Genomic DNA, 57,671 nt, shown 5'->3' with positions numbered 1-57,671 from the left:
GTCCTTTTGCCATATTAAGTGCTTCAATTTCATCAGCAATAGATACTCCACCTACTGAATTTCTTATATTTCTTCCACACATTACTATAAAATCTAGCACAGCTTTTTCATAGGGATTTTCAATATCTTGGCATAGATTATTCCATATTCTCTGATAAAATGCTGGATAAGGCATACCACTAGCATATCCATTTAACTGATCACTTTCTTCAAAAGAATATACCATAGCATAAGCCCCTATGTTTTTTTCATTAATATTATGTAAGTCAATCTCTATATTTTCATCTGAAAGTTGTATAAGTCCTGAAGTATGAAACCCACCTGTTACCACTAATATTTTATTATATTTCAAAGAAAATTCTTTTATTTTAGAAGCCATGTATTTTTCCCTAGCAATACACCCCTCTTCCTTAAGAATTTCCTCACTTTCAAAGCATCTTGAAAGATAACAAAAAGCTATCATATTTTTTATAAAGCTTCCTGTTTCTATTTTTAAACCATCTATTTCAAATAACATTTCCCAAAGTTCATTAAAACTTCTACAACCTTGCTTTTCACAAAGGGAATTTATAAATTTACTCTTTTCAAACAAATAATCATCATTATAAGAATTCTTATCTTCACTCTTTCTAAGCCCTTTCCCTGCTTCACTGTTTATCAATATTTCTGCATAAGGAAGGTCTATAAACTCGGCTAAAATATTTCTTTTTTTACTCTCCCTTATAGCTATAAGTTCTGGTGAATAATCTAAAAAAGGATAATAACACTTATATTTTTCTCCTTCTTCTGTAACCAATTTTTTTTCATCTGTGTAACTATAATAAATGCATACAGGTGCCTGGGTTTTATCATCTCCAATATAAGGTATTACAGAATTAGCATCAGAAGGGCCTTCTATCAAAATAATTTCTGGCTTATACGCGTCTATTACACTCTTTAAGTGAAAGGAGCAAGCTGGACTATGATGTCTTACTGGAAAGTACAAAATATTATTTGAAAGGTCATAGGCTTTTCTATATATTTCGTCTATTTTATCCATTTCCTAGCCTCGTAAAATTCCTTCCATAATCCACCTTCTTTTAAACTTTTAGATTTTATAATAATGTTAAAATAATTCTTTAGCTTATCTATATCATCTCTACTTTCCTTAACTACAGTTCCTAATATATTCTGAACCATAGAATCTACCCTCATTTCTGACTTTTCAAAATAATAAGAAGTCATAGCCGTTTGATAACAAACAGATACAGCTTCAGCGGTACTCATAACAGCTGCTGGTTTATCTATTCTGCTACCCTGGGCTGAAACTCCTTCTCTTAATTCATGGAAGGTAGTTGCTAGTATATTAACCACATCTCTATCTATCTTTACTTTAATTCCTGACTCTTTCACCAGCTTTTCTACTTCCTGCTCTATAATCTTAGCCTCTAAGGAAACATCACTTATAGGGAATATGGTTTCAAAGTTAAATCTTCTTTTAAGTGCACTACTCATTTCATTTACACCCTTGTCTCTTGTATTAGCTGTAGCAATAATATTAAATCCTGGCTCTGCAAATAAAAGCCCTTCGTCACCTAATTCTGGTATATTCAATACCTTATCGCTAACTATACTTATTAAACTGTCCTGTACCTCTGCAGGACACCTTGTTAGTTCTTCAAATCTAGTTATTATCCCCCTGTTCATCCCTACATAAAGAGGTGAAGGCACTAAAGCTTCTTTAGTAGGTCCCGTGCCTAAAAGCATAGCATAATTCCAGCTGTACTTAATCATATCTTCAGTAGTTCCTGCTGTTCCCTGTACAGTATTAGTGCTTGTACCACTTATAGCTGCACTTAAAAGTTCACTAAGCATAGTCTTTGCGGTTCCTGGCTCTCCTACAAGCATAAGACCTCTGTTTCCTGCTAAGGTTATTATGCATCTTTCAATAAGACTATCATCTCCATAAAACTTTTTATTTATCTTGATTTTTTTTCCATCATTATATTCAATGTTTCTACTGCTTCCTAATATAAAAGTTTTCACAGCCTTTGGAGACAACCTCCAATTTTTCGGTTTTAACTCTTTATCATTTTGCTCTAGTGCTTTTAATTCTTCTTCATAAAAAACTTCTACTGGCGGTTTTAATATATTTGATTTTTTCATTTTTTATTCCTCCATATACAATATCAGTTAATTTAATTCTAATCACATATTTACTATTTTCGACCATTTAAGTAACTTCTTAAGTATATTTATATTTTTTTCAATAATGAAAATATTCGCCTATTTCGTTACCAATGCTTAAAAGTTCACAGTTATCCTAGTGAAAGTGCCAACCCATTTAAAAGGAAGTTTTATTTAGTCTTGCAAGTGTTCTTGGATGTTGCATGCCTTATTTTCTTTGAAGATAAATAAAAATAAACTCCGCATATAAAAAATACAGAGTTTATTTTTATAGGTCCTTATATCCTTGGGCACGAATTCATCTTATCAAATACAACTATGTTCTAGTACTGCTTACTTTCAGTATTGTCTTAATGAGGGTTTATGGATAATATATAATTCCAATACAGTTTACTTCAGAATCTTCTTCATATTCCTTATAGTCAATATAAGCACCTCTAAGATCTGTAATATTTGCATGTATTTCAAATCCTTCTACACTTATTGTTTCTATTACATTCTTTTCATTAATGCATGTAGCCAGTGTATAATAGTACTCTTCTTCTGCGTTATATATAATTGCTGTATTTAGTATTTTAAAGGTTGCTTCTCTTCTAATAAGTCTATCCACATTAATAATTTCCGCAAATTCAATTTTTTCTACTCCACCACTGCTTTTTATGTCTTTAAATATAAAGCTCATCCCTATACCATCCCTTCACTATTAAAATAGTAATTATAACTAAAATATTTCATCTGACTTACTATCTATTTTTTTACTATATAATTTAGTATAGTATACAAATTTCAATAACATTCTTAACTATTGTTAAATCTAATTAAATTTGACAACCTTCTTAACTGAAGCTTAACTCCTCAAAGGCAATGCTTTCAACTTATTATTAGTTATTGTAGTTAAGTGTTAATTAAATTCTTATTAACTTTAACAAAATTCTAATTAATTTTAATAAGTGTAAAGCAGCTTATTTTCTTTCCTTAAATTGTTTCGTTTATAGTTGCAAATAGTATTAATTTTTTATGTATTTTAATAAGGCTACACTCCTTTTAATATAATTTAAAGGAATATAGCCTTATTATTGCTTTGCAATCTCTTAGTCCATTTTTTTAAAATAAATCTTCCCTGCTTATGAAATTCCATTAATAAAAAAATCTAATAAAAATATACTAGATGCAAATAACATCATAACGCCAATAACTAAATATAACTTACTTTCTGTTTTATTTTTATACTTATAAAGATTAGAAATTGCAATTTGAATAGAAAAAATGCCGAATAAATCACCATAGGGCATTTTATGAAACATTTTCCAAAGCATAACTAATGCTAATATTAAATTTCCTATTTGTGATGCATATTCTTTTGATTTTATTTTAACTTGTTTACTTCTTTCATCTTCCCATAAATTTTCCCGTTTGCTTTTTTCTAAAATTTCTTCTTTTTTCATGATTAACAATCTCCTTTTATATGGCTCATTATCCTACTCAAAGTAAAATAGATCTTCAAACTTTTTATCTAATGCAATGCAAAATATTAATGCTAACTTTGCAGTTGGATTAAATTGTCCTGTTTCTATTGAACTAATTGTTTGTCTAGAAACGCCAACCATTTCCGCTAAGTCTCCTTGGGATAAATTATTTTCTGCTCTAGCTACTTTAAGTTTGTTTTTTAATACTAATTCTTCCTTCATAAAATAACACTTCCTTAAATTGTTGTCCAAATATAGTTAAATATAACATATCATCACTTAGTTTTTATGTCAAGTTATATTGTCATATTTATAATATAACTTGTCACCATTATAACAATACTTATGATATTAAGAAAAAAAGGTTTACCAATAGGGTATAAGTAAAGCAACAAATACCTATTTCTTTTTCTCCAATCTATTTATAATTCTAGTTAAATTTGACAAAGTTACTAACTAAGGTTTAACTCCTCAAAGGCACTGGTTTCAACATATTATTAAATACCTCAGTTAAGTGTTAATTAAATTCTAATTAACTTAACAAGATTCTAATTAATTTTACACCGCTTAAACTAGCATTAATTAGTAACATAGTCCACTAGTTCTTACCCCTGCTATGTTTAGCATACCAATTATGGCATATTTCAAGCGAAATTTACTGGCTTTGTAAGATTTTTAAGTAAAAGTGTCACATTATGGTAGAATAAGGATATAGTAAAATGCAACATATTATGGTAATATATTACTAGAATATCAACTTGTAAATATTGTGGTAAATGTAATTTTTGGAGATAAATTTTTATTGGGAAATGGAGATATGTATTATGGTTAAGAGTAGAAGTAGACGAACTATGGTATTAGGATACTTTTCAATTGCTTGTTTATCATTAATTATAATATTATTTAGTATTTATAGTATGAATAAAGTAAGTAAAGAATGTGATTTTATTATAAAAAAAATACTCCCAGCAAAAACATTTTCAACAGAAATTTTAACAGCAGTAATTAATGAAGAAACAGGTATTAGGGCTTATATTATTTCAGAAGACAAAAAATTTTTAGAACCCTATTATTTAGGAAATAAACAATTATGGGGATATTATAATTCCCTTTATACTTTAAAGGATACGGCATTAGGCGTTAAAATTACTAATCAACTTAATGAACAGGTGAACTGTATTCAAATGTTTTTTAAAGAGCAAATAGCTTTAGTCGATAGTGGCAAATCAAATGAGGCAAAATTGAACCTAGAGCACGGTAAAAATTTAGTTGATAAGTTTAGGGATTGTGATAATGTATTAATAAATAAAATTGATTTAGAAGTAAATAGTTCACTTAACAAAGTTGCAAATGCTCAGAAATTTCAGAAATACCTGTTGTTTTTTTTAGGCAGTGTACTTACTTTGGTTAACCTTATGTTTATTAGATATATATGGAATTATACCTATGAAGAAGTTAAGAAAAAAAATGAAATGAACAATGAGCTACAAAAATTACTTGTTTCACAGGAAGAGTTTACTGCAAATATTTCACATGAACTTAAAACACCATTAAATGTAATTTCCTCGGCAGTACAGTTAGTTCAAATGTATTGCTATAATGGTTCACTAGACGATCGCCGGGAAACAATTAGTAAATACCTTGACTCAATGAAACTAAATTCCTATAGGTTATCCAAACTTATAAATAATATAGTTGATTCATCAAAAATCCAGGCAGGATTCTTTAAATTGAACTTATCAAATAACAATATAGTCCAAGTTGTAGAAGAAATAGTTCTGTCTACAAGTAATTTTACTGGCAGCAAAGGCTTACATATTATTTTTGATACAGATATAGAAGAAAAAATTATTGCATGTGACCCAGAGAAGATAGAGAGAATAGTATTAAATCTTATATCAAATGCGATAAAGTTTTCAGATAAAGGGGGTAAAATTTTTGTAGATGTTAAGGATAAGAATGAATTTGTTGAAATATCAGTCAAAGATAATGGTATTGGCATTGAAGAAGAGAACTTGGTTACGATATTTGATAGATTTAAACAGGTAGACAAATCACTATCAAGAAATGCTGAAGGTACAGGTATTGGCCTTAATTTAGTTAAGTCGATTGTAGAATTACATGGTGGTCGTGTATATGCTAAAAGTGAATTCGGGAAAGGAAGTAAGTTTACAGTTATACTTCCTTCTGGAAAGGTACTTCATGAAAATACCTTATATGGTAGCAAAATGAAAAATGGAGATGAAAGTATACAAGTTGAACTTTCAGATATTTATTTGTAATATTCCTATAGAACTAAACCACTAAAACCATTGCAGACACTATTACAAATGGGGGATTAAGAACATGAGGAACGTTTCTTATATAAAATTTAAAAGGTTAACTATTTTAATTATTATTTTATTTAGTATTAATATTGTTGGTTGTAATTCTTTTGGAAGTGCGTTTTTAAATAACGCCACCCGACAAAAATCTGTAAGTGAACAGATTACAGAAAGTACAATTATTACATTCCCAGATAAAAATTTAGAAAAGACAATAAGAGAGGAACTACAATGCCCTACTGGCGATATATTACTAGGGTATGTTAATAAAATAACAAGTTTGAAAAATACTAAAGACAAACATATTACTAATCTTTCAGGGCTAGAAAATTTTATTAATTTGTCTTCTTTAAGTTTAAGCAATAACCAAATCAGTAACATTAAACCTTTAGAAGGATTGACTAAATTAACGAATTTAGACTTATCTTTTAATAAAATTAGCAACATCGACTCTTTAGAAGGATTGACTAAATTGACTAGTTTGAATTTATATGCTAATAAAATCAAGGATTACTCTCCAGTCTACGCTTATTATAAAAATCTAAAAAGTACAGATATTGCCAGTGCGGTTATTACTCCTAAACAAGAAATAACAAATGTAATCGCTCAATCTACAATGAATACAGTTATTCCGCCTAAACAAGAAGCTGTAAATATTCAAGTTGCAGTGAATACAATTATTACGCATAAACATAATCCAACAAATATAAGTGGTCAGGTTGCAATGAGTACCGTTGCTACTCCTAAATATAAACCAATTAATGCACGTAATCAGATTGCAGTAAGTACCTTTGTTATTCCTAAGCATGAACTGACTAATGCACGTGACCAGGTTGCAGTGAGTGCATTTGTTACTCCTAAACATGAACCAACTAATGCAAGTTACCAAGTTCCAGTGAGTACAGTTGTTACTCCTAAAGATGAACCAAGCAATGCAAGTTACCAGGTTCCAGTAAGTACATTTGTTACTCCTAAACATGAACCAAGCAATGCAAGTTACCAGGCTGCAGTAAGTGCAGTTGTTACTCCTAAACATGAGCCAACTAATGCAATTTACCAGGCTACAGTGAGTACCGTTGTTACTCCTAAACATAAAACAAGGAATTCACGTGATCGGGTTGCAGTTGGTACAGTTGTTACTCCTAAACATGAACCAACTAATGCAATTTACCAGGCTACAGTAAGTGCCGTTGTTACTCCTAAACATGAACCAACTAATGTATGTGATCAGGTTCCAGTGAGTACATTTGTTACCCCTAAACATGAACCAATTAATGTATGTGATCAGGTTCCAGTGAGTACCGTTGTTACTCCTAAACATGAACCAATTAATGTATGTGATCAGGCTCCAGTGAGTACCGTTGTTACTCCTAAACATGAACCAACTAATGTATGTGATAAGGTCCCAGTGAGTGCAGTTGTTACTCCTAAACATGAACCAACTAATGTATATGATAAGGTTCCAGTGAGTGCAGTTGTTACTCCTAAACATGAACCAACTAATGTATGTGATAAGGCTCCAGTGGGTGCAGTTGTTACTCCTAAACATGAACCAATTAATGCACGTGATCAGGCTCCAGTGAGTACCGTTGTTACTCCTAAACATGAACCAACTAATGCACGTGATAAGATTGCAGAGAGTACAGTTGTTACACACCCTGATGAGAATTCAGAAAAATTAGTAAGAGACGCTATACAACATCATGACGAGACCCCATAAACAAAATGTAAGCTTCTGTATTATCCTTTTTAAGCTAGTACAAAAGCTTACATAAAATAAGTAATTTAAATTTTTACCATTGGTATCCGTTATCTCCGCCATTGTCACCGTTGCTACTATCGAACCAACAATCAAGCATTTCAAACCAATTTCCAATATCATTTATTTTAGGAGTTTGTCCATCTTTGCACCAATTTAATTTACCATATAAATAATCTGGTTGAAGTATGGCTGTATCTATAGAATTGTACCATCTTTGTCCCTTCCACTCTGAATAGCTTGTATTTGCAGTTACATCTCTGTACACTTTATTTCCATCTGGCAAGAAAATACTTAACCCCGTTTTTCCTTCTGTAAATCCTTTAAATTTTTTCCCACCATAAGAATAAACTACTACGTCATCCACATTTTGCATTACAGTTGTGGCTAATTTTTTAATAGGAGTACTAAAAGCACTGTCTGTACTTATTGTTCTACACAAGTCATATAAGTCGAAGTAAGGATAGGATAGCCACTCTCTTTTATCATTTTCATCAAAATAATGAAGAAGCGTTGTCTTTTTTTCAGTTCCCCTAAGTCTCTCTATATCTGCTTTTTTATTTTCTTCCCATAAACTTATAGCCATTTTATCAACAGAATTCTTTAAAACTTCTATTTTTGAAAGATCAAAACAGCTTAAAACTTGACTATTTTCTTTTGCAGACTCAGCAGCATCTCTTTGTTCTTCTACCATTAGAGCGCCCAATTGCAAATCTGTAACTGTAGAAGGATCAAAATTTTGTTCTTTTCCTTTTAACGTTAAATCTGTCTCTGAAGTTTTTCCACCATCAGCTTTTAGACGTTTAAATATATTATCATACTTAAATCCTTCGCCCCAAACTATTGGTGCAGACGCTACCATAACATTTGCTTGGAACCCACCATTGCCAGGTCTATATTGATATGCTATTTCACAAGCACCCATTAAACAAGCATCATATGCTAGTACATTCACTGATTCATCATTGGTCAGTACATCTGATATTTCTCCAGTATATAAACAGTCCTCATCATTTGTATCATCCCAACATACTGCTTTTGGATTTTTAGGCTCTTGTAATGACTTATCCTTTCTTACTCCACCACCATGATTAGACATAATAAGTGCATATTTATCTGCTGGATAATTTGCTTTGCAGGAATCTATAAATTTCTTAAGGGTTTGTGCATCCCCCATATTTGCTTCATACTCACTAGTTTTTGTTATCTCAGGAAAATTTTTTCCGCCTTCAATTCTTACCACTTTATTATTTTCAATTTTATACATCCTCGCATCCGAAAAATTTTCTCCAAGTACAGTTTCATCATCTGAATAATCTGGTGTTCTATCCACCAAAGCAATCACATTTAAGTCTGAATTATCTACATATCCAACCTTCATTTCCTCTATATCCTCAAGTAGGCCTTGCTCTAAATTATTATCTGCGTCGCTATAAACCATCACTGTCAGTTTCTTGTTTGGAGCCTTTGCCTCTGTTTTAGCTACCTGCACCCCTTGTATATTGCTTCCTTTTATGTTATTTTTCGATACCTTATCCAATGCCTTTACTGGAATATAGCCAAATAATGTGGTGGTTAAAAACGCACAAATTGTAATCGCTGTGATTTTTTTACTAATCATTAAATTAATCCCCCTTTTCCATTTACTGTTTGTGGAAATTTTAACATGATATATATTCATTGTCAAGAATGTTGTGAATTTTAAAACAATTTATATATAAACAATATTAACTACAAACACCTTCAAAAGGTACTCAATTAATGATCATCAAAATTCAGAAAAACAGCTTCAGAATGGAATGTCAACCTTAGAAAAAAGAAGACTGCTTTATACCATATAAAAATCTTACTTTTTCAACCTCTTACTAACATACATCCCTTCATCTGCCTCTCTTATTAATTCACCGGCTGATATTTTATTCTTGGAATTATATTCAGAAAAACCATAACTTAGACCCAACATATGATTACTCTTATCCTCTTGCTTCAATTCATCAATCTTCATACATATTCTTGAACAAATAGTCTTTGCAACCTCTAATGTTGTGTTTGGAAAAATAATTACAAATTCGTCACCACCTATTCTAAATACAGTGTCCGTTTTTCTAATATTCGCTCTGAGAATATTACTGGTTTCTGTTAGAATCTTATCCCCCTCACTATGACCAAAAGTATCATTTATTTTTTTAAAATTATCAATATCAAAAAAACATATTATAAAATTTTCTCCTTGTCTGGCTGCATCATAAATGGTTGCATCTAAAATTTCCAAACCTGCTCTTCTGTTTAATACTCCAGTAACAGAATCCATATATGCTTGATACTGCAATTCAGTTTTCAGGCTTTGCAATTCTTGTATAATCTTATCCTTTGCCTCTATTATTTCTATAAGCCTTTCTTTGCTTATATCTTTATATTCCATAGTCTTTCACCTCTATACTAGACAGTTAAAACTTCTATTAATAAAATCTCCCGGTATCACTATACTACAGTAGAATAAAACCCTTGCAAGCCAAGTATACTATGCCTTATTAAATCATAAATTTTGCTACAAGACTATTTAAATTATTAGCCATAGCACTAGTCTGTTCAGAACTTGAAGCTAGGTTTTCAATTACTGAAATTTGCTCCTGCGCCGATGCCGCAACTTCTTCACTACTTGTAGCTGTTATTTCAGTAATAGTTGCAACGGAATCTATGAGTTTTACTATTTGCTCAGAACTTGCAACTTCATCCTTTTTAATATCTGCTATTTTATTAATATCTTTTGATATTTGCTCAATTGCATTTATAATACTAACAAAAGTTTCATCTGTTTCCTTAGCTACAAAAGCTCCATGTTCTACTGCCTCTTTACCAAAATGCATTGAATCTACAGCTCTATCTATTTGAACCACCATTTCATTTATCAATGAAGATATTTCATTTGCTCTAGTATTTGTTTGTTCTGATAGTTTTCGAACTTCATCTGCTACTACTGTAAATCCTTTTCCATGCTCTCCAGCCCTTGCAGCTTCAATAGCCGCATTTAAAGCTAACAAATTAGTTTGAGAGGAAATATCATTAATTGTGTTTATAATTCCACTAACTTGTTTTGATAATTCATTTAACACCTTTAATATAACTTCTGTTTCCATTGATGTTTTATTAATATTTTCAATAGCTTCAACAGTTTCTTTAACTTTAGTTCTTCCTTGCTTTGCAGCACTCACAGTATCCTGAGAATTGTTTTTAGCAATAAGAGCTTTGTTCTCAGCTATTTGAACTAAGCTTGAAAGTTGAACTAAAACTTCTGATGTTTCTATTATTGAATTATTTTGATTCTCTGCATTAAAGGCAACGTTTTGTATATTCTCAGCAATTTGTTCAGTTGATGAAGTTATTTCTTCAGTCGATGCAGATATTTCCTCAGAAGCTGCTGCCAGTTCCTTCGCACCACTTCTAACGCTACTTATTATATCTGATTGATCTTTAATCATTAGATTGAAACATTCCCCTAAGGTTTGAATTTCATCCTTAGTAGTTATTTCAGCTCTAACTGTTAAATCACCCTCACCAGCTTTTACCATTAATTTTTGTAAAATCTTAATAGGCTCTATTATTTTTTTTGTTGTGAAAAAATATGATAAAAGCATTGCAATAAATAATGATATTAGCGCTATTGCTATTATATTTTTCTTTATAGCTACAACTGGCGCCATATAATCATCATAATTAGCTGTTACTACCACTACCCAATTTTCCACTGGAGTAAACCTTATAAATTTACGTTTTCCTTCATATTTATAATAACCCTCTCCAGCTTCACCAGCCTTCATTTTATTTACTAGCGCCTTTAACTCAGCATTATTTGTATCTACTAAATTTTCTTTAAGCACTTTTTCATTTTCAGGATGATATACAAATAATCCACTTTTATCAATCATATATGCATATCCACTTTGACCTATTTTTATCTCAGCAACATGCTTGTAAAATTTTTCAAATTTAATAGTTGCAACTATAGCTCCAACTACTTTATTATCAAGCATTAAAGGATAGGCAATTGCAATAATAGTTCCACCTGATTTTTTAGACTTAAAAACTCCACTTTGAGCTCTAGATCCTTTTAAAGCCTGCTTAACATAATCACGATCTGAAAAATCATAATCTTCATTATCATTGCTAATAACACCTTTAGCATTAATATCTGTAATAAATAAATTTTCTATTGTATCATTATTTTCCTTTTGAAGTTTAGCTAAATATTCCACGCCACTAGAATGAAGTTTATCGTCTCCAAGGGCTATATTAGCAAAGTCTTCATCTAAACTTAAAGCTCTAATATAATCATTTACTGATTCTACAGCCAAACTGATGCTTTCCACTGTTCTTTCAGCAATCTGCTTTAAGGATCCTTCTGTTAATTCTTGCATTGAATTTGAAGTCTTAATACAAGAAAAGACACCTGAAGCAATAAGGGGAATTGATATAAATATAAAAAACATTAAACCTAATTTAGTTTTTAAACTCTTTTTCATATGTATCCTCCAAAACTTTCTTTATTATTTACCAATATTTACATTAACTTTAATCTTTTTATCTCCTTTAACCCTTTCATTTAATTTCATCTCTCCTCGCATCAATTGATATTGATTATCATTCTTATTTATATTATAATATGTTTAGGTTATGTTTTTTTTAGAATTATTACTATATTTTTTAGAAATATTAAGTATATGGTATAATTATGGAGAGATGTATTAAGAAAAAAGAAATTTTAAGGATATTATAAATGAAAATCAATTGTTTGGTGATAATATTTTAAACTTTAGATACATACTAGTAGACATTAACAGATACTTTAATCCTCATATTTGATAAAAATATCTTCAGATTTCATAATATTTTCTTACGATTCTTATCCCTAAAAATTGATCAATCCTAAATGATTAAGCAAAAGTTTAGTTCCCATAATTATTAAAATGAGCCCACCTCCAAATTCTGCTTTTGATTTATATACTGCACCAAATACATTTCCTATCCTTACACCGATCATTGACAATGTAAAAGTAACAATTCCAATAAAGGAAACTGCTAAAGCAATATTTACTTTAAGAAAGGCAAAGGTTATACCTACCGCTAAAGCATCAATACTTGTTGCAATTGCTAAAACAGACATATTTTTAAAATCAAGGGAATCATCCCTATCCTCATCAGTCAAAGATTCAACTGCAATCTGACATTTACTTTTTCTCGAATCTACAATCATTTTTATACCGATAAATCCAAGCAGTATAAATGCTATCCAATGGTCAATAAATGTAATTTTATCTTGAAACTGTATTCCTAAATAATAGCCAATCAAGGGCATACCTGATTGAAATGTTCCAAAATATAAACTTACAATTCCTGCTTTCCTAATACTAATCCTCTTCATGGATAATCCTTTACAAATAGCTACTGAAAATGCATCCATTGATAAACCAATTGCAATAACAAACAATTCAAGTAAACTCATGATTTATTCCCCTTTATCTAAATTTTAGTTACAAAAAAAGACTTATCTGCAGTCTTTCTCTGCAGATAAGTCTCGTTATTTAAAATAAAGCCAGATAAATCTTATCAGTATGTTGACTTTATTGCACAATCTTTTTTGTGTTAACTACTCCCCTATCTTATTAATAAGTATATAATATAATACATATACTGTCAATATATATAATATTTGGTTTTCAAGATTCATTCTCCATATTGGTCATTTCAACAGTTACTTAGCATCTTTTACTAATTAGGCCATTATGCAACCTCTATTCCAAATATAACCTTAGTGCAAAACCCATTGTTAGGCTTTGATCTAATCGTAACCTTGCCTCCGTGTAATTCAACAATTTGTCGTACAATCAGGAGACCCATACCGTGTTTCTGAGTTAAAGGATTGTCCCCCATTATATAATGTTTTTTTGCTTGTATTTTTATCAGCTCCTGGGCAGATAAACCCACGCCATCATCAGCAATTTCAATGCTCAGCTGATTGTTAGATTGCAGAGATATTTTAACTGATATATTACACCCCTCTGGATTATGAGTAATGCTGTTTTGTATAAGGTTAGATGACCTAAATAAAATAGAAGTTGTATAAAAAAATGTGATTAAAATAAAGGATAGGAGCTAACCCCCTATCCTTAATACTTACCTATTAATTAGCAATTAGAAATAATTCTCACACCTTATAATTGATAATCATAATAAATTTACAAATAATATATTTTTCCACTGCATTTTACCTCTGAGTCTTCTTCATACTCTTCATAATCAACATATGCACCTTTAAGCTCTATAACATTTTCCTGTATATCAAATGCTTCTATACTTATAGTTTCTATTACATTATTTTCATTAACACAGGTAGCCAAGGATTCATAATAATCTTCTTCTGAATTATATATAATTACTGTATTTAATATTCTAAATCTTTTTTCCCTTCTAATCATTCTATCCTCACTTAAAATTTCTTCAAATCCAACTTTTTCTACTCCATCATTGTTTTTTTTGTCTTTAAATAAAAAACTCATTTCTATTACTCCCTTTCTAAAAAGTGCCACCCACGTGGCAAATGGCAAGTTCTTATTCTAAACCATATCTGCCTAACTTCAGAATTTTACACTTTACTTTAAATGTCGTTAAAACCATTTTATTGCCTCAAATGAATCTGGAATAGTGCTGATTACCCCCTAATCTATTGATGTAAGATCAAACCCTATAAATCTATTTAATCTTCCCTGTTTATATTTTAAAATCCCCTTATTCCCTTCAATGATTGTGGCATAGTATTTAGGAATAACAACAAAAATCATTTCAACCTCATTATCCGTTTCAAATATTAGATTATACTTATACCCAACAGATGAAAATCCCTTATAGCTTCCAGACATCTGCATAACTGATTCTTTTGACTTTAATCTAGCATTAACAGCAATAATAGGTTTAGTGAATAATACTATCTCTTCGTATATAAGTGTTACAATCATAAGAGTAAATACAACACCTAAAAAGGAAACTATAAAAAAGAACATTATATCGTCACGATTAATAGACTTTAAAGTTTCGTTCACAGATGCAATTTCAGGCATGTCCAGATTAGAAGTTAGAAGCTCCAACGGCTTATAAAAACACGTGAAATATACAATTATTGTTATACTGTATAAAATTAATATTATTATTCCTCGCTTTACCGTAAAAAAAACATTTTGACTTCTTGACACTTAAATCCTCTCCCATACTATTTGGTGCCACCCACGTGGCAAGTTCTTACTAAAATTATGGTTAAATATCATTTATAATAAACCTTCTTAAATATCTCCTTCCTCCTTATGAATCATAATAATTTATTTGTCTTTAAAATTGTATTGATTTCATACTACCACATTTGCATTGCTAAATTAGGTGAATAATGTCACATTGAAATTAAAATTGCTCTACCATACTTCAGGCAACAAAAAAATAATAGATAAGCACTAAACATTTTAGAATATTATTTGAATTGGTACAGTAATTTAATATAAGGTATCTTAAATCACCAGAGGGGGAGAAATTATGAGAACAACTCTAAAAAAAAGAAGTCCAATTACACTTTGGCATGTAACCTTTATTCTCGTAATAGCACTAATATATATGATTTTTACTGTTTTCTCGAATTTTCAAACTCCACTAAATAAGCCCCTATATATTGAAAATGGAAAGCAATACCCTGCATTAGCAACTGGAAATGATTTAGTGTCCTATTCAAATGCATTTTTAGGGATGCAGTATTTATGGGGAGGTACAACACCAGCAATATCTGACACTACTGGGAAGTATATAAGTGGAGGATTCGATTGTTCAGGGTTTGTTCAGTATATCTACAAAAACTTTGGGATAGATTTGCCTAGAACATCTATGGACCAGATAAACCAGGGTAAATCTGTTACTATAAATAATCTTGAAAAGGGCGATTTAGTTTTTTTTATGACAAACCCAGCTCTACCCCATGAAGTTTCTCATGTTGGAATATATATTGGGAGTAATAAATTCATACATTCTCCTAACGCCTGCGATGTTATAAAAATATCTGAATTAACTGGGTATTACAAAGATAAATTTGTAATCGGTAAAAGAATGATTAGATATACGTAATCATTGCCCTGTAGTTTCAAGATTATAAACCCTTTCCCTCAAGGAATTTTATGAACTTACTGTCCGATAATATTTCATTGGTTACAAATTCACCCTCATAAAAAAGACTATATGTTGTAAATGGTGAAGGTGCATTCTGTGCCTCATCTTTTGTTTGATACTTTAATAAAGCGAAGTTAATACCCTTTGCCTTAGCAATTTCAGCAATCAAAGGTGCGTATTTTTCAGTGTGTGGACATTGGTTTGAATAATATAAAACTATACCCTTCTTATCAGTTATCCCGTCTTTACAGCACTCCTTAAATTTTGGTTTTTCTGTGTTTTTTTCAAAAGGAAGATACAATAGTTCAAAGTATGGCTTCGCTGTGTCACATACTTCAAAACCTTTATATTTCAAGTATTTAGGATCCGATAAAAAGGGCATTTTCTTTTTTGCTGAAAGAACGGCTAGACCTTTTTTACCCTTGAGCTTTGCATCACTTATACATTCCTCTAGCAGCTTATTTGCATAACCTTGCCCTTTAAATTTCCCTGAAACCCAAAAACAGTTTATAAACATATATTCCTCAGCTATTATTGGGCACCATGCATTTTCAGCAGGTATATATTCAACAAATACCTTTCCCCGTACATCAAGCTTTTTAAACATAAGTCCATCATTGTAGCACCCTTTTAGCCAAGCTTTTTTAGATGAAATACAACATTCACCTTTTTTATCAGTGATTGCACAACAAATGTGCTCAGTATCAATATTTCTATTATCAACGTTTATAATATTCATTTTCATTTACCTCTCTCTCTAAAAGTATTACCATTTGGTGGTAAGTTCTTATTCTTAATTTTCATTAACTCCATTTTATCATATTAACTTTGCTAAATTAAGATAATATTGTCACACTAGAAATTAAAAATGATACCGCCCTACTGGCAAGTCTCAATAAAAAATGGATAAGCACTAAATGCCTATCCATTTTTTAAATGAAAAATTTCAATTTAAGTCCAAATATTTATTTTAATTTTTTTTAGAGTTCCGAGAGAATGATACTATTCTTACTGCTAGTACAAGAATTATACCAATAGCCAAGAATAAATAACTCATTGGTATTAAATAAAAGGGTTCTAAAAGAGTACCATCTGGAGCGACTTCAGATCCGATTATGTTATAGGCAACCATACAAGCAGCGGCTATAATAAATGGTATTAAAGTTAAATATTTTTTCTTCATTGCAAACTCCTTTCCCCTTTTCAGCTATAAAAATTATTTTCATACATTACGTTTTAATTAAGTATTAACCATATCATATCACATTATTTATTGTTTATCAATATATTTTTAATGTTTATTGGTATATATTTATTATTAATCAACATAAACCTTAATTGTAATCAAAAAAAACACATACAAAAATTATGCCAATAAAGATTAGTATAAATGCAATTAATAACAACAACTAAATATAGTTATAAATGATATTTACTTTTAATTTACGATATAGTGTATAATAGCAAAAGAGAAGCTATAGTGATATTTTTGGGCGAACAAATGATTTATATATAACTTATAAAGAAATTCTTAAAAACTCGTTTGAGGAGGTATCATGAATAAGATAGACATCAAGCCTGTGATAAATAAAAAAGCATATTTTCAAATAATTGAGACCTTTGTTAATTTAATCGTTACTAACCAAGTTGAATATGGAGAACGACTATATAATGAAGCAGAATTAATGGAAATCTTAAATGTTAGTCGACCAACGCTACGTGAAGCATTGCGTGTTATGGAGTTTTTAGGAATCATCACTGTCACACCAAGAAAAGGAATTATCATTAGTGATCCCAAAGACAATAATTATTATTTGCCACTTACCTATATTTTAGCTTTCGAAAAAACAAGTAATACAGATCTTTTTGAACTTAGGATGGCTATAGAACTAGAAATGATAAGCCTTGCAACTTCTAGGGGAACAGATGAAGACTTTGCTAAGTTAAAGCAAATTTTCGATGAAATGACTAATCTTTCTGATGGAGAAATAACAAACTTTACTAAATTGGATCAATTATTTCATATCCAAGTATTAAATTGTGCTAAAAATGAATTATGTTCTAAATTAATGAACACCCTTAATGCATTAATTTATAATCAATTAGAACAAATACATAAAGCTTTAACAAATGATGATAGGAAAAATACCATACAAAAACACTATCTTATATATCAATCATTAGTAGCTAGAAATGAGGAATCAGCAAGACAGGCAATGAAAGACCATCTAGAGCATGCCTATGGTGTTACTAAACAACTTCCAAGCGTCTTTTTAGATACTTTTAAAACAAAGTAATTTTTTCATTAAAAAGCCATATTTTCAATTAGATAAATGAAAATATGGCTTTTTATATATTAGTCTTAATGATTTATTTTTTATCTATAGACTTTGTAGCAATAATATCTACGCCAAGCCCCAACACATTGTGGATAAGCACTTGTTCAATTTTTATAGGTGCATCAATTTGTATGTTTTTAATCTCTTTCATAACATCAAATATCTTACCTTTAGGAACACCTATTGTAGTTCTTACACTAACAAGGGGCATTTCTCCATTATTTACTTTAACTAATGATGAAATAGTTCTTTTAGGATTTTGTATTTCTTGGGAGGCATATGCTATTCCTTTTTTACAACAAGCTCCAATAATTTTTTTGATAACTTTTCCTTCTAATTCTAAAGTTAATTCGCAGCCATTTGGACAAATTATACATGTCATTTCTCTATTCATTTTGCTACCACCACCCTAATATTTTCACTACTAATAATATCCTCTTTTTTTAATGTTAAGTGTATCATCTCTGCAGGATTTAATTTTTTAAAGTTTGTTAATTTGATTACTTTTTCACCCTGCTTAATTTCTATAGCTCCATCTCTTGAAGGTCTACTCACCCTTAAAGTTATTTCTACATCTTGCTTTCCACTTATCTTTTGTGGAACTACATTATTAACAGTTTCATCTGTTGTTATTAAAATATGGCTTTGATTTTGCTTTTCATTTCTTATATATAATGCTACTGACTCTGCAATATTTTCCCCTTCAGCAGATACAAAATCTACTAAATCATGAACATGAAGCACATTACCACCTGCATAAATTCCTTCTATGCTAGTTTGTAAATTTTCGTCCACAATGGGCCCTTTAGTTTTTGCATCAAGTTTTATTCCAGCTTTAAGCGATAACTCATTTTCAGGAATAAGTCCAACAGAGAGTATTAATGTATCACATTGATACTCTTTTTCTGCTCCTGTAATAGCTTGTCCATTGTTATCTAATTCACTTACAATTACTGATTTTAATCTTTCTTTTCCTTTAATATTTGTTACTGTATGATTTAAATATAAGGGAATATTATAATCATTTAAACATTGTTCTATATTTCTTGAAAGTCCACTAGGATAAGGTAGTTTCTCTATTACGGCCAATACTTTTGCCCCTTCTAGGGTGAGTCTCCTTGCCATTATAAGTCCTATATCTCCAGACCCTAATATAACAATTCTTTTTCCAACCATAATATTTTTTATGTTCATATAGCTTTGGACTACTCCAGCAGTAAATACCCCCGCTGGTCTTGTACCAGGTATACCTATCGCGCCTCTTGTTCTTTCTCTACAACCCATGGCCAGCACTACTACTTTAGCTTTATATTTTTTTAGCCCACCTCTTGTAACTGCTGTAACCTCCTTATTATTTGTAAGATTTATTACAGTTGCTCCTGTTTGCAATTCAATTTTTGCTTTTTTCACCTGCTTTATAAATCTATTAGCATATTCAGGACCACTAAGAGCCTGCTTAAATCTTGTTAAACCAAATCCATCATGAATACATTGTTTTAATATTCCACCAAGTTTTTCTTCCCTTTCTAATATTAAAACGTCTTCTATACCTTTTTCTTTTAATTTTAGAGCTACTGCAAGTCCAGCTGGCCCGCCACCAATTATAATTGCTTCCTTTTGAATTACTTGCATTGTCTTACCTCCCCTAAAAACATCTTTCCATATTTTCTTAAATAAGTTACTTCATCAACTTTTACATTTTTTTCTTTCATAATGATTTCTGCAATTCTAGTTTGGCAATATCCACCCTGACACCTTCCCATCATGGATCTTGTTCTATATTTAATACCTGTTAATGTATCTACCCCTAATGGATTATTTATTGCTTGCAAGATTTCTGCTTTTGTAATATTTTCACATCTGCAAATAATTTCTCCATAATCAGGATTTTCTTTTATCAATGTGTCCTGTTTTTCTTCAGATTGTTCTATAAGTTTTACTACTGCCTTTCTTATGGGATTAAAATTTATATTTTCCTTTAAGGTTTCCCTATTTTTAATTTTTTCGACTACATACTCTGCAATTGGAACAGCGCAAGTGAGTCCTGGAGATTCAATTCCAATTAAATTAATTACATTAGGTATCTCTTTTCTTTCTTCTATTACAAAATCTGCATATCCACCTTTTTCCTTACTTACAAGTTTTGGTCTTATGCCTGAGAAATTTCTGATGAAATGTTCCCTTTTGATTTGAGGCAATATCTTTGTACCCTCTTTTATAAGCATATTCATAATATCCTCAGTTGAAGAATAGTTATCATTTTCATCTATGTAATTAGCACTTGGCCCAATAAATATATTGCCATGAATTGAAGGTGTAAGATGTACACCAAGACCCCCTTCTTTCTTATTAGGAACTGGATAAACTGGAATTTCAAGAAATTTGCTTAGGCTTTGGTCAATAATAAAATATTCTCCTCTACATGGATATATTGTATAATCTGTAACACCAACCATTCTTGCTATTTTATCAGAATTTAGCCCTGCACTATTAATTACCCATCTACTAAAATAGGTTTCTTTATTTTTTGTAGTAATCTCATAGGCATTTTCTTTTCTTTTAATATTAGTTACTTCTCTATCAAAATAAAAATCAACACCATTTTGGCAAGCATTTTCTGCTAATGCAATCGTATATATAAATGGATCTAGTATTCCTGTCATAGGTGAATATAAAGCTGCTACTCCTTCTACATTAGGTGCTAATTCCTTGATTTTTTCATGGGATACAATTTCGAGACCTGGAACTCCATTTGCATCTCCTTGTGCTTTTAATGCTTTTAGTCCTTCCATATCTTCCTTACTAAAGCCTACTACTAGCTTTCCTGTTCTTTTAAAAGGTATATCTAACTCCTTTGCAACTTTGTCAAAGCCCCTACATCCCTTCACACAAAATTTGGCCATAAGTGTTCCAGGCTGACTATTAAATCCTGCATGAAGTACTCCACTGTTTCTGCCACTTGTCTCACACACTACATCTAGCTCTTTCTCTAACACACCTACATTCAAATTATATCTTGAAAGTTCCCTTGCAATTGCACTACCCACTACACCTGAGCCAATAACGACTACATCATATTGTTGTTTTTTCAATTACATCACCTCTTACTTTTTTTCAAAAACATTTATATCTAAGCTTATTTAGTATACTCATTAAACTTAATACAATATTAGCTACATATAAATATTTTGTCAAGGAACTCATTGAATATTTTTCCATTTAATTAAAAAAGAATGCAAAAATTAATTGATTTTTGCATTCTTTTTTTATGAAATTATTAAATTTACACATACATTATGTTTACAGTGGAAATAAACATTTTCTCTTACTTCTGATACTTTTCTAAACAAGACTTACATATGCAAGCTTTACCCCTTTTATCACTTGGAATCAAATCTAATATGTACTTTGGAAATTTAACTGTATCACACCAACATCCACCTTCACCGTGTTTACAATTATTATGTTGTCCACAAAGTGGACATATTTTCGCTACTTCACTTTTACTCATTATTGTTCCTCCTTCAGACATTTTAACTCCCTTTATTAATTATATATTTATTCCACATTTAATATCAATATAAAATATATTTGTTTTACTTGTATTAATATTATTTTACAGATACCCAAACATTATCTTTTATATAAAATCTCCATTTAAAGTCCTTTGCTTCTTCTGCATAATCAATTCCAATTCTTTTAGCTTCTATAATTTCAATTTTTTCTTTATCCATTGATTCTTCTATATAAAGGTTACCTGAACATAAATCTTGTTTATTATTTTCTTTATTTATATTCATCGCTATACACAATTTAGAGGGACCCGAAGACAAGTTTTTAAATTGAGCTTTTGTTAATTCATTATAAACTTTATTAAATCTTAACTTTGACATTTCGTCTATTCCGTCTATTGGCTCTATTGCTCTAATTAAAACTCCTTCTGGGGATCCTTCTTTTTCTGTTATTACATTGAAGCAATGATACATACCATAAATAAAATATACGTATGCGATTCCAGGTTTACCATATAAGGCTTCTAATCTAGGTGTTTTCTTTCCTCCGTAAGCATGAGAAGCCTTATCTATTGAACCAATGTATGCTTCTGTTTCAACTATCTTTCCTTTTAACTTTACTCCATTAACTTCGTGTACAACTACTTTACCTAAAAGTTCCTTCGCAACCTGCAACGTTTCTTTAGCATAAAATTCTCTAGTAAGTTTCATCACAAATCACCCCTCATAAATATGTTTTAGCATATTATAAATTTTAGTTTATATCAAATTTATATATAAGACAAATCTTATATCCCTTCAGTGGAGTAGTTTTGAGATTACTAAACAGTTTTATTTACCCATAGCAAGATGCATATACTAAGACAGATAGCTGTAATAGCAACAAAAGAAATAATCTTAAATGCCTTCTTATCCCTTCTTGTTCCTATTATCACAGATGCTAAAAATACTACCTCCATAACTGGTAAAATAAATATTAACATGTTTTCAAAGGTTATTTTAATTGACATTTCACACCTCCTTATATTTATCCTGCTATGAAACAAGAAAATTAAAGAACTAATGGAATGTCTGCCATTTCATTAGTTCTTTAAATCTACTTATATTGAGGTTCTTGTCCCTGAATATATTGTTGTCGTCCTTTTAAGATCTCTAGTGTACAATCAAGTTGTTCTGCTATTTGTTTAAAATCATTTTTTGCTTGCTTATCCTCTGTTTCTAGAGAAAAAGTCTTCATTGTAGCAGAAGCGCTTTGCAGTCCAGCAATTGCTTGTTGCATTTGAGTTCCTACAGTCATGGTTTCCACCTCCCTTAAATCATCTCCTGGGTCGCTAAATATATTTATCCTTTGGGTTTAAATATTATAGCAGCAATAAACCCAAAAGTTATTGCAGCAGAAATACCAGAACTTGCTGTTTTTAACATACCAGTAAATATGCCTATAAATCCTGTTTTTTCAGCATCAATTAAGGCACCTGTTACAAGAGTATTTCCAAAGCTACTTATAGGTATAAATGCACCTGCACCTGCTATTTTTATCAAAGGCTCATATAAACCTAGCCCTCCCAAAATTGCTCCAATTACAACTAATGTGCAGGTAGTATGTGCAGGAGTAATCTTTAATATATCCATTATAAGTTGCCCAATAACACAAATTAGACCACCTATTACAAATGCAAAAATAAACTTTTCCATAATTAAACTCACACCTCTTTTTTACATTTCTATAGAAACTGCATGAGCAATACAAGGTATGCTTTCCTTTTGTTGGTAAGATATTGGGGACATTAAAGCACCTGTTGCAACAATTAATATTCTCTTTAATTCCCCTCGACGCATACGGTTAAGAAAATGCCCATAAGTTACAGTAGCCGAACAGCCACATCCACTACCGCCACAAAAAACTGGTTGATCCTTTTTATATATTAAAAGTCCACAGTCTGTAAATATATTAGATGGCATTTCGGTGCCATGGGTTTTTAATAAACTAATAGCAAGCTCATGTCCTACCTTGCCTAAATCACCAGTAGCAATAAGATCATAATAGGAGGCATCAACATTTAAATCTCTAAAATGTGCTTCAATGGTATCTACAGCCGCTGGGGCCATAGCTGCTCCCATGTTAAATGGGTCCGAAATACCCATATCTATTACTCTGCCTATGGTAGCCGAAGTAATCTTAGGTCCAATTCCATCTTCGCCAAGGACCGCAGCTCCAGCTCCTGTTACTGTCCATTGAGCAGTAGGAGGTTTTTGTCCACCGTACTCTGTAGGATATCTAAATTGCTTTTCTGCAGCTGCATTATGGCTACTTGCAGATGCTATAACATATTTAGCCGCCTTACTTTCTATCAATTGAGCTGCTAGGGCTAAACTTTCCATGGAACTAGAACAAGCACCAAAGACCCCTAAAAAAGGTATCCCCAAAGTTCTTGCAGTAAAACTACTAGAAATAATCTGGTCCATTAAGTCTCCACTTATGAAAAAATTGATATCTTCTTTTTTTATACTTGATTTTTTTATCGCTCTTTCGCAAGCATGTTCCAGAAGAACCTTTTCTGCTTTTTCATAGCTATCCTGTCCAAGCCACAAATCTTCATGAAGTATATCAAAGTCATCAGCTAAAGCACCATCAGCTTCAAAAGGACCACCAACTGCGGCTGATGCTAATATTGTAGGTTTAGAATTGAAAATCCATGATTGATGTCCTTTAAGCATTTACATCCTCCCCAACCATATTATTGTGATTTTTATGGTAGCAACTACAAAGGCAGAAAATACGCCATAGACAATGATTGCTCCAGCAAGTCTGAACATATTTCCAGCCACTCCAAGTACATATCCTTCGCTTCTATGTTCAATTGCAGCAGAAGCTATAGAATTAGCAAACCCTGTAACCGGAACAGCCGATCCAGCTCCGGCCCATTGGCCGAGGTGATCATAAACTCCAAGTCCAGTAAGCAAAGCTGACACAAAGATTAAAACTATTGAAGTTGGACTAACTGCTGTTTTTTCATTAAAATTAAGGTAGGTTATAAAAAATAATTGTAAGCATTGACCAATGGTGCATATAGCTCCACCTACAAGGAATGCTTTAACACAATTTTTCAAAATAGGTCTTTTAGGTTCTATCTTTTTTACCAATTTATCATATCGTAGCTCCGTTGGCGTTAGTTTTTTCTTTTTCATATTGGACATTATTTCACCTTCTAACGTAATAAATAGGGTTCTAACTTTTCCAAGACCCTTTTTAAATTTTCAGTATTTTTTGAGTACATTGATTTTGCTGCTTCATTTTTTGTTTCTAAAGCAAATGACATAAGGTCTGCCTGACATTTTTGAATACTGGCATATAGCATTTCTTTAATCTGTGTTTTTGGGACTTGAATCAAATCATCAAAAAGATCCAAATACAAATCTCCTGAAGAATCTACTTGACCTATAAAAACATTTTCAAGTGCTACTCCTTTGTTTTTAAGCTCTGTTTTAAGCCACCCTTGATTTAATCCAATATTGGTAAGCCCTTCATTCAACATATTTCCATCTAAGATAACTGTCTGTGATTCAGTCTTCGATGCAATTTTTTTCCTAAATCATATGAGGTAACAGGTTTTTTATCAGCTTTTAAACTAATATTTATATCCCCTGTTGTTTCCATAATACCAAATTCAACATCTGCCAAATTAAATGCCTTTTGGCAACGTAATTCTTGTATAAACTCTTGCCCAGTCATTCTTTCTTTAGCTAAATTTTCTTCCATAACTTTACCATTTTTAATTAGAACTCTTTCCTTACCATTCAATATGTTATAAATCCAGTTGCTTTTCATGGAAGCATAATCTAAAATAATAGGCATTAGAGCCCAAACAGCTAACGCAGTTAATCCAAAATATATATTTGTAATTATGCCCAATGAGATTAAAGTAACTATAAGCGCAATGACTACATAAGAAATAAAGTCAAAGGGGGTACTTCTAGATAAATTTTTTTTCTTCATAAATCTTGTTAAAACTAATGTTAAAAAAAATATAATTATTGAGTTTAATAATATTATTAACCAAGTATTCATTATTTCACCTCACTTAGTCGCCTTTGTACTGGGGCTCTTGAAACTCTATAGAACCCACTCTTTTTTCTAAATCTATTTTAATTTTATTTATTTCTTGGAATGCCTCAGTGTAAATAGCCTTAGCTTCTTTATCTCGTTCCTGCAATGAATATAATCTTAAAGTAGCTTCTGACCCATTTAGAGTGGCTAATGTTTGTTTTACCTTAGAGCTAACAGTCACATTGAAACCTCCTTTTAAATTAAATTATTTTCTAACATAGTTTAACTAATATACCTAAATATAATTCATTTATATTAAAATAAAAAATTCTTGATAAACTATATACTACAATTTTAATTTCTGATTTTTTTATTTAAAAAAAGATGACTCTTGTTCAATGAACAGAAATCATCTTTTTAATTCAGATTAGAGTTTTCTAAAATTGTCCACAGAGGATGTGACGAGTCGCTTTTGTCCTAATAAATTATATGCCTTCTAATAATTGAATTAGGATACTTAGCTATATTGCTTTCCGTCATGTGTATTTAATAATTCTTGTAATTTCTTAGCTTGCATTGCAGATTGTTCTGCAAATTCCCTGAATGTATTACTTACTTCTTCTTCTGATACTTCTCTTGCAAATGATTGATAGTCTCTAGTATTTTCTTGTGCGTCTAATAATTTTTTCATAATAGTATCTCTAGTGTTCATTTCCATTTTAATCACTCCTTCGGCAGTATATTTCCACAAAAGTTATCTTTTTATGTATTTTAAGTTTTACTATCTGAAAAATCAATAACCCTTTACTTTAGAACTGTTACTAAATGAATAGGCATATAAAATGAATTTTTGGTCATTATAATATTTAAAGATTATTAAGATAAATACATGTTTGCGTAAATTTCAAATTAGTTTATATATCCTAAAAGTAAATAACATCATGAAAGGTGAGATAATATGAGTAATAAGTTAACTGTAACCAAAAATAAGATGGCTACATTGGGTATCAAGAAAAATGAACAAAACGATTACGAATATATTAATCCTGAAGATAAGACTAAATCTAAATATAAGTCAGTTAGAAAGGAACCAAAATAATGAGATAAAAAAATATATATAGTTGTTAAAAAAGATTCAACAACTATATATATTTTAAATTTTAAACTGGTTTATGCATTATAAATAAATGTGGTTGTTGTAGATGATCCTGAACAATTCTTAGTGCTTCACCGAATCTTTGATAATGAACAACTTCTCTTTCTCTTAAAAATTTTAAAGGCTCTATTACATCTGGATCATCAGCCATATTAATTAGATATTCGTAGGTAGCCCTCGCTTTCTGTTCTGCGGCTAAATTTTCAGTAAGGTCTACAATGGGATCCCCTTTTGATTGAAACCCTGCAGCTGTAAAAGGAACTCCTGATGCACTTACAGGGTATATTCCTCTACCATGATCAGCATAGTAGCCACTCATGCCGCCTTTTTGAATTTCCTCTAGCGTTGCGCATTTCATTAATTGACGAACCATGCTTCCAACCATTTCTAAATGAGCTAGTTCTTCAGTGCCTATATCATTACATGTTGCTATAGCTTCGGGAGTTATCATAGAAAATCTCTGACTTAAGTATCTTAATGATGCACCTAGCTCACCGTCTGGACCACCATATTGAGTAATAATAATTTTTGCCATTTCTGGATTAGGAGTTTTAATTTTTACTGGATATTCTAGGAATTTATCGTATGTCCACATAAATTACACTTCCTCCTTTTCAAACATAAAATTAGCTTCATTTTCCCAAGGCCAGGGTTCGCTTATCCATTGCCATGGGTATGGGCTTAAGGAGTTAAGTTGAGTTAACATGCCGTAATTCATCTCATAGTTTTCTTTTAGTCCTCTCCATTGCATAATGTAATTATTATACTCTACAACAGCTTCTCTATCCAATGGATGAGTATTAAGGAACAAAGCTAAGTCTATCATCATAAACCGTGTTGCACTAATCTGTTTTAACATTTCCATTTTATTCATTTCATTTCTCATTAGATTCGCTCCTTTTGAATTGTTTCCAATTTACATGGTCTACTTTTTTTGTCCTCACCTTTATAAGGACTGTAAAGTTCGGGGAAAGCAGTTCCTCTTCTAAGTGCTTCGACTGGCGTAAACACAGCACAAAGGAATTGGAATGGAACATATGCAGCAGCTAGCCTAACATTTTCAATTATAGTTTCTTGTGGTATACAATTGCTCATTTCTTCGACTTTAGACATCTTTTTTCCTGTATCAGTCTGCTTCAATTTAAACCTCCAGAAAGTATTTAGTACATAATATTATATGCAAACATTGAAAAAAGTGAGTATATTTTCCAATTAAAAATAACACAATTTCCATCTCCATGAAATTAAATCGTATAATCTAGCTCTTCACCATCAGGTAATAAAACAATCTAGATATTATCTAAAAAAAGGCCACCTAAGGTAGGTAGCCTTTTAATGTTTAAAATTATTTTTATAATCTGTTGCTTTTAAAATTGAACTTAATCCTACTAGACAATTCTGAAAATAGACACAGTTCCAATAGGTCCGGATAAACCTACTAATACTATACTAATAGGACCACTAGAATTATTAACAAATCTAAAAGTTTCTCCTGCTGTTGCAGCATAGATTCTATTAGAGCCGCTTATAATTGGATTTGTTGCTGTAATAGATATACCGGCAATAACACCACGAAGGGATGATACCAAATCAACCTGTATAGAAACGGTTCCAGGATTTGGAGTAACGGCTATCTTCCAGTCTATTACATAAACTCCTGTTGTATTAACTGTAAAAACACCTGTTGCTGGATTATAACTTAGATCTGGTCCTACAACATCTACAGCATTATAAATAATAGTGCCTCCAACTGGAATTGATAATTCATTTATTGTTATAACACCATTTGCAAAGGAATTGAAACTTGGTCCTGTTGGGCCTGTTGCTCCCGTTGGTCCTGTTGGGCCTGTTGCTCCCGTTGGTCCTGTTGGGCCTGTTGCTCCCGTTGGTCCTGTTGGGCCTGTTGGGCCTGTTGCTCCCGTTGCTCCCGTTGCTCCCGTTGGTCCTGTTGGGCCTGTTGCTCCCGTTGGTCCTGTTGGGCCTGTTGCTCCTGTTGGACCTGTTGCTCCTGTTGGACCTGTTGCTCCTGTTGCACCTGTTGGACCTGTTGCTCCTGTTGGACCTGTTGCACCTGTTGCTCCTGTTGCTCCTGTTGCTCCTGTTGGACCTGTTGGACCTGTTGGGCCTGTTGCTCCCGTTGGGCCTGTTGGGCCTGTTGCTCCTGTTGCTCCTGTTGGGCCAGTAGGACCATCTGCACCCGTATTACCAGTAGGACCTGTAGGACCTGTAGGTCCGGTTGGCCCAGTTCTTCCAGTTGGCCCTGTTGCTCCAGTAGCACCTGTAGGTCCGGTTGCCCCAGTTGGTCCAGTTGGTCCAGTTGGTCCAATTATACATGCTGGGAAGCAATGCTTGCAGCAACAATCATCTTTATCATGTTTGCAGCAGCAATCATCTCTGTCATGTTTGCAACAATCATCTCTGTCATGCTTACGACATTCATCTCTGTCATTTTTATAATCGTCATCTTTGTCATAACAATTTTGACTATTTATAATAAGATTTCCAGTAGTTCCATCTATCTCGGTACATTGATACTTCTTCGATGAACCATCATTGGATTTACCCATAATATACACCTTCCTTATATAATACTATCTTTATATAAAATGCTATTATTTTATTTGCATAATTTATAATACTGTCCTTACATAGTATGCAAGAACTTTAATTTACGTTAAACAGATTTAATAAAAACTTGCAGTTAAATTCAAAAAAAATATAGCACAAAAATTAATCAGCCAAGAATTTTGGCTGATTGATTTCTATATTATATAAAGTAAAATTTATATTTATAAACTATCTAAATAAAATTTATGATTATTTAATAACCTTTTATCATTAGGCGAAAGCTTAATAGCTTGCTCAGAAAATTCTATTGCTTCAACCATGAGATTTAAATTATAACAACCTAAAGCTGCTAAATCATAAGGAGTATAGTCCCAAGCATTTTCATCGTTTGCAAAGTTGAATGTTTTTTTATTGATTTTTAAGGCTTCCGTTGCATAATAATAAACACCAAGCCAATCCTTTTCCCTATAGGCTAATAAAGATAACTCTATATAGGGTTCTCTTAATGAAATAGATTCACTTATGGCTTTATGATACCATTTTTTAGCGTTTAATATTTCTCCCTTTTCACAATATGCTCTTGCAATAAACCTCATAGATGATGCTCTTTCTTCTTCATAATTTGATGTAGGCAGTGATAAATAATTCTTTAAGGTTAAAATGCAATCATCCCAGTTCCTCTCAAACATATACTCTCTACCAAGATAATATGTGTTTCTACTACTATTAGGATTTTCTTCAATAGCCAATTTCAATAATGGAAGATTTAAACTCCTATTTTTTGTCTTATCGGGATAATGATTAACTACCATACCCTTAATATAAACTTGTTTTTGCTCCCCCTCTCCCAAATATTCTAAAATCTCATGTGTTGGGTATATCCATCTATATCCATGTCTTGCATGAATTCTGTCCCAAGTATATTGTACCGCAGGCGAGCCGTCATCATTAACCTTCCAATTATATAGGTATAATCCTCTTGTGGTTTCTTTTGTCCATGCATTTTCTAAATGCTTTCTCCAACCACTCTCAATAACATCATCAAGATCTGCAGATACACAAATATCTATATCATCTGGAATGAATTTTAAGCATTCATTTCTTGAATAATCAAATCGAAATGGCCTGGCATCCATAGAATAAACAATGGCTCCTCTTTCTTTTAGTTTATTAATTGTATTATCGGTAGAGCCTGTATCTACAACTATAACAACATCAGCATCACTAAAATGATCCATAAAGCGGTCAACAAATTTTTCTTCATTTTTACAGATTGCATATACGCAAACTTTATATTTATTACTCATGTAAAAACCTCCAATAAAATGAATAATACACTTCATTCCATTCTATGCTTACACATAATTATAGGTGACACAGTAAATATGTAAAACTTTACCATTGTATATCCTTACTTTTTCAATTTGAACCCACTGAAAGCATTTATTACATATTATATTAAATCATCTTCTGAAATGTCGTTAGCGAAATGCTAGAGAAAATCTATGGAGGGCTTGTTTATTTTACCAATTCCCTAAAAAATATACATAAATACTATCACCCTTAAGGCCACATTAGAATATTATTATAGTGAAAGGGGGCTTTATACATGAATTCTAGAGAAAAATATCTTGGTAGCAAAGAAGAATTTTATTTTTTCTTAAAAGATGAAGTTATAAAATTATTCAAGGACAAACTAAAAATAGAAGGAACTCGTGTTGTAATACCAGATAATGAAGAATTAGATTATCAAATTAAATTTGATTCAGATGAAAATTATGGCGATTTTACAATTAAAGTTAAATGGGGCGAAAAACCTGAACAACTTGAAGACTTTGAAGAAAATACAAATGATAATGAGGATAATACCTTTGAGTTTTAACAAACTTTAAATTAACATTCCCTGAGGATGCACTATAAAAATATGGATTAATAGTTTTATCTATTAACTAATATAATCTTACAATGGCTTTCTTTTCCTCAATAAGGCTCCTCAGGGTTTCATATATAGTTCTAAATTTATGTTATTGCAAACTCAATTCTCTTAAATAGATTACCATTTTAAATATTTAATTATAAAATGGTATATATTACAAAGAGCAATTTTAAAATAAATAACTTTTTATATTTATAGTAAGATAACAATTAATATTGTTATCTGCTTAAGCGATTTACAAGGAGGCCATATCATGGGAGAAGAAAATATAAATTTAATATTAGCCCAATATGATATTACTGTAACTAATATAAGAAATGAATGTAATAAAGGTAAAAAGGCAGTGTGGTGGATAAAAACACCTCATGGTGATAAAATTTTAAAAAAACATTCCTGCTCTGCTAAAACCCTCCAATTCATACTTGCAGCTGTGGAACATTTATTGAATAACAAAGTTAAGCTTCCTAGAATTATTAAAACAAAACAAGGCGCTAAGTTTATAAAAGGGATTGATTGCTGCTATGTTTTAAGCGAGGCTATATCTGGTGTCACTCCAAATGAGGACAACCCTCAAGAATTAAGACTTGTTGTGGAGCAATTAGCTAATTTTCATTCTGCATCTAAAAATTTTGTACCGCCTAACGATTGTAAGGTAAGAATTCACTTAGGCCTTCAAGGCGAAGAATTTCAAAGTCAAATGACTAAATTAAAGGGTTTTTATGATATGGAACAGTCTAAATCTAACCATTCGGAATTTGGCGCAATTATCCTAAATGTATTTCCTTATTTTTATAAAAGGATGGAGCTAGCCATAAGTGAAAATAAAAATTCAGGTTATAGCAAATGGGTTGAAACTGATAAAAATTTAAATTCCCTCTGTCATCAAGATTTTACCGCTGGAAATCTCATTCTTACAAAATCCAAGGAAATATTTGTTTTAGATATAGATTCTATAGCTATTGACTTGCCTACACGGGATATCAGAAAATTTTTAAATAAAGTAATGAAAAGACATGGCAGCTGGAATTTATTGCAAACAAAACAAATCCTACATTGGTACAACACTGTAAATCCTCTTGAATTTTGGAAATGGCAAGTACTAAAGGAAGCTATAACATTCCCTCATCTCTTTGTAGGTATAATGAGTAAATATTATGAAGAGCGAGAAGCTACTTGGACTGAAGATAGATATGTTGAAAGACTAAAAGCCATGATAAAAGTAGAAAAATCTATAGATCCAATTTTACAAAACTTTGAAAAAATCATTCCTTCATAGGTTAATATAGGAGGCATTTATAATGGAAAACGACTTAACTAACTATTTAGAACTTGGTAGAAAAGTTCTTCTAGAGTATAATATATCACCACAAAATTTACAAACAATACAAAGTAAGGGACTTAAAACATTGTGGAAATTCACGTATAAAGGTACTACATTATGTCTTAAACGCTTGAAGCATTCATTTGAAGAAGCTCTTTTCTCTGTTAATGCCCAAATATATATATTGAATAATGGTGGTAATGTACCAAAAATCTATCCTAATTCTAAAGGAAATTCTATTACGCAGTACAATGGACAATTATTTGTATTATATAGTTGGATCCATGGAAGAGATATGAATTTAGAAAATCCTAAAGATTTAGCTTTAGCACTGCAGGCATTGTCAAAGTTTCATATTGACTCTATTGGATATGAACCACCAATTGATGCTAAAATATCATCTAAACTTGGAAACTGGCCAAATCAATATGAATCCATGAAGAATAGAATGTTGAAATTAAAAGAACTCTGTAGTCAAACTCCTAACAACCCATCTTATTTTGGTTATGTAAATCAAATAGATCCCATCATAGAAATTTGCAACGAAACTATTAATTTAATTAATAATTCTCCTTATAGATCTTTATGTAGTATTGATCAAAAGGAGTCCTGTTTATGTCATCAGGATTTTGGAACTGGCAATGTAATGCTTTCAAAAGAAGGCGCTACTGTTATTGATTTAGATGGCGTAACTTATGATTTGAAAGTTAAGGATTTAAGAAAGATCATTGGAAAGAGAATGATGAAATTTAATGATTATAGTATAAAAAATATTGAAGATATTTTAAAATACTATGAAACAAATACTACCCTAACACCTGAGCAAAAAAAAGTTTTAAAAATCGATTTAATGTTCCCTCACTGGTTTTTTGGCTTAGTAAAGACATTGCATAAGAATCCTAAACCAATAGGTAGTGACAAAATCTCTGCAACTTCAAAATTTGAACAAAATAAATTTTCAATTTTGCGAAGATGGCTTTAAAAGGAGTGTTCTTATGAAAATAGCATTTATTTGCACTGAAAAACTTACCTTTCCTCCTATTAATGGAGGTGCAGTTCAAGTATATCTTGAAGGTGCTTTGCCTATAATATCAAAGTTTCATGAAATAACTGTATTTTGTATACAAGATCCTAAACTACCTAACAGAGATTCTAAAAGTGGCGTAAAATATATACGATTGCCCGCAAGCACTATGGAAGAGTATGTTCGTGGTGTAAAAAACTATCTTACAAATGACTTTGATTTAGTTCATGTTTTTAACAGGCCTCGTTGGGTTAACTTTTTAAGTAAAAATTTAACTTGCGCATTTAGTTTAAGTTTGCATAATGAAATGTTCTTACAAAAAAAAATCAATTCAAACTTAGCCAATGCCTGCATTGATAGAGTAAGTTTTATTACAACGGTAAGCCATTTTATTGCCAGTGGTGTAAAAGATTTATATCCCTCTGCTGCTAGTAAACTTCACCCTGTGTATTCTGCAGTAGATTGTAATATATATAACCCAATTTGGAATAATGACAAGGATTCTTATAGAAATAAATTGCGTGCAAAATATGGCCTTCAAAATCATAAAACAATATTATATGTAGGTAGATTAACTCCAAAAAAAGGCACCCATATCGTGATAGATGCCATGAATTCTGTTATGGAATCCCACCCCAATACTGCACTTATGGTTATAGGGAGTAAGTGGTATGGTGGAAATGAATCTAATGATTATATAGAATTATTAAAGAGAGCATCTAAAGAACTAAAGGGACCAGTTATTTTTACAGGTTACTTAAGTCCTACTGAAATTCCAAAATATTATAGCATAGGAGATATTTTTGTAAACATGTCTCAATGGAAAGAACCTTTAGCAAGAGTTCACTATGAAGCTATGGCTGCTGGATTACCTATTATAACCACTAATCGAGGGGGTAATGCCGAAGTAATGATTGAAGGAGTAAATGGCTTTGTAATGAATGATTATACCAATCCAAGGGTGCTAGAACGTAATATTGTTAATCTATTAGATAATAGTGATTTAGCACTTAGACTAGGGGTGAATGGCAGAAAACTAGCACAGGAAAAGTATAATTTTAATAGATTAGCTAAGGATTTGTTAAAACTTTTTGATAGTGTTAAATAATTTTTTAGAGATTAGGGGGTGCCACGTTGAGTTATACACTTTTAGTAACTGGAGGAGCAGGCTTTATTGGTTCAAACCTCTGTGATTATTTACTAAAAAACAATCATAAAATAATCATTATTGATAACTTTAATGATTTTTATAATCCTGAAATAAAAAGATTTAACATTACGGAAATTAAAAACACCATGAAATTAAATAATATTACTGATGATAATTTAATACTACAAGAAGGTGATATAAGAGATACTAATTTTTTAAAAGGAGTATTTACTTTATACAAAATAGATGTGGTAGTTCATCTTGCTGCTATGGCTGGTGTGCGCCCCTCAATTATAAACCCACTTTTATATAACGAAGTAAATATTCGCGGAACTCTAAATTTATTGGATTTATGTAATGAATTTGGTATAAATAAATTTATATTTGCTTCCTCTTCTTCTGTATATGGAAACAATAAAAAACTTCCCTTTACCGAAACTGACCCAGTAGATTTTCCAATATCACCTTATGCCGCTACTAAAAAGTCCGGTGAACTTCTGTGTCATGTTTATAGTCATCTATATGGAATTAATATAGCTTGTTTAAGATTTTTCACTGTATATGGAAAAAGACAAAGGCCTGATTTAGCTATTTATAAATTTACAAATCTCATGTTAAAAGAAAATGAAATTACTATTTTCGGAGATGGTACTACTAAAAGAGATTACACCTATATTGACGATATTATTGCTGGAATAGATAAAGCCATTACCTGGTCAAGTACAGGTACTCATAAGTATGAAATTTTTAATTTAGGCAGATCTGATACCATTATGCTTAAATATATGCTACAAAGATTAGAATTTGAGATTGGCGTTAAAGCTAATATAAAATATTTACCCCTGCAGCCTGGTGATGTGGAAATAACTTATGCTGACATTTCTAAATCCAAAGAAATTTTAGGATATAATCCCTCAACAAAATTTGATGATGGAATTTCGAAATTTGTAAAGTGGTTTAGGTCATCACCTGAGGTGCTGAAATATTAATCATGTAAATGAAAAGCACTAGTACCTTTATTTTAAAAGTACTAGCGCTTTTTATATAACTTAGTTTTTAATGTTCCCTTTGCCTATAGAGTAATATGCCTTAATATTGGCTCCTTTAATATTAAACGTATCCAATATATTTCTTCCATCAATTATTACAGATTCCTTCATCAAGGAAGCTACCTTGTTTAAATCAAGATTATAAAACTCGCTCCATTCTGTACATATTATTAATGCATCTGAATCTATTAAGCATTCATACATATCGCTACAATAAATTATATTTGGAAATATTTTTTTTATCTCCACTGTAACCATTGGATCATATGCTTTTATTTTAACCTTATTCTTTAATAATTTTTCAATTATATATATAGATGGTGCTTCGCGAATATCATCTGTATCCGGTTTAAATGTTAGCCCTAATATAGATACAGTTTTTCCCTGGAGATCTTTATAATGTTCTCTTAATATTTTCACTGGCAAGACCCTCTGTTTTTCATTTACACCAACAGCAGTATTTACAATTTTAAGATCACAGTGATAGTTTTCAGATATTTTAACTAAAGCTTTTGTATCCTTTGGGAAACAAGCTCCTCCATAACCGATACCTGGTTTTAAAAACAAGGGGGAAATTCTCTTATCTAGACCTAAAGCATAGGCTATTACATCAATATCTGCTCCAACTTTATTACAAAGATTTGCTATTTCATTCATAAAGGAGATTTTCACAGACAAAAAAGCATTTGAGGTATATTTAATTAGCTCTGCTGTTTCAGGACTCGTAACCACCATCTTTATTTTAAATGGCTCATATAATTCTCGCATTAAGTCCTCAGCCTTTTGTGATTCACAGCCTATAACTATTTTATCTCCATAAAAAAAATCATTTATAGCATTACCTTCTCTTAAAAATTCTGGATTAGATACCACATCAAAATATTCCTGTGGTATATGATTTTCTAATAACTTGTTTTTTATATATTTCTGAGTACCTACTGGTACTGTACTTTTAGTTACCACTATTTTATATTTATCAATGTATTTACAAGTTAATTTTATTACTTGTTCAACTTGATCGATATCTACATCCCAATTTTTCTTTGTAGGAGTGCCAACTGCAATAAAAATTATGTCCGAAGATTTAATTCCTAGTTCCATATCCTGCGTAAACTCAATACTATTTCCCCTTATTGACTCTTTTAATAATTCATCTAATCCCTTTTCAAAGATAGTTGGTGTTCCATTTTTTAGCATACTTAATTTCTCTAAATCCTTTTCTACACAAATCACTTTATTATCTTTTTTACCAAAGCATAATGCAGTTATAAGTCCTACATAACCAGCTCCAATAACGCATATATTCATAAAATCACATTCTCCTCTTTTTAGTATCACATTTTTATCTATTAAGTTTAAAGCCTTTTTGCTATTCAATATTATGCTTAGAATTGTATATATATATATTATGAACTAACTCGTAGTTTGGTGAAATTAAGGCATAAAAAAGCTATGAAATATAGGCTTAATACCTTAATTTCATAGCTTTTATTTATTTTTTAAAATTAGTGTAGAAGAAATACTATTTTAAATATTAGATCTGCTTTTTATTAAATTGTGTTATTAGATATGTGGAAATTTCATTTAAAGCCTCATCTGCTTTTTTTGTAATTTTTCCCATAGAAATAAAGCCATGTGTAACACCTTTATATCTGGTAGAAACCACATTCACACCTGCCTGCTTTAATTTATTTCCATAAGCTTCACCCTCATCCCTTAGCGGATCAAATTCAGCTGTAATTATAAGTGTATCAGGTAATCCCTTAAAATTTTCAGATAATAGAGGGGAAGTATATTCACTTTTCCTATCTCTTAATCTTGGAGTATATAGGGCTATAAATTTCTCAGAGTTTTCCTTTGTAAGATTATAATCCATACCAAAATATGACCAAGCTTTAGTATTTAACTCATAAATGTTTGTAGCTGGATATATTAGTACCTGAGAAATTATATGGGGACCATCTTTATCACGTGCCATTTGAGAAACCACAGCAGAAAGGTTTCCCCCAGCACTGTCCCCTACAACACATATTCGACTAGAGTCCCCCTTAATACTCTTAGCATTTTTATAAACCCATTGGAGCACATTGTATACGTCATTAAGTCCAGCTGGAAATGGATTTTCTGGTGCAAGCCGATAATTTACAGATACCACTATAGCCTTTGAATTTTTTGAAAGCTTCCTGCAAATATTGTCGTACTCATCAATATTACCACTTATAAAGCTACCACCATGAGAATAGATTATCAAAGGAAAATTATCGCCATTATCAGGAGTATATATTCGTACTGGCACCTGGTTTATATCTGTTTTTATATCCATATTTTTAATATTTGAAAAAGATATAGGCTTAGGACCCCATATTGTTGTAGTCTTATGTAAGGCTATACGTATTTCATATATTGATTTTTCTTTTAGTGAATTAGGATTAAAATATTTTTCTATTTTTGACATTACACCAAATTTTTTATCAAGCTTACCATAGCTTGTTGTAGTTAAATTTTTTATTATAAAAGAACCGGATATTATAGTAATTAAGACAACAACCAAAAAAATCAAAAATATTTTCTTTTTCATAGGATACTACCTCCACAATTTATTGTTAGTAGTATGCCCATATATATTATAAAGTTTCTTTAATTATATTTCGCAATTGCTATTACTTTTACTTTTATACCTCAAAGTTAATTCTCTAAAATGTTGTTTCAATTCTTCCTTGAAATTATTATCCATGTTAATTGTTTTTTCTTTTTTACATTGGTGATTTTTATTAATTATCTTATTCTGATTCATATATCTATGTAAAAATGTACTTAATTTATCTTGGCTGTTATTCATAAATGTCATCTCCAAAAATTTAGTTGGTGCAGAAAATTTATCCCTGCTCACCGATTATACACTAAATTACACAAAACGACAAATTATTTAACTATATAATCATTTTGTTCGTGATTTTACATATTATAACAATATAATTTAAAAAATCACTAATGAAATATTAAAAGTGGCTACAATGTTTATAGCCACTTTGTACAATATTTATTAAATAACCAATTTCACTCTATAATATTTATTTTAGGTTATGTTGTTTAGGTATTCTGCTTTCACAAGGTACACCTATCTGACATTTTCCACAACCGTACCTAGGCTTATACTTTTCAGCTGTTTTATCCAAATATTTAGAACATATTATGTGATTTTTACCTTTTTCTATGGATATTGCATTAACTGGGCATTTTTTTATACATGCACCACACATTGAGCAATATTCATAGATGCTTTCGTATTCTCTTTTGTCAGGGGCTAAATATAATTCTGTAATAATACTGCCAAATCTTCCAGCTACACCTTTTGACGTTATGAGACCTTTAGACAGCCCAAATGTTCCAAGCCCACATACAAAAGCCGCATGCCTTTCAGACCAGGTGCTTGTAAATGATACTTCTGGATGTGCTGAATCAGAATTTAAAGCAGCTTGTGCCCAGAACCTTTTATCCAAAGCAGGCACTAGACTATTATAGTCTGCCTGTATCAATTCTGCCTTAATGTATATACATAACTTATTTATAAAAGCTTGACCTTCAATACGTCCATGTAACCATTCTTCAGAAGGCCATGATTTCTCCCTTCCATTTCCTTTTTTAACTGCTTGGCTAAATGGTAAAAAAAATGAGATAACAGACTTTGCCTCTGGTAGCCATTCTTTGGGGAGCATAAAGTGTTTACCAATTATAGAGGGTTCTTTAAATGATGTAAAATACCTATCCTCTGAAGAAGCAACTCCAAAAATTGGCGCTTCAAAAATTTTCATTCCCACAACATTTTCGGAAATAGCAATTTCATTTGTTATATAATTTTCTTTTGAATTTTCAATAAAGTCTGATGCCATTTTAATTAAAATCTGTTTGTTCATGTACTTACCTCCATGTCATTTTATAATACCATAATAACACATAATTGTTTTGATGGTTTTTAACTTAATTTGATGCTCGGTTACTAGTTAAATTTTACAACATTTAAATAAATTTAATTTGTAAAAAAAGGAATTTGGAAATATTTGGAGAATACTTCTATAGATAATATAGGAGGCGAGTACTATGATATATGATGCATTAAAAGTTTCCAAACGTTTAAACATAAGTAAAGTAACTGTTTATGCTAAAATGAAATTACCTGAAATAAAAGCTTTTTTAATATTCCATAACGGGAAAACATGTGTAGATGAAGAAGGCCTAGAAGCAATTAAACAATCTCTGAAATATAATCAAACTTCAGAAGAAGAAATTGCCGCTACAGACATAACCAGCTTAAAAGAAGATATGATTGAGATACTTAAAAATAATATTGAGTTTCTTAAAGAGCAGTTAACTGTGAAAGACGGGCAACTCTACGATATTAATAAATTATTAGAAAACACACAGATCCTATTTAGACAAGATCAAGAGAAAAATAAAGCCATATTATCATTACCTGAGACAATTAAAGAACATGATATTCAATTAGTTAATAAGCTAACTCAAACTCTTGAAAGACAAAAAGCTAAAGCAGCCGCTGAAGAAGAGCTTCATCGAAAAAAGAGTATTTTTCAAAGATTATTTGACAAACAAAAATGAGCACTCATCAATGAGTGCTCATTTTTAAATCACAATACAATTTCACCTTACTTCTATCTAATTTTGTCATAAAAACTTACTTTTTTTATAATTTAACATATACTACACACTTTATTCATTATATTGTCACATTTCTATGTTATTATTTGAATATAAATAAAAAGTACATTAAAGTAAAGTCCCCCTTTTCTTTAATATAGAAAGCTGTGAATATTATTCACAGCTTTCTCTTTTTTAATGATATAAAAACTTTCTACTCATTTCATTCTAGCTTTCCTTTAAGAAAACTATCAAAATTCAATTAGCTAAAATAATTGCTCAACACTTTCTTTTGCTACCTCAGTCTGATAACTCACCTGCTTTATATATGGTTTTTTAGAGATAATAAGCCATAATGTAAGACTTATTAGTCCAATTATCAAATACATCAACCCCATTACCACTATTTTATTTGTGAAGTTTAAAGAAATCATAAGCATACCAATGCTACCATAAAAGGTGAATGCACAACTCATTAAAGATGATGCTGCACCAGTATCTCCTTGTAACTGTTCAAGCATAAGATTAGTTCTTGCCGGTCCCATAATGCTACCAAAAAAAGAGGCAGGTATTAATGCTAATGCAAAGAATAGTGGACTTATATTACCTATAGTACAAATTAATAACCCGCTTATACTAGTCACAATATATCCAACAGTTATAATTGAATTACTATTATATATTTTTGATAATTTAATATATAATAAGGGTCCTAGTAAGAAAAATACTGCGTTTAAGGCGAAATAATAACTATATACCTTTTCACTTACTCCAAAGCCATCTACATAAATATAAGAGGATGCCGATATAAAGGACATTGTAGCTATTGATATCATGGAAAATATAATAAGAAGTGATATAAAGCTCTTATTTTTTGCAACTACCCTTAGCCTTCCGAGGGAACTAAATATACTTCCTGTGTATCTTACTTCAATAGTCTCTTCCATTGCTATGCTTCCAGCTAAAGCTAGAACTCCTATTATAGAAAGCACCACAAATACTCCACGCCAAGAAAGAACACTTAGTATCATTGCCCCTATAACCGGCGAAATTATAGGTGATAACATTCCCATAGATTGAACCAAGGCTATTATAGTTAACCTCCTCCTGCCATTGTATACATCTTTTACTATAGCTGTTGATACTGCTGTTGCAGCACCACAGCCAATAGATTGTAGAATACGAAAAAATATAAGTTGATACACATTAACAGAAAATATACACAAAATACTTGCAATAGAGTATATGGATAACCCTATAATTAGTACTCTTTTCCTACCGTACTTATCACTAAGTGGACCCCAAAATAAGGTTCCTAAGGCATAGAATATAAAGAAAAATATTAGTGTTAGATTTACCAAACTTGCCGTGGTGTTAAAACTTTCAACCATTCTAGGAAGTGCTGGGAGATAAATATCTGTAGATAATGGGATAAATGCACTTAAAAAAGTTATAAATATTATAAGTCCTGTATCCCCTAAGTATTTTTGTGTCTTTTCCTTATTGTCGTGCATAATTGGTCTACTTTTCATTCTTTACCTCCTAATTATTTTTAAAAAATATTAAATTTTAAATACAGATATTTCTTTATTTAATCCTTCTACACTTTCTGTAGATTTTTTCACATCTTCAATAATTTCATTGGATCTTTCAGTTATATCTGATACCTTTTGAGCGATATTTGTGGTTCCTTCTGCTCCTTCATTTGAAGCCTGAGATATCTGTTCTATGGTTTTTATAACATCGTGGAGCGACGCTAATAACTCCTCTGAAGTTGAACTAAACTCCAATACAAGATTGTTTACAAAGTTTGCATCATTGCTATATTCAGCTGCCACATTTAACAAGGTATTATAGTCATTTAGAACGTCCTCCGACACGAATTTTAATAATTCATTAGAGCTTGCGGATAAATCCGTTACTGAACCAGTTACCTTCTCTGTTATGCTTTGTATTTCAGTCACTGTGCTTCTTGACTCTTCTGCAAGTTTTCTTATTTCATCTGCAACCACTGCAAACCCACGTCCTGCTTCTCCAGCTCTTGCTGCCTCAATAGCTGCATTTAATGCTAAAAGATTGGTCTGGTCTGATATTTGCATAATGGATTCCGATAATACATTAATTTGTGCCACTACTTTAGAATTTTCAATTGCTATTTCTAATTTATCTTTGGTTTTTGAAAATACTTGTAATGCTTTGTCTTTTGATTCTGTAACATTATTTTCAGTATTCATAGCTCTTTTGTTTATTTCTTGAGCTTCTATAGCCCCTTCTTGTGCTTTTGTTGCTATAGCTTGAACTGCTCTTTCTATTTCATCCGCTGTTGCATTCATTTCTTGAGTTGAGGCTGCTGTTTCTTCCATTCCTGCAGACAATTCCTCCGTAGTTGCAGATACTTCCTCTATATTCATATTTAAAATTCTCACATTTTCAGAAACATTATGTACTACTATATTAATCCTATTAGATTCTTGACTTACATTTTTAATTAAAAGTTTTAATGAACTTTGCATACTATCAACTGCATTTGCTATATCTCCCATTTCATCTTTTCTTTTTTTAGTCTCTTCTGGAACATCCCTTGTAAAATCACCAGTAGCTATGAGCCTTAAATGATTTACAGCTAACATTAATGGATTTGCAATGGCTTTTCTAAGTATAAAAGTTAACCCCGCACCAATACATAATGAAAGTAAAAATATTGCCAACATTACCTTTTTTGAAGCATCAAACTCTTTATGGTTTTGTACATCTAAATCAGAAGCTAATTTTACATTATATTCTGCAATTTCTTTTAAACCATTTTGAAATTCCCCTCCATAATTTTCAACAGAACTTAATTCTGCCATGGCTTCTTCAGGTTTTCCATACATAGCTAACTTAATAGCTGCATCTCTTCCTTTTATGAATTTTTCCTGATTGCTTTCAACAATTGAAATTTTATCTTTTTCATACTGATCATTATTGGTTTGTTTGTAATTTGCCCAGTTTGTTTCAAGCACCTTTTTCCTAACCTCTATATCTGCTAATCTTTTACTTTGCTTATCTTTATCCTTTGTATTTAGTAATATATAATAGGTATCTCCCTCTATTGCCCTAGATTGGTTTCTGTTATCATTTAAGTATTGAATACTCAATAAGTTTTCCTTATACATTGTTGTCATGTTTTGGTTTGCCTTTGCAAGATAAAAATATCCTACACCACTCATCATGGTAATAAGTAATACCGCTGCAATTGAAAAAACTATAAGTTTTGATCTTACCTTTAAATTATTCATTTTAAACTCCTTCTTTTATGTTTTTGTTATAATTATACAATAAAATATAAAATTCAACAATATTTTTTTCATATTTATTCAAAAGCACTTAATTTTTGCATATATTTTTCATTGAAATTATTCTCATTAAACGACTACTAAGAGTAAATAATACAATATATTATATTTATTGAATATTTTATAAAATTAAAGGATTATGAAATTCAATATAGAATATAGAATATGGTGTAAATTATGTATAATTTTATATAAATGTAAGGAGGCTATAATTTGAAAACCGAAATACTAAAAACATTAAATATGTTAAAAGAAAAAGGCGTTGATTATGCAGATATAAGAATGGTGGATAGGATGTGTGAAAATATTTCTACGGAGGACCTAGCGCTTCAAAACATTTCCAATTCAAGGAGTATTGGTGTAGGCATTCGAGTCATATTAGATGGCTCTTTGGGTTTTGCCAGCACTCAAGATTTAGGTAAATTAGAATCTACTGCATTGTATGCTCTTGATTTAGCAAAAGCTAGTAGAACCATTCAGACAGAAAAAATAAGAATGGCGCAAAAAGATGTAGTGGTAGACAATTATGTAACACCTATAGAGGTTGATCCTTTTACAGTTTCAAAAGCAGAGAAAATTGAGCTTCTCTTAAAAGCTGAAGAAACTATGAGAAAAAGTGCAAACTTATCCACTACTTCAGCTTCTATGGATTTTCAAAAGGAAGAAAAAATTTATGCAGATACAGAGGGCAGTTATATAACTCAAACTCTTTATGAGTCAGGTGCAGGAATTGAAGCACTAGCTTCAATTAACGATGATGTTCAAGGAAGAACTTATCCTAATTCTTTCAGGGGTAACCATGCTACCGCTGGTTATGAATATGTTAAATCATTAAATTTGCTAGGGCATGCTGAGCGTATTGGCAAGGAAGCAGAAATGATTGTAAATGCACAGGAGTGTCCAAGTGGTCGTTTTGATATAGTTATTGATGGTTCTCAGTTAGCGCTGCAAGTACATGAAAGTGTAGGACATCCTGTAGAACTAGATAGAGTTTTTGGCTCGGAAGCTGCTTATGCAGGTATGAGTTTTGTAACTGTTGATAAATTAAATGAAGATTTTAAATATGGTTCAGAATTTGTTACAATAGTGGCAGATGGTACTTCCCCTAAGGGCCTAGGTTCTTTTGGATATGATGATGATGGAGTTAAAGCTCAAAGGACTGTTATCATAGACAAGGGTATATTTAAGAACTTCATTACCTCCAGAGATACTGCAGTAAAAATCAATCAAAAATCAAATGGCACAAATAGAGCTGATGGATGGCAAAATATTCCTATAGTGAGAATGACTAATATAAGTTTGATGCCTGGAACTTTTGAATTAGATGAACTTTTTGCAGGTATAGAAAAGGGCTTATATTTATGTACTAATAAAAGCTGGAGCATAGATGATAAGAGAGTTAACTTCCAGTTTGGTACAGAAATAGCTTATGAAATATCCAAAGGAAAACTTACAGGAAAAATTTATAAAAATCCAATATATACAGGAATAACACCAGAGTTTTGGGGCAGTTGTGATGGAGTTTGCAATGAAAAATATTGGACTCTTTACGGCACACCAAACTGCGGTAAAGGACAACCACCACAAACAGCTCACGTAGGTCATGGAACAGCTCCTGCAAGATTCAGAAATGTAAAGGTAGGTGTTAAAGATGTTAAATAAGGTTGCAGCATATAAAATAATAGATAAGGTTTTAAGCAAATGTAATTATTATACTATGGTATCTATAATGTGCAAGGAAGAAGGACTTACTCGTTTTGCGAATTCTGGTATCCATCAAAATGTATATACTGCAGAGGATAGTGTGACTATTACTGTTATTCATGATAAAAAGATTTCAGAAGTTACAACGAACCTTTTATCCGAAGAAGGCTTAACCTCAGCAGTTCACGATGCAGAAGAAAACTTAAAATTCTTACCACAAGGAGATGTAGAACTTCCAGAACTTACTAGTCCCTTAGAAATTGCTTCAGAGGATTATGATAGGACTCTAGCTGATAAATTTAATATTCTAAACAGAGCGAGTCTTATAAAGAGTGGAATTGATTTATTAAATAAAGATTATACTGCAGCAGGAGCATTATCACTGTCATCTCTTGTTATTTGTATGGGTAATAAGAAAAATATTAGAAGATATTCAAGAATAGACACCGTAAGCTTTAACACCGTAGTTATGCATAAAGACGGTGCGTCAGGTTATTCCGAATATGTGACAAATAAAGCTAAGGAACTAGATGTAGTAGAGATGTTTGCATCTGCACAGAATAAATGCAAAATGGGCATTAACCCAGCTTCTATAGAGCCAGGTAGCTATGATGTAATTTTAGAGCCACTAGCTGTTGGAGATCTTTTAACATATATGAGCTTCATAGGCTTTAGTGCAAAAGATGTACGAACAGGAACAAGCTTCATTACTGGAAAACTTGGGAAGAAAGTTTTTGGTGAAAACATAACTATAAGAGATGATGTTAGAAATGAAAATACTATGCCTCTTTATTTCGATTTTGAGGGCTACGGGCGAAGTAGTTTGAATTTAGTGGAAAATGGTGTAGCTAAAGAGCTTTCCTACGATGTAAAATCTGCCTTAGCTGATAATGTAGAACCTACAGGTCATTCTTTTGGTTACGCAGGTGACGGCGGCATAGCTGTAAATCTTGTTATGGAAGGTGGAGACGATAATTTAGAGGAACTTATAAAGTCTACAAAAAAAGGTCTCCTTGTATCAAGATTCCATTACATGAATATAGTAGACCCAAGACAATCTATACTTACTGCCCTTACTAGAGATGGATTGTTTTTAATTGAAAATGGTGAAATCAAAGGTGCAGTAAAAAATATGAGATTTACAGAAAGTATGTTACATGCTTTCAATAATGTTACTGGCATAACTACTGGAAGAACTAAGGTTCCCGGAGCATTTGGTTTTAATTATGTGCCTACATTAAAAGTAGAAGATTTTCATTTTACAGGGAAAACTGAATAGAAGATATAGAAGACTCAACAATAAATAATTGTTGAGTCTTCTAAACTATCTCCCCTTAATATGGCGGTAAATTTTCATTAGTGCATAAAGGTTTAATAACACATAATCTTCACATAAATTTTCTAAAATGTTTTGAAAATTGTATGATAGAATATAATAAATACATAAATGTAGGTTTTTATTAATTTAAATTTTATAAACAATAAAAATTAGTGCTTAACACATAGGGGTGATACACTTGTCAAAGATAATATATCTTGTTGAAGATGAAATAAGTTTAAATCTTTTACTAGAAAAATACCTACAACGTGAAGGTTATGAAGTAACTACTTTTTCAGATGGTAATTCAGCAATAGCAAGAATTCATGATATGCCTGATCTTTGGATATTAGACATTATGCTTCCAGATATTGATGGTTATCAAATTATAAAAGCTATTAAAAATAACAATAAAAATACACCTGTTATTTTTATGTCTGCACGAAATGAAGAGCTTGATCGGGTGGTAGGACTGGAGCTTGGCAGTGATGATTATTTATCAAAACCTTTTTTACCTAGAGAGCTTATTATTAGAACAAATAAACTTTTAGAGAGAATTTCTGGAATAGCTAAAGAGATTACCACTCAACCGATAAATGACTTGAATTTGGGTGGATATTGCATTAGTAAGAAGCAAAGAACTGTTTTCTTAGGTAAAGATGAAGTTATACTAACTAACAAAGAATTTGAATTACTCTATTATTTTATTGAGAATAAAAATAATTTAGTGTCCAGAGAACAAATATTAGATACGGTATGGGGGGATGATTACTTTGGTTCAGATAGAGTAGTTGATGACACCATAAGAAGAATAAGAAAAAAAGTAGATAAGTTCACCATAGAGACAATATATGGCTATGGCTATAAATTGGTATATAAATCATGAAGAAATTAAACTTCAAATTTAAATCACTAACCATGAGAATATGGGCTACCTTTACAATCATAATACTTATAATAATTTTCAGCATTTCATTTTTTTATCTGGTTGCTTTTAAAGCCATAGATGAGAAAGCTAAAATTCAAGACTTAAAAGTATCTCATGATTTCTTAATAACAACTAAAAAATTTACAGAACCTAATAGATTTGACGAGCTAAAAAATCTAAGAGGTAGCGATTATTATATTGTACATGTGGATGAAAATAATAAAACTGAAATTATAAATATAAATAAAAGGCGTGGATTACCACCTAATGTTCCTAATGACCCTTTTAGTTTAAATGGTAGTGACGTTAAACTATGGATGTCAAGTTTTATTACACCAGGTACTCTTGCAGAAAAACAATTTAAAAAGTCCTACAAAAATATAAAATTTATTTTTATAATAAGTTCAGTCCAATATGGAGATACTGGAAAGTCCTATTTAATTACTTATATGCCGGAAATGAAAGAAAATAGTTTGCTTTATATGATGCTTATTATAGGCCTAGTATTTATAGCTATTGGTTTTCTAACTTCAAAATTAGTTGCAAACTATATTTCAAAACCACTTAAAGAACTTGAGAATTATACCGTTAGGATAGCCCATAAAGATTGGAAACAGCCTATCAACATTAGAAATGCAGATGAGATTGGACGACTAGCTACCTCAATGAATATAATGCAAAAAGAATTAAAGCGTGCTGATGAAGAAGAGAAAATGTTTTTACAAAGTATATCCCACGATTTAAAAACACCTATTATGGTAATTATGAGTCATGCTGCAGCTATTATTGATGGTGTTTACGTAGAGTCAGTGGAGAAAAATGCTGAAATAATAAAGGATGAGGCTTTAAACTTAGAAAAAAAAGTTAAGCAAATGCTATATTTCAATACCCTTGATTATGTCTTAGAAAATAATATTTGCGATATTGAAATTAACTTGCATCGCCTGCTCTTCCATATCATAAATAGATTTAAAGTGATTAATAATAATATTAAATGGGAATTAAACATTGAAGAAGCTCTTATAATTGGAAACGTAGATAAAATACAGGTTTCTATTGAAAACATCTTAGATAATAGCCTTAGGTATGCTAAAGAGAAAATTTCCGTAACCCTAAAAAAAGAAGGAGATTTTGCAGTAATAGAGATATACAATGATGGCTCTAATATACCAAAGGAACATCTATGTCATATATTTGATAATTTTTACAAAGATAAGACTGGCAATTTTGGTCTGGGCCTTGCTATTTGCAAAAAAATTATAAAATTTTATAATGGAGAAATAGATGCTGTTAATCGGGATACCGGTGTTAGTTTCTTAATTAAATATAGATTATAAATAAAAAGCAATCAGCAGAAATGTTGATTGCTTTTTTGTGCTAATAGTATCACATAAAGCTCACATATTTTTTTGATACTACTACTACAATTGATGTTTATAATCTAATCTATACAGATAAAAGTAATATACCTGTTAATAAATAAGATAATATATTTTAGAAAAATGGGGTGGAAAAATATTAAGACATTAGATAACATTATGAACTATATCTTATATGGAAAGCTTAAGCATTTAACTCGATTTTCCCTAGTAGGGGTAGCAAATACACTAATAGATTTTTTAATCTTCACATTGTTTAATGGATTTATTGGACTAAATTACATTGCAAGTCAAATACTTGGATATAGTTTTGGAGTTGTTAACAGTTTTGTACTTAATAAAAAATGGACTTTTTCTAAGAGTAATTCTAATAAAAAAACAGGTAATGAACTTTTTCAATTTATTGTAGTAAACTTATTCTCACTTCTAATAACTCTTATAACAATGAATTTTTTAGTAAAGAACTTAGATATTAATGTATACGTAGCTAAAATAATTATCACCTTTATAGCTCAAATAACAAATTTTCTTTGTTATAAATTGTGGGTATTTAATTAAGTAATCTGTAGCGATATAACTTTAAAATAATTATGGGAATGGTGGTTATTTGGGTCATTACTCATTATAAAAGGGAGCAAATTAAAATGAAAAAATTAAAACTTTCAAAAGAAAAGCTATTATTATCCTTAATATTATTATTGTCAGGAATCTTAAATTTTACTAATTTAAGCATTGAGGGATATTCAAATCTTTATTATGCTGCTGGTGTAAAAAGTATGACTATGAGTTTTAAGAATTTCTTTTTCGTAGCTTTTGACCCTACTAGCTTTATAAGCATTGATAAGCCACCTCTAGGTTTTTGGCTTCAAGCAATCTCTGCTAAAATCTTTGGATTTAGTGGCTGGAGTATTCTTCTTCCCCAGGCTCTTGCAGGAATAATATCCGTTGCAATTATATACATTATCGTTAAAAGATCCTTTGGAACTGAAGCTGCTCTTCTTTCAGCATTATTTCTTGCAGTAACCCCGGTTTTTGTTGCTGTAAGTAGAAATAACACTTGCGATAACTTACTTGTTTTAACGCTACTACTGGCATGTTGGGCTATTTCTATAGCTGCTGAGAAAGGTAACATTAAATATCTCTTGATGTGTTTAGCTATTGTAGGTATTGGTTTTAATATAAAGATGCTTCAAGCTTATATGGTGATTCCAGCTATATATATAACTTATCTTCTTTCTAATGCAGTTTCACTTAAAAAGAGAATAATTCATCTTATGGCAGGAACCATGATTCTCCTAGTTGTTTCATTCTCCTGGGCTATAGTAGTAGATTTAATACCTGCTGCAAACAGGCCTTATGTGGGAAGTAGTACAACTTATAACTCAGAACTTGAACTAATATTTGGACATAATGGCCTAGAAAGGCTTGGAATCGGAAGCAGTAGTACTGGTGGCGGCATGGGTGGCGCTAAAAATCAAGGCGGACCCACTGACGGAATGCCTGGTGGAACTCCCCCTACTGGAAATGATAGCTCAAGCGCTAACTCAAAACGTCCTACTAGAAATGATGGCAACTTTGAAAAAAGAATGCAAGGAGATACGCCGGCTACAGAAGATGGCAAAAGAGGAACTACTAATGGCGGCGGTGGTGGTAGCATGGGTGGAAGTGAAAAGTCTAGTATTACAAGATTATTTTCAAATAATAGTATGTCAGATCAGATAATTTGGTTATTCCCACTTGCAGTATTCGGATTTATAGCAGCTGCATTAAAGGAAAAACTTAAGCCTACTTTTAATAACAGAAAAAAATCAGCTTTAATTTTATGGTCAATGTGGTTAATACCTGAATTTATATATTTCAGCTTTACCACAGGTTTATTTCACCCTTATTATTTAACTATGCTTGCTCCACCAATCGCAGCCCTGACTGGAATTGGAATTGTGTCTATGTGGGAACTTCATAAAGAGGATGGATTAAAATCTTGGATTTTACCAATAGCACTTGTTGTAGATGGATTACTTCAGTTACTGATCCTATCTTATTATTACAAAACCTCAAGTATCCCTAAATATTTAATGATTGCAATATCCCTTTTATGTTTTGTTTCTTCAATTATAATCATTATTCTTAAGCTGTTAAAAAATAAAAATGCAAAGCTTTCGAAGGTATTAGTATCTACTGCTTTAATAGGGCTTTTAATAACCCCTATAGTTTGGTCTGCTACTACAATGCTTAATGCTATGTCTGGAACCTTCCCATCTGCAGGCCTTAGTTTAATATCTAGTGGAGCGAAGGGAAATCCAAATATGAATACTTCTAATAATAGTAGTAATTCCAAGTTAATAGAATTCCTTACCAGTCATAAAACTACTGAAAAATATATCCTTGTAACTTCCTCCACTAATGGTTATGCAACAGATATAATACTTAAAACTAATGAATCTGTAATGACTTGGGGCTTCTTTGGAACCGATAAAGCAATTACCCTAGCTCAATTTAAGGAATTAGTTAAGAAAGGCGAAGTCAGATATGTAATGGTAGGTGGACAAGGTGGAGGCTCTAATGACGAAATCATGACCTGGGCTAAATCAGCCGGTAAACTTGTTGCAGAAAGTGAGTGGAAAGATTCTACAACAACTAAAACAAGTGATGCCATAAAAACTCCACAATTTGGCGGCAGAAGTTCCGAAGCGTTATATGATCTCAAAGCTGCTGATATTACAAAATAATAATTATCTAACTTATTTTTATACTATCACATAAAGTTCACATATTTATTAGATATTGATGCTACAATTGGCATTTATAATTTTAATTATAAGAAAAGATTAGAAAATAAAAGTTACAAAAAATTAGATTTATTAAAAGGAGAGAATACTATGAATACAATAAGCAGTTCTCAAAACACAATTGATCTGTATACTCAAAAAAACGAAAAAATTGCTAAAGCTTTAGAAACCACTAAATCTGAACAACAAAAAAAAGAAATACAGGCTGATTCAATTGAAATTAGTCAACAAGCACTTCAATCCGTTGGCAACGCAGGTATAACAGATAGAACTAACCCACTAGATGATCTGGTAGGTGCTGGAACAATCACCCAAAATCAAGCAAATGCAATTCAAAGTGCTTTTCAATCAGTAGGTAAGTCTATTCAATCTTCAGGAATCTATAATAATAGACCTGCAAACCCCTTAGATAGCTTGGTATCAGCAGGTACAATTACAGAGGACCAACAAACAGCAATTAAAAGTGCCTTTGAATCTTCAATGAAAACAACTAAACATCATGGAAAAGGCACAATAACTCAGACTCAATCAGATTCTATACTTAAGGCCTTAGAAGAATCTATAAAATCTAATATAACAAATTTAGACAAACCAAATAATTCAGTAACAACTCCTCTATCCCTTTAGTATGAGCGGTTACAATAGCCAAGACTCAAGAATATGCTATACAAAATGCTTTTGAAGCTGCAATAAATAAACACATTAAAATCTTTTTCACATGCTTTATGTGAAATAATTTCAATGACAAAAATTCACTTTTAAATCCTCTCTTAGAAAATGCTTCTAAATATACCTTAGTATTGTATCAATGGCAAACTAAGTTATTAAATATTGCTTTTCTATCTATAATATTTTATACTAAAAACAGTATAGATAGAAAAGGGGGCATTAATAGTTATGAGAAAAGCAAAAATATTAGCGGTTCTAATAGCAGCATTACTAACATCTGTAATATCAACTCCGTGCATTAACGCATTTGCTATTTCCTCGTTGAAGGATTTTAGCATAATTACAAAAGAACCAGAATATTTCCCTGCTACAAATAGTTTAGAGGTAGGACTATATTGGTTTGACCAATACAATAGGGTACATAATAGCAATAGCCCTACCCCTTATTTTGATAAAACAAAACCCACAGTTATATTCGTACATGGGTGGGCAGAGAGTATATTGAAAAATGCAGGATTAAGTGATTCTTTTCCTAATTTTCAATATCAACCATATGCAGACCCGACTATAGATATTAACGTACTTAAAGATTGGATAAATAAAGGTTATAATGTAGGAATTTTCAACTGGAAACAATTAGCTGACGAACCTATCGTAGAATGTGCAGAGGATAAAATATGGACTTCTCAACATTGGGTTGGACTAATTCCTATTAATATGAGATGGAAAAAAGTAACTGGCTATGAAACTAAAAATATGCCTAACAAAACCTCCGCTGACTTATTTTATGAGTCTTATTCAAAGGCCATGGAAGGCTATAAGGGAGACGATATTAGAATTGTCGGACACTCCTTAGGAAATCAAATGGCTATACGATTGGTAGATTTGGTTGATAAGCATATTGAAAATGGAGATATCCCTAAAGAATTAATGCCTGATAGAGTAGCCTTATTAGACCCTTATTACTCGGAAAGGTCAAAATCTTACCTAAATGGTAACACGACTGCTGAGGAGGCTGATAAAATAGTGCGAAGACTAATTGACAAACAAAAAATCGTGTTTGAAATGTACAAGTCTTCTGCATTAACAAATAATAATTTGTCTGGAGATAGCAATAGAGCCTTAGAAAAAATGTGTTATCACGCAGACTTATATCCTAACTATTTCCTTCTTATGGAGCAAAGAGAAAAACATTGTTTACCAATATATACATATTTTTGGCAGTCCTTATATAAATTAAATCCTAATACTGCGGGGATTATGTCTACAGAAGACAATTCTTCCCTAGGCGCAATGATGGGTGGTGCTTATTATTGGTATCAAAAACAAGGACGATATACAATAAACCCACAAGACGATACATATTTACCTCGGAAAATAGGAAGGTATATTCCACAAGTGGATATAACTCTATCATACAATGGTAAAAATTTAACCTACGTAGATAAAAATAATTATGAAACAATAAATGTTAATGTTGGAGGATATGTATCTTTAAATACTCAAGCATATCCGCTTACTGCTACAAGCAAAATAGTTTCATTTAAAAAAGAAAGTGGGGCTATGGACTCAGTCCAAATAGCAACTAATGGAATATTTAAGGCGTTAAACCCAGGTCAAGTTTTGATTAAGGTATATTCACGAAATTTAGATAGAAATAGACAACTTGGTGAGGAGATTGCTAAATACGTAATGATAAATGTAAGTTAATATACATAAAATCATACTCAATAATATCTGTGAACAATATAAAACTAAAATTCTTTAAACTAATATGTTAAAGAATTTTAGTTTTATTGATATTTATTCAATATTTTTTTACAAAATAATAGACTATACAGCTCACATAAAGTTCACATATTAATTTGATACTGTCGCTACAATTAGCATCTATAATTTTAATTATAGAGTTGCAGAAAAAGATTACAGTGAAGGGAATGATAAAAATGACTAATAGAATTGTTTATTCTTTAGTGGTGCCTTTGTATAATGAAGAACTTGTTATAAATGAGAGTTATTATAGATTAAAATCCGTAATGGATCGTACATTAGAAAATTATGAAATTGTATTTATTAATGATGGAAGTTCGGACACAACAAGAGATAAAATGGAAGATATATGTAAGAAAGATGCCAATATAAAACTTGTAAATTTTTCAAGAAATTTTGGACATCAAGCTGCTATAACTGCTGGAATGAATATAGCCCTAGGTAACGCTATTATTGTAATAGATGCAGATCTTCAAGATCCTCCAGAAGCTATTTTAGAAATGACTAAAAAATGGAGACAAGGCTATAATGTTGTATATGGAAAAAGAATTAAGCGAGAAGGTGAAACCTTTTTCAAAAAATTTACCGCTAAATCCTACTATAGATTACTAAAAAGCATGACAACAATTGATATTCCCGTTGATACTGGAGATTTCAGACTTATAGATAGAAAAGTATGTGATGCTTTAAATTCATTACCAGAAAAAAATAGGTATATAAGAGGTTTAGTTAGTTGGGTTGGCTATAAACAAACCTTTGTAGAATTTGCACGTCAGGAACGATTTGCTGGTGAAACTAAATACTCACTAAAAAAGATGATGAAATTAGCTTTTGATGGAATAACATCATTCTCTTATAAACCATTAATGGTAGCCGGCTACTTTGGAGCATTTACTGGTTTAATAGGTGCTGTTTTATTAATTAGTAGTATTATAACCTCAGTGATTAAGAGCAATAGTATATTAAATTTAGGGCTTATTTTGTCAATTAACTTAATTATGTTTGGTATAATGTCTTGTTTTTTGGCTATCTTGGGGCAATATATTGGAAGAATTTCTGATGAGGGCAAAAACAGGCCACTATATATAGTAGAAAGTACCATAAGTCATAATGATCTTAATAAAAATGAGGTTTTAAAAGGAACTATGTTTTCTAATTAAAAAGCATAGTTCCTTATGCTTCTTAGCCCTAAAATTATCACATAAAGTTCACATATTTATTACACATTGATGCCACAATTGATAATTATAATTATAGATAAAGATAAAAAGATTAAAATCAATTATAGATAATTTAAAAGGAGAGGATAGTATGAGTATTTCATCAATGTTCGATTTTGTAACAAATACTAGTAGCGATGTAAGTCAGCTTAAATTACAAGAAATAACTCTCAAATTACAATTGAGCCAAATTAATTCAAGTTGGGATGATAAAAAAACAAAACAAGTCAAAATTCAAGTAATAGAGGCTAAAATACAACAAATTCAAGCACAAATTCAGCAACAACAAATAATCAAACCAGTCCCATCATCTAGTGAAAAGGCAGAGCCATCAAAAGATATTGCTGAAAGTTCAAATATAAGTAAAGAAAATTTAAGAAATTTTAATAATAATATAATTAACATCTTTGTTTAAGCATGTAAAAGGGTTCTAACATTAGTATGAATAGCAGGACTTCTCCTGCTATTCATACTAATGTTATTTGTGAATCAACTTTGCAAATAAAGCTACCATTCCCGATGTAATAAGCGGTCCTACAGGCACCCCTCCTAAGAACGCTGCAGCTGCAACTGCACCTATTATCATGGCAGGCATAATATCGCTATGTCCCTGAACCGTAAGATAGTTAAGTCCTTGTCCACTCAAATATGTTGTTAAAAATGAGAGGACTAGAGCTGTTATGCCTATCCAGGATGTAAATACGCTTTTTATATTCTCTGCTGTAATCCGTCCGTTTGCAATAGGTATCATTATAGCGGCTATAAGAAATATAAGTCCACCTGTAATTCCGCTTTTTTCTATAAAAGGATATGCATATCTGTCCAAACCTAAGAGTTTCAACATAAGTAAGATACATGTAGCAATCGCAACTGAATTAGCCTTTCCAAATATGGCAGCTGCAAGAATTATCAATAAAATAATATTAGAACCCAAAACAAATCATCTCCTGCTATATATTACTCAATATATTAAAATCAAAATATTCACTTAAAATATTCTATTCAATGAAATAATAGTAAATTTTTATTTAGTTGAGCCCTTTTGAATATTCTTTATTGCTAGTAATATTTCACAAATGTTACTTGACAATGTAAATGTAGTGTACTATATTTATATAGTGCACTACATGAAGTAATACACATAGTGCACTCAAGCAAATAAAATATTATTTGAAAGAAGGTGAATCCTTGATAAATATCGACAGCAGAAGCAGCAAACCTATTTATGAACAGATTATTGAGAAAATAAAGGAAAATATAATAAAAGGAATATTGAAACCTGGAGATAAACTGCCTTCTGTACGGGAACTTGCCTCAATTATAGCCATCAACCCTAATACTATAAGCAAAGCATATAATGAGCTAGAGCGAATGAAAGCAATTGAAGTTATACGAGGAAAAGGAACCTTTGTAGTTGAAAATTTTGAACCTGTAATGGATGAAGAAAAAATGAAAGAAATTAAAGACCATATGAAGAAAATAATTATAGAAGCACATTATATAGGAGTTGATAAAGATAAGCTAATTGATATATTAAGTGAAATTTATAGCGAGTTTTAAGCTATTATAAATTCGTAGAATGGGGGGATTAATTTGATAGATATGAAAAATGTGAGCAAACGCATAGATGATAAATATATTCTGAGTAATATTAATTTACATGTAAATAAGGGTAGCATATTTGGAATTATCGGTGAAAACGGTGCAGGCAAAACTACACTTATAAAATGCCTAACAGGTATTTACAAGGTTAATGAAGGAAGTATATTAATAGATGGTGAAGAGATTTTTGATAATAATATAGTAAAACAGAGAATAGGTTATGTATCCGATGAAAATCAATATTTCTCATCTTTCAAAGTAAAGGAACTCCTAAAATTTTATAAAAAAAC

Annotated in this window: 61 protein-coding genes and 1 pseudogene (2 of these 62 cut by a window edge); 23 read left to right on the top strand and 39 right to left on the bottom strand. The window is 31.1% G+C overall.

Features of this window, described 5'->3' with window-relative positions:
* The 5 genes from Ctaglu_RS08445 to Ctaglu_RS08425 form a co-directional block, all read right to left on the bottom strand.
* A protein-coding gene (locus Ctaglu_RS08445) for a DUF5682 family protein (RefSeq protein ID WP_124999986.1) crosses the window boundary here: on the bottom strand, positions 1-1,039 show its 5' end (the start). The gene continues 1,352 nt to the left of window position 1, outside the view; the window shows 1,039 of its 2,391 coding nt (coding positions 1-1,039); the start codon lies at positions 1,037-1,039; its stop codon lies off the left edge, out of view.
* Positions 1,027-2,145, bottom strand: a complete 1,119-nt coding sequence (locus Ctaglu_RS08440; RefSeq protein WP_124999984.1) for an ATP-binding protein — start codon at positions 2,143-2,145, stop codon at positions 1,027-1,029. The genes Ctaglu_RS08445 and Ctaglu_RS08440 overlap by 13 nt, the downstream gene beginning before the upstream one ends.
* A gap of 382 nt (positions 2,146-2,527) precedes the next feature.
* On the bottom strand, positions 2,528-2,848 hold the full coding sequence (locus Ctaglu_RS08435; protein ID WP_124999982.1) for a hypothetical protein: 321 nt from the start codon (positions 2,846-2,848) through the stop codon (positions 2,528-2,530).
* Between the two features lie 442 nt (positions 2,849-3,290).
* Positions 3,291-3,611, bottom strand: coding sequence for a DUF6442 family protein (locus Ctaglu_RS08430; protein WP_124999980.1), 321 nt, complete (start codon positions 3,609-3,611; stop codon positions 3,291-3,293).
* 33 nt (positions 3,612-3,644) lie between these two features.
* Positions 3,645-3,854 carry a helix-turn-helix transcriptional regulator gene (locus Ctaglu_RS08425; RefSeq protein WP_124999978.1) on the bottom strand — a complete coding sequence of 70 codons (210 nt, stop codon included), beginning with the start codon at positions 3,852-3,854 and terminating at the stop codon, positions 3,645-3,647.
* A 602-nt stretch (positions 3,855-4,456) separates the two neighbouring features.
* Between Ctaglu_RS08425 and Ctaglu_RS08420 the strand changes: the two genes are divergently transcribed.
* Both Ctaglu_RS08420 and Ctaglu_RS08415 read left to right on the top strand, forming a co-directional pair.
* Positions 4,457-5,914: a sensor histidine kinase gene (locus tag Ctaglu_RS08420; RefSeq protein WP_233439720.1), complete on the top strand. Its 1,458-nt coding sequence runs from the start codon at positions 4,457-4,459 to the stop codon at positions 5,912-5,914.
* A gap of 64 nt (positions 5,915-5,978) precedes the next feature.
* On the top strand, positions 5,979-7,676 hold the full coding sequence (locus Ctaglu_RS08415) for a leucine-rich repeat domain-containing protein (RefSeq protein WP_124999976.1): 1,698 nt from the start codon (positions 5,979-5,981) through the stop codon (positions 7,674-7,676).
* 73 nt (positions 7,677-7,749) lie between these two features.
* Here the strand turns inward: Ctaglu_RS08415 and cloSI are convergent, their stop codons facing one another.
* From cloSI to Ctaglu_RS08380, 7 genes are all read right to left on the bottom strand, one after another.
* A complete protein-coding gene (cloSI, locus tag Ctaglu_RS08410) occupies positions 7,750-9,336 on the bottom strand; it encodes a clostripain (protein ID WP_124999974.1) in 1,587 nt (528 codons plus the stop codon).
* 225 nt (positions 9,337-9,561) lie between these two features.
* Complete coding sequence (locus Ctaglu_RS08405) at positions 9,562-10,137, bottom strand: GGDEF domain-containing protein (RefSeq protein WP_124999972.1); 576 nt, start codon at positions 10,135-10,137, stop codon at positions 9,562-9,564.
* A gap of 109 nt (positions 10,138-10,246) precedes the next feature.
* Complete coding sequence (locus Ctaglu_RS08400; RefSeq protein WP_124999970.1) at positions 10,247-12,235, bottom strand: methyl-accepting chemotaxis protein; 1,989 nt, start codon at positions 12,233-12,235, stop codon at positions 10,247-10,249.
* Between the two features lie 386 nt (positions 12,236-12,621).
* The gene (locus Ctaglu_RS08395; RefSeq protein WP_124999968.1) at positions 12,622-13,215 is read right to left on the bottom strand and encodes a manganese efflux pump MntP; all 594 of its coding nucleotides are present in this window, start codon (positions 13,213-13,215) and stop codon (positions 12,622-12,624) included.
* 278 nt (positions 13,216-13,493) lie between these two features.
* Positions 13,494-13,799, bottom strand: coding sequence for a sensor histidine kinase (locus Ctaglu_RS26470; protein ID WP_373861667.1), 306 nt, complete (start codon positions 13,797-13,799; stop codon positions 13,494-13,496).
* A gap of 149 nt (positions 13,800-13,948) precedes the next feature.
* Entirely contained in the window at positions 13,949-14,269 is a 321-nt protein-coding gene (locus Ctaglu_RS08385; protein WP_124999964.1) for a hypothetical protein, read from the bottom strand.
* 159 nt (positions 14,270-14,428) lie between these two features.
* A complete protein-coding gene (locus tag Ctaglu_RS08380; RefSeq protein ID WP_124999962.1) occupies positions 14,429-14,959 on the bottom strand; it encodes a DUF2500 family protein in 531 nt (176 codons plus the stop codon).
* Positions 14,960-15,290: 331 nt separating this feature from the next.
* Here Ctaglu_RS08380 and Ctaglu_RS08375 point away from each other — a divergent pair, with 331 nt between their 5' ends.
* Entirely contained in the window at positions 15,291-15,869 is a 579-nt protein-coding gene (locus Ctaglu_RS08375; protein WP_124999960.1) for a C40 family peptidase, read from the top strand.
* Positions 15,870-15,891: 22 nt separating this feature from the next.
* On the opposite strand, the gene Ctaglu_RS08370 is transcribed toward Ctaglu_RS08375, so the two are convergent.
* Both Ctaglu_RS08370 and Ctaglu_RS08365 read right to left on the bottom strand, forming a co-directional pair.
* A complete protein-coding gene (locus tag Ctaglu_RS08370) occupies positions 15,892-16,650 on the bottom strand; it encodes an N-acetyltransferase (RefSeq protein ID WP_124999958.1) in 759 nt (252 codons plus the stop codon).
* Positions 16,651-16,881: 231 nt separating this feature from the next.
* Positions 16,882-17,094, bottom strand: coding sequence for a DUF3955 domain-containing protein (locus tag Ctaglu_RS08365; protein WP_124999956.1), 213 nt, complete (start codon positions 17,092-17,094; stop codon positions 16,882-16,884).
* 373 nt (positions 17,095-17,467) lie between these two features.
* On the opposite strand from Ctaglu_RS08365, the gene Ctaglu_RS08360 reads away from it, so the two are divergent.
* Positions 17,468-18,208, top strand: a complete 741-nt coding sequence (locus Ctaglu_RS08360) for a FadR/GntR family transcriptional regulator (protein WP_124999954.1) — start codon at positions 17,468-17,470, stop codon at positions 18,206-18,208.
* Positions 18,209-18,281: 73 nt separating this feature from the next.
* On the opposite strand, the gene Ctaglu_RS08355 is transcribed toward Ctaglu_RS08360, so the two are convergent.
* From Ctaglu_RS08355 to Ctaglu_RS08295, 13 genes and pseudogenes are all read right to left on the bottom strand, one after another.
* Positions 18,282-18,644, bottom strand: coding sequence for a DUF1667 domain-containing protein (locus Ctaglu_RS08355; RefSeq protein ID WP_124999952.1), 363 nt, complete (start codon positions 18,642-18,644; stop codon positions 18,282-18,284).
* Positions 18,641-19,882, bottom strand: coding sequence for an NAD(P)/FAD-dependent oxidoreductase (locus tag Ctaglu_RS08350; protein WP_124999950.1), 1,242 nt, complete (start codon positions 19,880-19,882; stop codon positions 18,641-18,643). The genes Ctaglu_RS08355 and Ctaglu_RS08350 overlap by 4 nt, the downstream gene beginning before the upstream one ends.
* A complete protein-coding gene (locus Ctaglu_RS08345) occupies positions 19,873-21,342 on the bottom strand; it encodes an NAD(P)/FAD-dependent oxidoreductase (RefSeq protein ID WP_185732629.1) in 1,470 nt (489 codons plus the stop codon). The genes Ctaglu_RS08350 and Ctaglu_RS08345 overlap by 10 nt, the downstream gene beginning before the upstream one ends.
* 233 nt (positions 21,343-21,575) lie before the next feature.
* Positions 21,576-21,761 carry a cysteine-rich CWC family protein gene (locus tag Ctaglu_RS08340; RefSeq protein WP_124999948.1) on the bottom strand — a complete coding sequence of 62 codons (186 nt, stop codon included), beginning with the start codon at positions 21,759-21,761 and terminating at the stop codon, positions 21,576-21,578.
* 100 nt (positions 21,762-21,861) lie between these two features.
* A complete protein-coding gene (locus tag Ctaglu_RS08335) occupies positions 21,862-22,473 on the bottom strand; it encodes a DNA-3-methyladenine glycosylase (protein WP_124999946.1) in 612 nt (203 codons plus the stop codon).
* 110 nt (positions 22,474-22,583) lie between these two features.
* Complete coding sequence (locus Ctaglu_RS08330; RefSeq protein ID WP_124999945.1) at positions 22,584-22,772, bottom strand: hypothetical protein; 189 nt, start codon at positions 22,770-22,772, stop codon at positions 22,584-22,586.
* Positions 22,773-22,858: 86 nt separating this feature from the next.
* The gene (locus Ctaglu_RS08325; protein ID WP_124999943.1) at positions 22,859-23,059 is read right to left on the bottom strand and encodes a DUF1657 domain-containing protein; all 201 of its coding nucleotides are present in this window, start codon (positions 23,057-23,059) and stop codon (positions 22,859-22,861) included.
* 44 nt (positions 23,060-23,103) lie between these two features.
* Positions 23,104-23,457: a stage V sporulation protein AE gene (gene spoVAE / locus Ctaglu_RS08320; RefSeq protein WP_124999941.1), complete on the bottom strand. Its 354-nt coding sequence runs from the start codon at positions 23,455-23,457 to the stop codon at positions 23,104-23,106.
* A gap of 21 nt (positions 23,458-23,478) precedes the next feature.
* On the bottom strand, positions 23,479-24,480 hold the full coding sequence (gene spoVAD, locus Ctaglu_RS08315; protein WP_124999939.1) for a stage V sporulation protein AD: 1,002 nt from the start codon (positions 24,478-24,480) through the stop codon (positions 23,479-23,481).
* The gene (gene spoVAC / locus Ctaglu_RS08310) at positions 24,481-24,960 is read right to left on the bottom strand and encodes a stage V sporulation protein AC (protein WP_124999937.1); all 480 of its coding nucleotides are present in this window, start codon (positions 24,958-24,960) and stop codon (positions 24,481-24,483) included.
* 11 nt (positions 24,961-24,971) lie between these two features.
* A pseudogene (locus Ctaglu_RS08305) lies at positions 24,972-25,831 on the bottom strand (DUF421 domain-containing protein).
* Positions 25,832-25,844: 13 nt separating this feature from the next.
* Positions 25,845-26,051, bottom strand: coding sequence for a DUF1657 domain-containing protein (locus Ctaglu_RS08300; protein WP_124999934.1), 207 nt, complete (start codon positions 26,049-26,051; stop codon positions 25,845-25,847).
* A 276-nt stretch (positions 26,052-26,327) separates the two neighbouring features.
* Positions 26,328-26,528 (bottom strand): hypothetical protein, encoded by a 201-nt coding sequence (locus tag Ctaglu_RS08295; protein ID WP_124999932.1) that lies wholly within the window; start codon positions 26,526-26,528, stop codon positions 26,328-26,330.
* 240 nt (positions 26,529-26,768) lie between these two features.
* Between Ctaglu_RS08295 and Ctaglu_RS25070 the strand changes: the two genes are divergently transcribed.
* Entirely contained in the window at positions 26,769-26,909 is a 141-nt protein-coding gene (locus Ctaglu_RS25070; RefSeq protein ID WP_185732628.1) for a hypothetical protein, read from the top strand.
* Positions 26,910-26,970: 61 nt separating this feature from the next.
* On the opposite strand, the gene Ctaglu_RS08290 is transcribed toward Ctaglu_RS25070, so the two are convergent.
* The 5 genes from Ctaglu_RS08290 to Ctaglu_RS08270 form a co-directional block, all read right to left on the bottom strand.
* Entirely contained in the window at positions 26,971-27,561 is a 591-nt protein-coding gene (locus tag Ctaglu_RS08290) for a manganese catalase family protein (protein ID WP_124999930.1), read from the bottom strand.
* Between the two features lie 3 nt (positions 27,562-27,564).
* The gene (locus Ctaglu_RS08285; protein ID WP_124999927.1) at positions 27,565-27,852 is read right to left on the bottom strand and encodes a spore coat protein CotJB; all 288 of its coding nucleotides are present in this window, start codon (positions 27,850-27,852) and stop codon (positions 27,565-27,567) included.
* Entirely contained in the window at positions 27,852-28,106 is a 255-nt protein-coding gene (locus tag Ctaglu_RS08280; RefSeq protein ID WP_224617486.1) for a spore coat associated protein CotJA, read from the bottom strand. Before Ctaglu_RS08280 ends, Ctaglu_RS08285 begins: the two co-directional genes overlap by 1 nt.
* A gap of 248 nt (positions 28,107-28,354) precedes the next feature.
* A complete protein-coding gene (locus Ctaglu_RS08275) occupies positions 28,355-29,533 on the bottom strand; it encodes a hypothetical protein (protein WP_185732627.1) in 1,179 nt (392 codons plus the stop codon).
* Between the two features lie 222 nt (positions 29,534-29,755).
* The gene (locus Ctaglu_RS08270) at positions 29,756-30,841 is read right to left on the bottom strand and encodes a tetratricopeptide repeat-containing glycosyltransferase (RefSeq protein WP_124999925.1); all 1,086 of its coding nucleotides are present in this window, start codon (positions 30,839-30,841) and stop codon (positions 29,756-29,758) included.
* Between the two features lie 302 nt (positions 30,842-31,143).
* Here Ctaglu_RS08270 and Ctaglu_RS08265 point away from each other — a divergent pair, with 302 nt between their 5' ends.
* The 5 genes from Ctaglu_RS08265 (at position 31,144) to Ctaglu_RS08245 (ending at position 35,954) form a co-directional block, all read left to right on the top strand.
* Positions 31,144-31,416, top strand: a complete 273-nt coding sequence (locus Ctaglu_RS08265) for a hypothetical protein (RefSeq protein ID WP_124999923.1) — start codon at positions 31,144-31,146, stop codon at positions 31,414-31,416.
* A gap of 307 nt (positions 31,417-31,723) precedes the next feature.
* A complete protein-coding gene (locus Ctaglu_RS08260; RefSeq protein ID WP_124999921.1) occupies positions 31,724-32,746 on the top strand; it encodes a CotS family spore coat protein in 1,023 nt (340 codons plus the stop codon).
* A gap of 22 nt (positions 32,747-32,768) precedes the next feature.
* Positions 32,769-33,773, top strand: coding sequence for a CotS family spore coat protein (locus tag Ctaglu_RS08255; RefSeq protein WP_124999919.1), 1,005 nt, complete (start codon positions 32,769-32,771; stop codon positions 33,771-33,773).
* 13 nt (positions 33,774-33,786) lie between these two features.
* Positions 33,787-34,923, top strand: coding sequence for a glycosyltransferase family 4 protein (locus tag Ctaglu_RS08250; protein ID WP_124999917.1), 1,137 nt, complete (start codon positions 33,787-33,789; stop codon positions 34,921-34,923).
* A 26-nt stretch (positions 34,924-34,949) separates the two neighbouring features.
* Positions 34,950-35,954 (top strand): GDP-mannose 4,6-dehydratase, encoded by a 1,005-nt coding sequence (locus Ctaglu_RS08245; protein WP_124999915.1) that lies wholly within the window; start codon positions 34,950-34,952, stop codon positions 35,952-35,954.
* A 60-nt stretch (positions 35,955-36,014) separates the two neighbouring features.
* Here the strand turns inward: Ctaglu_RS08245 and Ctaglu_RS08240 are convergent, their stop codons facing one another.
* From Ctaglu_RS08240 to Ctaglu_RS08225, 4 genes are all read right to left on the bottom strand, one after another.
* Positions 36,015-37,322 carry a UDP-glucose dehydrogenase family protein gene (locus Ctaglu_RS08240; protein ID WP_124999913.1) on the bottom strand — a complete coding sequence of 436 codons (1,308 nt, stop codon included), beginning with the start codon at positions 37,320-37,322 and terminating at the stop codon, positions 36,015-36,017.
* 226 nt (positions 37,323-37,548) lie between these two features.
* On the bottom strand, positions 37,549-38,592 hold the full coding sequence (locus Ctaglu_RS08235; RefSeq protein WP_124999911.1) for an alpha/beta hydrolase: 1,044 nt from the start codon (positions 38,590-38,592) through the stop codon (positions 37,549-37,551).
* 63 nt (positions 38,593-38,655) lie between these two features.
* Positions 38,656-38,853 carry a hypothetical protein gene (locus tag Ctaglu_RS08230; RefSeq protein WP_124999909.1) on the bottom strand — a complete coding sequence of 66 codons (198 nt, stop codon included), beginning with the start codon at positions 38,851-38,853 and terminating at the stop codon, positions 38,656-38,658.
* Between the two features lie 232 nt (positions 38,854-39,085).
* A complete protein-coding gene (locus Ctaglu_RS08225) occupies positions 39,086-39,928 on the bottom strand; it encodes a 4Fe-4S binding protein (protein WP_124999907.1) in 843 nt (280 codons plus the stop codon).
* Between the two features lie 184 nt (positions 39,929-40,112).
* On the opposite strand from Ctaglu_RS08225, the gene Ctaglu_RS08220 reads away from it, so the two are divergent.
* A complete protein-coding gene (locus Ctaglu_RS08220) occupies positions 40,113-40,628 on the top strand; it encodes a hypothetical protein (RefSeq protein WP_124999906.1) in 516 nt (171 codons plus the stop codon).
* A gap of 305 nt (positions 40,629-40,933) precedes the next feature.
* Here the strand turns inward: Ctaglu_RS08220 and Ctaglu_RS08215 are convergent, their stop codons facing one another.
* A complete protein-coding gene (locus Ctaglu_RS08215) occupies positions 40,934-42,199 on the bottom strand; it encodes a multidrug effflux MFS transporter (protein ID WP_124999904.1) in 1,266 nt (421 codons plus the stop codon).
* A gap of 30 nt (positions 42,200-42,229) precedes the next feature.
* Positions 42,230-43,945 (bottom strand): methyl-accepting chemotaxis protein, encoded by a 1,716-nt coding sequence (locus Ctaglu_RS08210; protein ID WP_124999902.1) that lies wholly within the window; start codon positions 43,943-43,945, stop codon positions 42,230-42,232.
* A 270-nt stretch (positions 43,946-44,215) separates the two neighbouring features.
* Here Ctaglu_RS08210 and Ctaglu_RS08205 point away from each other — a divergent pair, with 270 nt between their 5' ends.
* The 10 genes from Ctaglu_RS08205 (at position 44,216) to Ctaglu_RS08160 (ending at position 56,194) form a co-directional block, all read left to right on the top strand.
* Complete coding sequence (locus Ctaglu_RS08205) at positions 44,216-45,664, top strand: TldD/PmbA family protein (protein WP_207669457.1); 1,449 nt, start codon at positions 44,216-44,218, stop codon at positions 45,662-45,664.
* Entirely contained in the window at positions 45,654-46,985 is a 1,332-nt protein-coding gene (locus Ctaglu_RS08200) for a TldD/PmbA family protein (protein WP_207669456.1), read from the top strand. Before Ctaglu_RS08205 ends, Ctaglu_RS08200 begins: the two co-directional genes overlap by 11 nt.
* Before the next feature lie 238 nt (positions 46,986-47,223).
* A complete protein-coding gene (locus tag Ctaglu_RS08195; RefSeq protein ID WP_124999898.1) occupies positions 47,224-47,910 on the top strand; it encodes a response regulator transcription factor in 687 nt (228 codons plus the stop codon).
* On the top strand, positions 47,907-49,289 hold the full coding sequence (locus Ctaglu_RS08190; RefSeq protein ID WP_124999896.1) for a sensor histidine kinase: 1,383 nt from the start codon (positions 47,907-47,909) through the stop codon (positions 49,287-49,289). Before Ctaglu_RS08195 ends, Ctaglu_RS08190 begins: the two co-directional genes overlap by 4 nt.
* A gap of 201 nt (positions 49,290-49,490) precedes the next feature.
* Positions 49,491-49,889 carry a GtrA family protein gene (locus tag Ctaglu_RS08185; RefSeq protein ID WP_207669455.1) on the top strand — a complete coding sequence of 133 codons (399 nt, stop codon included), beginning with the start codon at positions 49,491-49,493 and terminating at the stop codon, positions 49,887-49,889.
* An 86-nt stretch (positions 49,890-49,975) separates the two neighbouring features.
* Complete coding sequence (locus tag Ctaglu_RS08180; RefSeq protein ID WP_124999892.1) at positions 49,976-52,060, top strand: glycosyltransferase family 39 protein; 2,085 nt, start codon at positions 49,976-49,978, stop codon at positions 52,058-52,060.
* Positions 52,061-52,210: 150 nt separating this feature from the next.
* The gene (locus Ctaglu_RS08175; protein ID WP_124999890.1) at positions 52,211-52,747 is read left to right on the top strand and encodes a hypothetical protein; all 537 of its coding nucleotides are present in this window, start codon (positions 52,211-52,213) and stop codon (positions 52,745-52,747) included.
* Between the two features lie 270 nt (positions 52,748-53,017).
* Complete coding sequence (locus Ctaglu_RS08170; RefSeq protein ID WP_124999888.1) at positions 53,018-54,499, top strand: hypothetical protein; 1,482 nt, start codon at positions 53,018-53,020, stop codon at positions 54,497-54,499.
* 236 nt (positions 54,500-54,735) lie between these two features.
* Positions 54,736-55,719 (top strand): glycosyltransferase family 2 protein, encoded by a 984-nt coding sequence (locus Ctaglu_RS08165; RefSeq protein WP_124999886.1) that lies wholly within the window; start codon positions 54,736-54,738, stop codon positions 55,717-55,719.
* Between the two features lie 151 nt (positions 55,720-55,870).
* Positions 55,871-56,194, top strand: a complete 324-nt coding sequence (locus Ctaglu_RS08160) for a FlxA-like family protein (RefSeq protein WP_124999884.1) — start codon at positions 55,871-55,873, stop codon at positions 56,192-56,194.
* 63 nt (positions 56,195-56,257) lie between these two features.
* Here Ctaglu_RS08160 and Ctaglu_RS08155 read toward each other — a convergent pair whose 3' ends face one another.
* The gene (locus tag Ctaglu_RS08155) at positions 56,258-56,713 is read right to left on the bottom strand and encodes a DUF441 domain-containing protein (protein WP_124999883.1); all 456 of its coding nucleotides are present in this window, start codon (positions 56,711-56,713) and stop codon (positions 56,258-56,260) included.
* Between the two features lie 254 nt (positions 56,714-56,967).
* On the opposite strand from Ctaglu_RS08155, the gene Ctaglu_RS08150 reads away from it, so the two are divergent.
* Entirely contained in the window at positions 56,968-57,339 is a 372-nt protein-coding gene (locus tag Ctaglu_RS08150) for a GntR family transcriptional regulator (protein WP_124999881.1), read from the top strand.
* Positions 57,340-57,372: 33 nt separating this feature from the next.
* Positions 57,373-57,671, top strand: the start of a protein-coding gene (locus tag Ctaglu_RS08145) for an ABC transporter ATP-binding protein (RefSeq protein WP_124999879.1). It continues 592 nt past the right edge of the window; the window shows 299 of its 891 coding nt (coding positions 1-299); its start codon is at positions 57,373-57,375; its stop codon lies off the right edge, out of view.

It is taken from the genome of Clostridium tagluense, assembly GCF_003865095.1.
Classification (GTDB): domain Bacteria; phylum Bacillota; class Clostridia; order Clostridiales; family Clostridiaceae; genus Clostridium_AD; species Clostridium_AD tagluense.
The sequence above is the reverse complement of the archived record's forward strand: the minus strand, read 5'-3'. Positions and strand labels throughout refer to the sequence as shown.

Bases quoted from the DNA above. Each gene is read 5' to 3' on its own strand.
- Ctaglu_RS08440 (WP_124999984.1), bottom strand. From the start codon at position 2,145: ATGAAAAAATCAAATATATTAAAACCGCCAGTAGAAGTTTTTTATGAA.
- Ctaglu_RS08435 (WP_124999982.1), bottom strand. From the start codon at position 2,848: ATGAGCTTTATATTTAAAGACATAAAAAGCAGTGGTGGAGTAGAAAAA.
- Ctaglu_RS08430 (WP_124999980.1), bottom strand. From the start codon at position 3,611: ATGAAAAAAGAAGAAATTTTAGAAAAAAGCAAACGGGAAAATTTATGG.
- Ctaglu_RS08425 (WP_124999978.1), bottom strand. From the start codon at position 3,854: ATGAAGGAAGAATTAGTATTAAAAAACAAACTTAAAGTAGCTAGAGCA.
- Ctaglu_RS08420 (WP_233439720.1), top strand. From the start codon at position 4,457: ATGGTTAAGAGTAGAAGTAGACGAACTATGGTATTAGGATACTTTTCA.
- Ctaglu_RS08415 (WP_124999976.1), top strand. From the start codon at position 5,979: ATGAGGAACGTTTCTTATATAAAATTTAAAAGGTTAACTATTTTAATT.
- cloSI (WP_124999974.1), bottom strand. From the start codon at position 9,336: ATGATTAGTAAAAAAATCACAGCGATTACAATTTGTGCGTTTTTAACC.
- Ctaglu_RS08405 (WP_124999972.1), bottom strand. From the start codon at position 10,137: ATGGAATATAAAGATATAAGCAAAGAAAGGCTTATAGAAATAATAGAG.
- Ctaglu_RS08400 (WP_124999970.1), bottom strand. From the start codon at position 12,235: ATGAAAAAGAGTTTAAAAACTAAATTAGGTTTAATGTTTTTTATATTT.
- Ctaglu_RS08395 (WP_124999968.1), bottom strand. From the start codon at position 13,215: ATGAGTTTACTTGAATTGTTTGTTATTGCAATTGGTTTATCAATGGAT.
- Ctaglu_RS08385 (WP_124999964.1), bottom strand. From the start codon at position 14,269: ATGAGTTTTTTATTTAAAGACAAAAAAAACAATGATGGAGTAGAAAAA.
- Ctaglu_RS08375 (WP_124999960.1), top strand. From the start codon at position 15,291: ATGAGAACAACTCTAAAAAAAAGAAGTCCAATTACACTTTGGCATGTA.
- Ctaglu_RS08370 (WP_124999958.1), bottom strand. From the start codon at position 16,650: ATGAATATTATAAACGTTGATAATAGAAATATTGATACTGAGCACATT.
- Ctaglu_RS08365 (WP_124999956.1), bottom strand. From the start codon at position 17,094: ATGAAGAAAAAATATTTAACTTTAATACCATTTATTATAGCCGCTGCT.
- Ctaglu_RS08360 (WP_124999954.1), top strand. From the start codon at position 17,468: ATGAATAAGATAGACATCAAGCCTGTGATAAATAAAAAAGCATATTTT.
- Ctaglu_RS08355 (WP_124999952.1), bottom strand. From the start codon at position 18,644: ATGAATAGAGAAATGACATGTATAATTTGTCCAAATGGCTGCGAATTA.
- Ctaglu_RS08350 (WP_124999950.1), bottom strand. From the start codon at position 19,882: ATGCAAGTAATTCAAAAGGAAGCAATTATAATTGGTGGCGGGCCAGCT.
- Ctaglu_RS08340 (WP_124999948.1), bottom strand. From the start codon at position 21,761: ATGAGTAAAAGTGAAGTAGCGAAAATATGTCCACTTTGTGGACAACAT.
- Ctaglu_RS08335 (WP_124999946.1), bottom strand. From the start codon at position 22,473: ATGAAACTTACTAGAGAATTTTATGCTAAAGAAACGTTGCAGGTTGCG.
- Ctaglu_RS08330 (WP_124999945.1), bottom strand. From the start codon at position 22,772: ATGTCAATTAAAATAACCTTTGAAAACATGTTAATATTTATTTTACCA.
- Ctaglu_RS08325 (WP_124999943.1), bottom strand. From the start codon at position 23,059: ATGACTGTAGGAACTCAAATGCAACAAGCAATTGCTGGACTGCAAAGC.
- spoVAE (WP_124999941.1), bottom strand. From the start codon at position 23,457: ATGGAAAAGTTTATTTTTGCATTTGTAATAGGTGGTCTAATTTGTGTT.
- spoVAD (WP_124999939.1), bottom strand. From the start codon at position 24,480: ATGCTTAAAGGACATCAATCATGGATTTTCAATTCTAAACCTACAATA.
- spoVAC (WP_124999937.1), bottom strand. From the start codon at position 24,960: ATGTCCAATATGAAAAAGAAAAAACTAACGCCAACGGAGCTACGATAT.
- Ctaglu_RS08295 (WP_124999932.1), bottom strand. From the start codon at position 26,528: ATGGAAATGAACACTAGAGATACTATTATGAAAAAATTATTAGACGCA.
- Ctaglu_RS25070 (WP_185732628.1), top strand. From the start codon at position 26,769: ATGAGTAATAAGTTAACTGTAACCAAAAATAAGATGGCTACATTGGGT.
- Ctaglu_RS08290 (WP_124999930.1), bottom strand. From the start codon at position 27,561: ATGTGGACATACGATAAATTCCTAGAATATCCAGTAAAAATTAAAACT.
- Ctaglu_RS08285 (WP_124999927.1), bottom strand. From the start codon at position 27,852: ATGAGAAATGAAATGAATAAAATGGAAATGTTAAAACAGATTAGTGCA.
- Ctaglu_RS08275 (WP_185732627.1), bottom strand. From the start codon at position 29,533: ATGGGTAAATCCAATGATGGTTCATCGAAGAAGTATCAATGTACCGAG.
- Ctaglu_RS08270 (WP_124999925.1), bottom strand. From the start codon at position 30,841: ATGAGTAATAAATATAAAGTTTGCGTATATGCAATCTGTAAAAATGAA.
- Ctaglu_RS08265 (WP_124999923.1), top strand. From the start codon at position 31,144: ATGAATTCTAGAGAAAAATATCTTGGTAGCAAAGAAGAATTTTATTTT.
- Ctaglu_RS08260 (WP_124999921.1), top strand. From the start codon at position 31,724: ATGGGAGAAGAAAATATAAATTTAATATTAGCCCAATATGATATTACT.
- Ctaglu_RS08255 (WP_124999919.1), top strand. From the start codon at position 32,769: ATGGAAAACGACTTAACTAACTATTTAGAACTTGGTAGAAAAGTTCTT.
- Ctaglu_RS08250 (WP_124999917.1), top strand. From the start codon at position 33,787: ATGAAAATAGCATTTATTTGCACTGAAAAACTTACCTTTCCTCCTATT.
- Ctaglu_RS08240 (WP_124999913.1), bottom strand. From the start codon at position 37,322: ATGAATATATGCGTTATTGGAGCTGGTTATGTAGGACTTATAACTGCA.
- Ctaglu_RS08235 (WP_124999911.1), bottom strand. From the start codon at position 38,592: ATGAAAAAGAAAATATTTTTGATTTTTTTGGTTGTTGTCTTAATTACT.
- Ctaglu_RS08230 (WP_124999909.1), bottom strand. From the start codon at position 38,853: ATGAATAACAGCCAAGATAAATTAAGTACATTTTTACATAGATATATG.
- Ctaglu_RS08225 (WP_124999907.1), bottom strand. From the start codon at position 39,928: ATGAACAAACAGATTTTAATTAAAATGGCATCAGACTTTATTGAAAAT.
- Ctaglu_RS08220 (WP_124999906.1), top strand. From the start codon at position 40,113: ATGATATATGATGCATTAAAAGTTTCCAAACGTTTAAACATAAGTAAA.
- Ctaglu_RS08215 (WP_124999904.1), bottom strand. From the start codon at position 42,199: ATGAAAAGTAGACCAATTATGCACGACAATAAGGAAAAGACACAAAAA.
- Ctaglu_RS08210 (WP_124999902.1), bottom strand. From the start codon at position 43,945: ATGAATAATTTAAAGGTAAGATCAAAACTTATAGTTTTTTCAATTGCA.
- Ctaglu_RS08200 (WP_207669456.1), top strand. From the start codon at position 45,654: ATGTTAAATAAGGTTGCAGCATATAAAATAATAGATAAGGTTTTAAGC.
- Ctaglu_RS08190 (WP_124999896.1), top strand. From the start codon at position 47,907: ATGAAGAAATTAAACTTCAAATTTAAATCACTAACCATGAGAATATGG.
- Ctaglu_RS08185 (WP_207669455.1), top strand. From the start codon at position 49,491: ATGAACTATATCTTATATGGAAAGCTTAAGCATTTAACTCGATTTTCC.
- Ctaglu_RS08180 (WP_124999892.1), top strand. From the start codon at position 49,976: ATGAAAAAATTAAAACTTTCAAAAGAAAAGCTATTATTATCCTTAATA.
- Ctaglu_RS08175 (WP_124999890.1), top strand. From the start codon at position 52,211: ATGAATACAATAAGCAGTTCTCAAAACACAATTGATCTGTATACTCAA.
- Ctaglu_RS08170 (WP_124999888.1), top strand. From the start codon at position 53,018: ATGAGAAAAGCAAAAATATTAGCGGTTCTAATAGCAGCATTACTAACA.
- Ctaglu_RS08165 (WP_124999886.1), top strand. From the start codon at position 54,736: ATGACTAATAGAATTGTTTATTCTTTAGTGGTGCCTTTGTATAATGAA.
- Ctaglu_RS08160 (WP_124999884.1), top strand. From the start codon at position 55,871: ATGAGTATTTCATCAATGTTCGATTTTGTAACAAATACTAGTAGCGAT.